General features: G+C 37.5%; 54 protein-coding genes, 2 tRNA genes, 1 rRNA gene and 1 pseudogene (2 of these 58 running past the window's edge). 3 read left to right on the top strand and 55 right to left on the bottom strand.

The annotated features are described in order from the left end of the window. The 18 genes from lysS to spoIIE form a co-directional block, all read right to left on the bottom strand. Positions 1-618, bottom strand: partial view of a lysine--tRNA ligase gene (gene lysS / locus G8O30_RS14130; RefSeq protein WP_239672686.1) — the beginning only. Its footprint begins 879 nt before the window's first position; only the first 618 of its 1,497 coding nucleotides appear in the window; the start codon lies at positions 616-618; its stop codon lies beyond the left edge, outside the window. Positions 619-798: 180 nt separating this feature from the next. Continuing rightward, a complete protein-coding gene (dusB, locus tag G8O30_RS14125; RefSeq protein ID WP_239672685.1) occupies positions 799-1,791 on the bottom strand; it encodes a tRNA dihydrouridine synthase DusB in 993 nt (330 codons plus the stop codon). Between the two features lie 15 nt (positions 1,792-1,806). Further along, positions 1,807-2,019 carry a helix-turn-helix domain-containing protein gene (locus tag G8O30_RS14120; RefSeq protein WP_239672684.1) on the bottom strand — a complete coding sequence of 71 codons (213 nt, stop codon included), beginning with the start codon at positions 2,017-2,019 and terminating at the stop codon, positions 1,807-1,809. Next, a complete protein-coding gene (gene folK / locus G8O30_RS14115; RefSeq protein ID WP_239672683.1) occupies positions 1,971-2,492 on the bottom strand; it encodes a 2-amino-4-hydroxy-6-hydroxymethyldihydropteridine diphosphokinase in 522 nt (173 codons plus the stop codon). The genes G8O30_RS14120 and folK overlap by 49 nt, the downstream gene beginning before the upstream one ends. 1 nt (position 2,493) lies before the next feature. Next, on the bottom strand, positions 2,494-2,853 hold the full coding sequence (gene folB, locus G8O30_RS14110) for a dihydroneopterin aldolase (RefSeq protein WP_239672682.1): 360 nt from the start codon (positions 2,851-2,853) through the stop codon (positions 2,494-2,496). Further along, positions 2,846-3,667, bottom strand: coding sequence for a dihydropteroate synthase (gene folP / locus G8O30_RS14105; RefSeq protein ID WP_239672681.1), 822 nt, complete (start codon positions 3,665-3,667; stop codon positions 2,846-2,848). The genes folB and folP overlap by 8 nt, the downstream gene beginning before the upstream one ends. A 17-nt stretch (positions 3,668-3,684) precedes the next feature. Next, entirely contained in the window at positions 3,685-4,509 is an 825-nt protein-coding gene (locus G8O30_RS14100; RefSeq protein ID WP_239672680.1) for an aminotransferase class IV, read from the bottom strand. Then, on the bottom strand, positions 4,506-5,102 hold the full coding sequence (locus G8O30_RS14095) for an anthranilate synthase component II (RefSeq protein WP_239672679.1): 597 nt from the start codon (positions 5,100-5,102) through the stop codon (positions 4,506-4,508). The genes G8O30_RS14100 and G8O30_RS14095 overlap by 4 nt, the downstream gene beginning before the upstream one ends. Next, positions 5,099-6,496: an aminodeoxychorismate synthase component I gene (pabB, locus tag G8O30_RS14090; protein ID WP_239672678.1), complete on the bottom strand. Its 1,398-nt coding sequence runs from the start codon at positions 6,494-6,496 to the stop codon at positions 5,099-5,101. Before pabB ends, G8O30_RS14095 begins: the two co-directional genes overlap by 4 nt. A 122-nt stretch (positions 6,497-6,618) precedes the next feature. Next, the gene (gene cysK / locus G8O30_RS14085) at positions 6,619-7,542 is read right to left on the bottom strand and encodes a cysteine synthase A (RefSeq protein WP_239672677.1); all 924 of its coding nucleotides are present in this window, start codon (positions 7,540-7,542) and stop codon (positions 6,619-6,621) included. A gap of 295 nt (positions 7,543-7,837) precedes the next feature. Beyond that, the gene (gene hslO, locus G8O30_RS14080; protein WP_239672676.1) at positions 7,838-8,716 is read right to left on the bottom strand and encodes an Hsp33 family molecular chaperone HslO; all 879 of its coding nucleotides are present in this window, start codon (positions 8,714-8,716) and stop codon (positions 7,838-7,840) included. Positions 8,717-8,721: 5 nt separating this feature from the next. Further along, positions 8,722-9,498 carry a type III pantothenate kinase gene (locus G8O30_RS14075; RefSeq protein ID WP_239672675.1) on the bottom strand — a complete coding sequence of 259 codons (777 nt, stop codon included), beginning with the start codon at positions 9,496-9,498 and terminating at the stop codon, positions 8,722-8,724. 171 nt (positions 9,499-9,669) lie between these two features. Then, positions 9,670-11,664 (bottom strand): ATP-dependent zinc metalloprotease FtsH, encoded by a 1,995-nt coding sequence (gene ftsH / locus G8O30_RS14070; RefSeq protein ID WP_239672674.1) that lies wholly within the window; start codon positions 11,662-11,664, stop codon positions 9,670-9,672. Positions 11,665-11,808: 144 nt separating this feature from the next. Beyond that, positions 11,809-12,354 (bottom strand): hypoxanthine phosphoribosyltransferase, encoded by a 546-nt coding sequence (gene hpt / locus G8O30_RS14065; protein WP_239672673.1) that lies wholly within the window; start codon positions 12,352-12,354, stop codon positions 11,809-11,811. 19 nt (positions 12,355-12,373) lie between these two features. After that, entirely contained in the window at positions 12,374-13,774 is a 1,401-nt protein-coding gene (gene tilS, locus G8O30_RS14060; protein ID WP_239672672.1) for a tRNA lysidine(34) synthetase TilS, read from the bottom strand. A gap of 50 nt (positions 13,775-13,824) precedes the next feature. Then, on the bottom strand, positions 13,825-14,793 hold the full coding sequence (locus tag G8O30_RS14055) for a serine/threonine protein kinase (RefSeq protein ID WP_239672671.1): 969 nt from the start codon (positions 14,791-14,793) through the stop codon (positions 13,825-13,827). Then, positions 14,765-15,493, bottom strand: coding sequence for a vWA domain-containing protein (locus G8O30_RS14050; RefSeq protein WP_239672670.1), 729 nt, complete (start codon positions 15,491-15,493; stop codon positions 14,765-14,767). The genes G8O30_RS14055 and G8O30_RS14050 overlap by 29 nt, the downstream gene beginning before the upstream one ends. Before the next feature lie 95 nt (positions 15,494-15,588). Further along, positions 15,589-18,063 carry a stage II sporulation protein E gene (gene spoIIE / locus G8O30_RS14045; protein WP_239672669.1) on the bottom strand — a complete coding sequence of 825 codons (2,475 nt, stop codon included), beginning with the start codon at positions 18,061-18,063 and terminating at the stop codon, positions 15,589-15,591. Between the two features lie 332 nt (positions 18,064-18,395). Here spoIIE and G8O30_RS14040 point away from each other — a divergent pair. Next, a tRNA-Met gene (locus G8O30_RS14040) sits at positions 18,396-18,472 on the top strand. 10 nt (positions 18,473-18,482) lie between these two features. Then, positions 18,483-18,554 (top strand) — tRNA-Glu (locus G8O30_RS14035). Between the two features lie 176 nt (positions 18,555-18,730). On the opposite strand, the gene G8O30_RS14030 is transcribed toward G8O30_RS14035, so the two are convergent. The 26 genes from G8O30_RS14030 to metG form a co-directional block, all read right to left on the bottom strand. Beyond that, complete coding sequence (locus tag G8O30_RS14030; RefSeq protein WP_239672668.1) at positions 18,731-19,147, bottom strand: S1 domain-containing RNA-binding protein; 417 nt, start codon at positions 19,145-19,147, stop codon at positions 18,731-18,733. Positions 19,148-19,259: 112 nt separating this feature from the next. Beyond that, complete coding sequence (locus tag G8O30_RS14025) at positions 19,260-19,655, bottom strand: FtsB family cell division protein (RefSeq protein ID WP_239672667.1); 396 nt, start codon at positions 19,653-19,655, stop codon at positions 19,260-19,262. 17 nt (positions 19,656-19,672) lie between these two features. Beyond that, positions 19,673-20,314: a spore cortex biosynthesis protein YabQ gene (gene yabQ / locus G8O30_RS14020; protein WP_239672666.1), complete on the bottom strand. Its 642-nt coding sequence runs from the start codon at positions 20,312-20,314 to the stop codon at positions 19,673-19,675. Further along, positions 20,311-20,595, bottom strand: coding sequence for a sporulation protein YabP (yabP, locus tag G8O30_RS14015; RefSeq protein WP_239674569.1), 285 nt, complete (start codon positions 20,593-20,595; stop codon positions 20,311-20,313). Before yabP ends, yabQ begins: the two co-directional genes overlap by 4 nt. Positions 20,596-20,682: 87 nt before the next feature. After that, positions 20,683-20,958 carry an RNA-binding S4 domain-containing protein gene (locus tag G8O30_RS14010; RefSeq protein ID WP_239672665.1) on the bottom strand — a complete coding sequence of 92 codons (276 nt, stop codon included), beginning with the start codon at positions 20,956-20,958 and terminating at the stop codon, positions 20,683-20,685. Further along, positions 20,955-22,421: a bifunctional methyltransferase/pyrophosphohydrolase YabN gene (gene yabN, locus G8O30_RS14005; protein WP_239672664.1), complete on the bottom strand. Its 1,467-nt coding sequence runs from the start codon at positions 22,419-22,421 to the stop codon at positions 20,955-20,957. The genes G8O30_RS14010 and yabN overlap by 4 nt, the downstream gene beginning before the upstream one ends. A gap of 12 nt (positions 22,422-22,433) precedes the next feature. After that, positions 22,434-23,981 (bottom strand): polysaccharide biosynthesis protein, encoded by a 1,548-nt coding sequence (locus tag G8O30_RS14000; RefSeq protein WP_239672663.1) that lies wholly within the window; start codon positions 23,979-23,981, stop codon positions 22,434-22,436. 143 nt (positions 23,982-24,124) lie between these two features. Further along, a complete protein-coding gene (gene spoVT / locus G8O30_RS13995) occupies positions 24,125-24,661 on the bottom strand; it encodes a stage V sporulation protein T (protein WP_239672662.1) in 537 nt (178 codons plus the stop codon). Between the two features lie 133 nt (positions 24,662-24,794). After that, positions 24,795-28,325 carry a transcription-repair coupling factor gene (gene mfd / locus G8O30_RS13990; protein ID WP_420844576.1) on the bottom strand — a complete coding sequence of 1,177 codons (3,531 nt, stop codon included), beginning with the start codon at positions 28,323-28,325 and terminating at the stop codon, positions 24,795-24,797. Between the two features lie 79 nt (positions 28,326-28,404). Continuing rightward, complete coding sequence (locus G8O30_RS13985; RefSeq protein WP_239672661.1) at positions 28,405-28,629, bottom strand: anti-sigma-F factor Fin; 225 nt, start codon at positions 28,627-28,629, stop codon at positions 28,405-28,407. Between the two features lie 76 nt (positions 28,630-28,705). Further along, positions 28,706-29,263 carry an aminoacyl-tRNA hydrolase gene (gene pth / locus G8O30_RS13980; protein WP_239672660.1) on the bottom strand — a complete coding sequence of 186 codons (558 nt, stop codon included), beginning with the start codon at positions 29,261-29,263 and terminating at the stop codon, positions 28,706-28,708. 154 nt (positions 29,264-29,417) lie between these two features. Beyond that, positions 29,418-30,047: a 50S ribosomal protein L25/general stress protein Ctc gene (locus G8O30_RS13975; protein WP_239672659.1), complete on the bottom strand. Its 630-nt coding sequence runs from the start codon at positions 30,045-30,047 to the stop codon at positions 29,418-29,420. A 217-nt stretch (positions 30,048-30,264) separates the two neighbouring features. Further along, complete coding sequence (locus G8O30_RS13970; protein ID WP_239672658.1) at positions 30,265-31,218, bottom strand: ribose-phosphate diphosphokinase; 954 nt, start codon at positions 31,216-31,218, stop codon at positions 30,265-30,267. 60 nt (positions 31,219-31,278) lie between these two features. Then, a complete protein-coding gene (gene glmU, locus G8O30_RS13965; protein ID WP_239672657.1) occupies positions 31,279-32,637 on the bottom strand; it encodes a bifunctional UDP-N-acetylglucosamine diphosphorylase/glucosamine-1-phosphate N-acetyltransferase GlmU in 1,359 nt (452 codons plus the stop codon). 372 nt (positions 32,638-33,009) lie between these two features. Further along, positions 33,010-33,306, bottom strand: coding sequence for a septation regulator SpoVG (gene spoVG / locus G8O30_RS13960; protein ID WP_239672656.1), 297 nt, complete (start codon positions 33,304-33,306; stop codon positions 33,010-33,012). 331 nt (positions 33,307-33,637) lie between these two features. Continuing rightward, positions 33,638-34,012 carry a RidA family protein gene (locus G8O30_RS13955; protein WP_239672655.1) on the bottom strand — a complete coding sequence of 125 codons (375 nt, stop codon included), beginning with the start codon at positions 34,010-34,012 and terminating at the stop codon, positions 33,638-33,640. Then, complete coding sequence (purR, locus tag G8O30_RS13950) at positions 33,993-34,844, bottom strand: pur operon repressor (RefSeq protein WP_239672654.1); 852 nt, start codon at positions 34,842-34,844, stop codon at positions 33,993-33,995. Before purR ends, G8O30_RS13955 begins: the two co-directional genes overlap by 20 nt. A 61-nt stretch (positions 34,845-34,905) precedes the next feature. After that, on the bottom strand, positions 34,906-35,775 hold the full coding sequence (gene ispE / locus G8O30_RS13945; protein WP_239672653.1) for a 4-(cytidine 5'-diphospho)-2-C-methyl-D-erythritol kinase: 870 nt from the start codon (positions 35,773-35,775) through the stop codon (positions 34,906-34,908). 271 nt (positions 35,776-36,046) lie between these two features. Continuing rightward, on the bottom strand, positions 36,047-36,229 hold the full coding sequence (locus tag G8O30_RS13940; protein ID WP_239672652.1) for a small, acid-soluble spore protein, alpha/beta type: 183 nt from the start codon (positions 36,227-36,229) through the stop codon (positions 36,047-36,049). Between the two features lie 111 nt (positions 36,230-36,340). Then, on the bottom strand, positions 36,341-36,598 hold the full coding sequence (gene veg, locus G8O30_RS13935; protein WP_239672651.1) for a biofilm formation stimulator Veg: 258 nt from the start codon (positions 36,596-36,598) through the stop codon (positions 36,341-36,343). Positions 36,599-36,869: 271 nt separating this feature from the next. Beyond that, positions 36,870-37,748 (bottom strand): sporulation peptidase YabG, encoded by an 879-nt coding sequence (yabG, locus tag G8O30_RS13930; RefSeq protein ID WP_239672650.1) that lies wholly within the window; start codon positions 37,746-37,748, stop codon positions 36,870-36,872. Positions 37,749-37,908: 160 nt separating this feature from the next. Next, on the bottom strand, positions 37,909-38,796 hold the full coding sequence (rsmA, locus tag G8O30_RS13925) for a 16S rRNA (adenine(1518)-N(6)/adenine(1519)-N(6))-dimethyltransferase RsmA (protein ID WP_239672649.1): 888 nt from the start codon (positions 38,794-38,796) through the stop codon (positions 37,909-37,911). Then, positions 38,786-39,352: a ribonuclease M5 gene (rnmV, locus tag G8O30_RS13920; RefSeq protein ID WP_239672648.1), complete on the bottom strand. Its 567-nt coding sequence runs from the start codon at positions 39,350-39,352 to the stop codon at positions 38,786-38,788. Before rnmV ends, rsmA begins: the two co-directional genes overlap by 11 nt. A gap of 108 nt (positions 39,353-39,460) precedes the next feature. Further along, positions 39,461-40,678, bottom strand: a complete 1,218-nt coding sequence (locus G8O30_RS13915) for a G5 and 3D domain-containing protein (protein WP_239672647.1) — start codon at positions 40,676-40,678, stop codon at positions 39,461-39,463. Between the two features lie 222 nt (positions 40,679-40,900). Beyond that, positions 40,901-41,668 carry a TatD family hydrolase gene (locus G8O30_RS13910; RefSeq protein ID WP_239672646.1) on the bottom strand — a complete coding sequence of 256 codons (768 nt, stop codon included), beginning with the start codon at positions 41,666-41,668 and terminating at the stop codon, positions 40,901-40,903. A gap of 435 nt (positions 41,669-42,103) precedes the next feature. After that, positions 42,104-44,095 (bottom strand): methionine--tRNA ligase, encoded by a 1,992-nt coding sequence (gene metG / locus G8O30_RS13905; RefSeq protein WP_239672645.1) that lies wholly within the window; start codon positions 44,093-44,095, stop codon positions 42,104-42,106. 480 nt (positions 44,096-44,575) lie between these two features. Between metG and G8O30_RS13900 the strand changes: the two genes are divergently transcribed. Beyond that, complete coding sequence (locus tag G8O30_RS13900) at positions 44,576-44,851, top strand: transition state genes transcriptional regulator AbrB (protein ID WP_239672644.1); 276 nt, start codon at positions 44,576-44,578, stop codon at positions 44,849-44,851. 37 nt (positions 44,852-44,888) lie between these two features. On the opposite strand, the gene rsmI is transcribed toward G8O30_RS13900, so the two are convergent. The 11 genes and pseudogenes from rsmI to rrf all read right to left on the bottom strand — a co-directional run. Beyond that, complete coding sequence (rsmI, locus tag G8O30_RS13895; protein WP_239672643.1) at positions 44,889-45,761, bottom strand: 16S rRNA (cytidine(1402)-2'-O)-methyltransferase; 873 nt, start codon at positions 45,759-45,761, stop codon at positions 44,889-44,891. Next, positions 45,761-46,036 carry a GIY-YIG nuclease family protein gene (locus G8O30_RS13890; protein WP_239672642.1) on the bottom strand — a complete coding sequence of 92 codons (276 nt, stop codon included), beginning with the start codon at positions 46,034-46,036 and terminating at the stop codon, positions 45,761-45,763. The genes rsmI and G8O30_RS13890 overlap by 1 nt, the downstream gene beginning before the upstream one ends. Next, positions 46,020-46,772 (bottom strand): tRNA1(Val) (adenine(37)-N6)-methyltransferase, encoded by a 753-nt coding sequence (locus G8O30_RS13885; protein WP_239672641.1) that lies wholly within the window; start codon positions 46,770-46,772, stop codon positions 46,020-46,022. The genes G8O30_RS13890 and G8O30_RS13885 overlap by 17 nt, the downstream gene beginning before the upstream one ends. Positions 46,773-46,932: 160 nt before the next feature. Next, positions 46,933-47,283 carry a DNA replication initiation control protein YabA gene (gene yabA / locus G8O30_RS13880; protein WP_239672640.1) on the bottom strand — a complete coding sequence of 117 codons (351 nt, stop codon included), beginning with the start codon at positions 47,281-47,283 and terminating at the stop codon, positions 46,933-46,935. A gap of 15 nt (positions 47,284-47,298) precedes the next feature. Next, positions 47,299-48,126, bottom strand: coding sequence for a PSP1 domain-containing protein (locus G8O30_RS13875; RefSeq protein WP_239674567.1), 828 nt, complete (start codon positions 48,124-48,126; stop codon positions 47,299-47,301). 24 nt (positions 48,127-48,150) lie between these two features. Continuing rightward, positions 48,151-49,119, bottom strand: a pseudogene (gene holB, locus G8O30_RS13870) (DNA polymerase III subunit delta'); the annotation flags it as partial. A gap of 11 nt (positions 49,120-49,130) precedes the next feature. Next, positions 49,131-49,571: a YaaR family protein gene (locus G8O30_RS13865; protein ID WP_239672639.1), complete on the bottom strand. Its 441-nt coding sequence runs from the start codon at positions 49,569-49,571 to the stop codon at positions 49,131-49,133. A 23-nt stretch (positions 49,572-49,594) separates the two neighbouring features. Further along, a complete protein-coding gene (locus G8O30_RS13860) occupies positions 49,595-49,924 on the bottom strand; it encodes a cyclic-di-AMP receptor (protein WP_239672638.1) in 330 nt (109 codons plus the stop codon). Between the two features lie 258 nt (positions 49,925-50,182). Continuing rightward, positions 50,183-50,803 carry a dTMP kinase gene (gene tmk, locus G8O30_RS13855; protein WP_239672637.1) on the bottom strand — a complete coding sequence of 207 codons (621 nt, stop codon included), beginning with the start codon at positions 50,801-50,803 and terminating at the stop codon, positions 50,183-50,185. 15 nt (positions 50,804-50,818) lie between these two features. After that, positions 50,819-52,222 carry an aminotransferase class I/II-fold pyridoxal phosphate-dependent enzyme gene (locus G8O30_RS13850; RefSeq protein ID WP_239672636.1) on the bottom strand — a complete coding sequence of 468 codons (1,404 nt, stop codon included), beginning with the start codon at positions 52,220-52,222 and terminating at the stop codon, positions 50,819-50,821. A gap of 175 nt (positions 52,223-52,397) precedes the next feature. Then, positions 52,398-52,500, bottom strand: a 5S ribosomal RNA gene (gene rrf / locus G8O30_RS13845); it runs 14 nt beyond the window's last position.

Below are 52,500 nucleotides of genomic sequence, written 5' to 3'. Positions count from 1 at the left end.
GTGCATCATCGGTGTTTCCACTTCTAGATAACCATTATTGTCAAGGTAACGTCTCATAGACTGGATAATTAAACTACGAGAGATGAAAGTATTTTTACTTTCCTCACTTGTAATTAGGTCTAAATAACGTTGACGATAACGTTGTTCGATATCTTTTAGGCCATGGTGTTTATCCGGTAACGGACGTAATGCCTTAGAAAGGAACGTATAACCAGTAGCTTTAATCGAAAGTTCTCCAACTTTTGTTTTAAATACTTCTCCTGTAACCCCTATTAAATCACCAAGGTCGGTCGTATTAAAAACTTCATAAGCTTCTTCACCAACAGCATCTTGACGAACGTAAATCTGAACTTGACCGGTTTGATCTTGGATATGGGCAAATCCAGCTTTTCCTTTCCCACGTTTTGTCATTACACGTCCAGCAATAGTAACCACTTTCTTTTGCTCTTCTAATTCTTCTTTAGAGAAGGATTCGAATGCCTCTTTTACTTCTAATGACATATGAGAACGTTCGAAGCGTTTACCGAACGGATCTAAACCTTTATCTCTTAGTGCTTGCATTTTTTCACGACGCACAATCAACTGGTCATTTAATTCTTCATGACTCATTTTGTTCACTCCTAGACTATTCTTTTCTATAAATTTATGCTTATCCTATTCTCTACTAAATTGAGACTGAAATCAAGTCATGATAGTTTTGATGGTATCTATATATATGTAATCTAATAAGGCATAAAAGAAAAACCCAAGGAAAGAACTTTTCTATTAGAAAAATTACACCTTGAGTTTTATATGACGTTACCCAACCTGAGCAGCCTTAGCTTCAACATCTAAGACAAGCTGATCTAATACACCGGCTAATTGGTCACGAGTTTCCGTTTCGTTTATTTGATTACGAACAGTACCATTTCCACGAACACCTTTTAGGTACCAAGCTGCATGCTTTCTCATCTCTCGAACAGCAACACGCTCACCCTTCAAGGCAATCAATCTATCTAAATGCAGTTTACACACTTCTATTTTTTCTCGCACTTCTGGCTCTGGGATTAACTCCCCTGTTTCTAAATAATGCACAGTTCGATAAATCATCCATGGATTTCCTAATGCAGCTCTCCCAATCATAACGCCATCTGCACCCGTATGATCTAGCAACTGCTTTGCTTCCTGAGGTGTGGTTACATCACCATTTCCAATAACAGGGATACGGACCGCTTGTTTCACATCGCGAATGATGTCCCAATTAGCCTGTCCTTCATACATTTGCACTCTTGTACGACCATGAAGTGCGACAGCTTTTCCACCTGCGCGTTCCACAGCTTGCGCGTTTTCAATCGCATAAATGTGATCTTCATCCCAACCCATGCGCATTTTAACTGTTACAGGCTTATCTACAGCATCTACAACAGCAGAAACCATTTCATAAATTTTATTAGGATCTAATAGCCATTTGGCACCAGCATCACATTTTGTAATTTTAGGAACAGGACACCCCATGTTTATATCAATAATATCTGCGTTTGAATTTTTATCTACAAACCTTGCCGCTTCCACTAGAGTTTCTCGCTCTCCACCAAAGATTTGTAAACTCATTGGTTTTTCACGTTCATCTATATATAACATGTTCATGGTCTTTTCATTCTTCATGATAATACCTTTATCACTAACCATTTCGGCACAGACTAATCCTGCACCGAATTCTTTTACTGTTAATCGGAATGCAGCATTACAAACGCCTGCCATGGGCGCTAATACTACTTGATTATTTATTTTGATATCACCAATTTTAAGCACGATATCCCTCCGATCTTATTCTTCTTTAGGTGGTTTTAAATCGTCCACCGATATACCTAAACACGCAGCTATACGTGTAATTTGTTCATCTCTTGGCAACCTAGAACCTCTTTCTAATTCTCCAAGTACTGAAACAGACATCCCAGCCTCTTTAGCGAATGTCTCTTGCGTAAATCCTTTTAATTTCCTGAATGCACGAATGCGCCTTCCCCATTTATCTGTTTCCATAACCGAACTCCTTCTTTATCAGGTATTTCGTTAAGAACGCTATTCAAGGGGATTTCCTCTCCAGGAAGCTCGATGTTCGGTTCAATCTCTAGAAGTGGGACGAGCACAAAAGCTCTTTCTTGCATCCTCGGATGTGGAATTGTTAGCTCCTCTGATACCATATTTTCTTGATTAAATAACAAAATGTCAAGGTCAATTGTTCGAGGGCCCCATCTCAAATCCCTTATTCTACCTAGTTTCTTTTCTGTCTTTAAGCATATCTCTAATAATTTACTAGAAGAATGGTTAGTCGCAACTTTAACCACCATATTCAAAAAATTGGGTTGGTCCGTAAATCCTACCGGTTCTGTTTCATAAATAGAAGATATTTTCTCTGGATATACACATTGAGCGCTCAATTCATCAATGGCCAAAGTCAAAAATTTTTGTCTGTCCCCAAGGTTTGTACCTAAAGATATAAATGCACTATTCATTTTATCTACTCCTCGTCATTTCTATTTCAACTGAGCGGTAATGACCAGGGATAGGAGGATCTGGTTTGACAACGTTAACTGTTACTTCTTCAACAATAGGAAAGTCCGACAGTACTTTATGACAAATGCGCTCAGCTAAAGCTTCAACCAACTTCACCGGTTCTCCCTCTACTATAGCATGACATCGATTGTATAGTTCAGCATAATTAACTGAATATGTTAGATTGTCTGTATTTCCAGCTTTAGATAAATCTAAAGTCACTACTAGAGATACACGAAAACGTTGTCCTAACTTCGTTTCTTCAGGGAAAACACCATGATAACCGTAAAATTCCATATCATTTACTTTAATTTTATCCAATCATGTCACCTACCCTCATCATAGCATCCGTCATTTTTGCTGCACGTTTCATTTCTTTGACGTCATGGACTCGGACCATCTTACATCCCTTTGTTATCCCAAAGCAATTAGTAGCTAGAGTTCCTTCTAACCTCTCTTCTACAGGAAGGTCTAACACGTGACCAATGACACTTTTTCTAGAAGTCCCTAGTAATACTGGATACCCTAGTTCTACAAGTTTATCTAAATGGTTTAACACTAATAAGTTTTGTTCATGTGTTTTCGCAAAACCAACACCAGGATCTAACCAAATAAACTCTTCTTTTACACCTGCATTCTTAGCAGTCACAATAGATTCTTGAATATCTGCAATATACTCCTCTAAGAAATTTTGATACTCTTTTCTCTCTCTGTTATGCATAAGGATAATGGGCACAGTTAATCCAGCAGCAACTCCGGCCATCATCGGATCTTTCTTTGCACCCCACACATCATTAATTAAGTCAGCTCCAGCTAAGATAGATTGCCTTGCCACCTCTGCTTTGTACGTATCAATAGAGATTGGAATTTCAAAGTTACTTCTTATGGATTCAATTGCTGGAATGACACGACTAAGCTCTTCATCTCTTGAGATGGACGTCGCCCCTGGCCTAGTAGACTCTCCACCAACATCAATTACATCTGCTCCATCTCGTATCAACTCATCCACTTTTTTAAGAAGTGTATCTTTGTTAGTATACCTTCCTCCATCAGAGAATGAATCTGGCGTAACGTTCACAATCCCCATGATTAATGTTCGATTAGCTTCCAGTACTTTCTTCGTTTGTTCTCTCATACTACTCACCTATTTCTTCATCTATTATCGCACATTTTCTGTAATGCAGAAGTGATGCTTCCTTTTACACCTGCAAAGGTCCCAAGAGCATCTAAATGTTTAACCGGCATAATTCCTTGAACTGCATTAGTAAAAAACATTTCTGTGGCCTGATGCATTTCTTCTAATAAGAAGTTCTTTTCTTCGACCTCTATTCCTAAGTCCCTCATATACTCCAACACATTACTTCTCATGATACCTGGTAGGCATCCAGATTCTAGCGGTGGAGTAAATACCTTGTTTTGTTTAACAAAGAATACATTCGAAGTAATCCCTTCTACTACGTTCCCTATAGGATCAAGAAAAAGGCCTTCTACCCCCTCTTTATTTCCCACAGCTCTTTTCGCCAAAATGTTATTTGCGTACTGATGAGATTTAACCCTAACATTCGTCTCCGGTGTAGTTCTCTCAATGGGTACTACTACCGCTTCCCACTCAGGAAACATTTTTGGTTTTGATCTTGTGATGATGAACCAGTGTGGATTCGTATACCTCTCTACATATAGACTACTCTCCGCTCCTGCTGTTACTTGTATTTTAACCACACCATCTTCATGATTATTAAGTAGAGATAAATGTTGAATAACAGATAACCATTGTTGTTCATCCAACTGAAATTCAATTCCATATGATTCTAATGATCCTTTCATTCTTCTCATATGTTTATCCCAGGATAACGGTTTACCGTTCTTTAGCCTTATTGTTTCAAAAATACCCATCCCATACGCAAAGCCATGGTCAAAAATAGAGACAACCGCTTTTGCCTGATCTACTATGTCACCATTAAACGCTACTTTGCTCATATGGTTACTTGCTCTTTTCTATAAGATATTGCCCACTCCACAACATTTCGAACCATCTTCTTCCCTTCTGCAGTCATAATGGATTCAGGATGGAACTGAACACTTTCGATGGGATATACAGTATGTCTAAGACCCATAATATCCCCATCATCTGCTATGGATGTCACTTGCAAGGAAGAAGGGATTGATTCTTTTTCAACGGTTAAAGAGTGATATCTGGTTACCATAGTATCTTGTTCTACCCCCTTAAAGAGGCCTTTCCCATCATGTTTGACTACAGAGGTTTTTCCATGCATAAGACTTTCAGACCGAATGATGTTACCTCCAAAAACTTGAGCAATAGCTTGGTGCCCCAAACACACACCAAAGATAGGTGTTTCTCCCGCGAATCGTTTAATAACTTCTAATGATATTCCCGCTTCGTTAGGCGTACACGGCCCTGGGGAGATAATAATTAAAGATGGATTCCATGCCTTTAATTCTTCTAAACTGATTTGATCATTTCGCTTTACTAGTAGTTCTTGTCCCAATTCTCCAAAATACTGAACGAGATTATAGGTAAAAGAGTCATAGTTATCAATCATCACAATCATTTTTTGTACTCCCTTTCCGCTATGTCTTTTGCCACCCACATCGCTTTCGCTTTTTTAAGACTTTCTTTGTACTCATACTTTGGTACAGAATCTATCACTACACCTGCACCAGCTTGTACATATGCGCTCTCTTGCTCTACCACCATCGTACGTATGACAATATTCAACTCCATATCTCGATTAAAACCAATCCATCCGATAGAACCTGTATACAATCCTCTTCTTACTGGTTCTAGTTCATCTATGATTTCCATCGTACGTACTTTTGGAGTCCCTGTAATCGTTCCTCCAGGAAACACAGCACGTATAATACTACTTAATGATTGATCATCTTTCACTCGTGCTTTTACAGAAGAAACTAAATGCATTACATGCGAGTATTTCTCTATCGTCATAAACTCATCTACTTCAACCGTTCCATAGACAGCAACTCTCCCTAAGTCATTGCGTTCTAAATCAACTAACATTAGGTGCTCAGCAGTTTCCTTCGTGTTTGATAATAACTCCGCCTCTAGTCTTTGGTCTTCTTCTTCCGTCTTACCTCTAGATCTAGTTCCAGCTATCGGTCTAGTTGATATCTCTAAATCCGATTTCTTTATCAACAGTTCTGGAGACCCACTCACTATCGCTCTTTCCGGAGTCCAAATAAAAGACATATATGGGGAAGGGTTAATTTTACGAAGTACTTTATATACGTGCCAAGGCTTTACATTCAGTTTTTTCATTTGTCGCACGGAAAGATTTACTTGAAACACATCACCTGATCGAATATATTCTTGAATTCTTTCTACTGCTTGTATAAATTCCGATTCTTCCATAGATACTTCTAATAGCGAGGATAATTCAACTGGCTCTGTTAAATCCACCTTTTCCTCAACCATGTGACACTCATCCCAAGCCTCTATCGTTTCACTTCGTTTTTCTGATACCATTGCCGCTCTTGTTACTAAAGATGTTTCTTTATCATACACCGCCCATTGTTGATAGACCGTCCACTCCATTACAGGAATAGCACTGTCATCCTGAGCATAGTTTGGTAACTTCTCAATATAACGCGCATAGTCGTATGTTATATACCCTAAGGCACCACCTACAAAAGGAGCAGGATATTCTAAAGGTATCTCTATTTCCATGGATTTCAAGTATTGCTCCCACAAGACCAACGGATCCCCAACTTTCATTTCCACTTTCTCCGTACGAAAGTTTTCAACTTGTAAACCTTCATCATTTCCAATACCCCTTACTAAAGGCTCCCAAGCAGCGATGTGATATCTCCCACTACGTCCACTCTCTAATAAGACATGAAATTCCTTAGCCAACGTTATTTGTTCATAGTGTGCAAAAAACGCCTCTTCCGATAAAGGAAACTGTTTGTATTGTATCGTCCAATTCAACTTGTCCACGTCCTTTTCTCTCTATTCATTCTTCCATGATACACGACATTTATTTCATCAGGCTAGATAGTTTACTCAGTTAGTATCTGGCAATAAAAAAACGCGCTCATCGGCGCGTTTTTTTAATCGAATTGATAAAGAGGTGTACTTAAATATCTTTCACCGTTACTAGGTATAATTGCTAAGACTTTTTTTCCTTTTCCTAATTCTTTCGCTACTTGTAACGCTGCGTAAATGGCAGCCCCAGATGAAATACCGCCTAGGATACCTTCTTCTTTCGCTGCTTTTCTAGCTGTAGCAAACGCATCTTCATTTGCTACTGTTATAACCCCATCATAAATCTCTTGATTCAAAATACTCGGAACGAAACCAGCTCCAATTCCTTGAATTTTATGAGGTCCAGGATCTCCACCTGATAATACAGGAGAATCCTTAGGTTCAATCGCGTAAATCTGTATGTCAGGATACTTTTCTTTCAAGACTCCTCCAGCACCCGTAATCGTCCCACCAGTACCAATACCAGAAACAAATGCATCTAATTGTTCTCCCATTTGTTCTACAATCTCAGGACCTGTTGTTCTTTCGTGGATAGCTGGGTTTGCTTCGTTCTCAAATTGTTGCGGCATAAAATAACCAGTGTCTTTAGCCAACTCTTCTGCTTTTTTTATTGCACCTTTCATCCCTTCAGGACCAGGAGTTAATACAAGTTCTGCTCCATATGCTCGCAAAAGGTTGCGGCGTTCTAAACTCATTGTTTCTGGCATAACCAGGATGGTACGGTATCCTTTTGCAGCAGCAATCATAGCTAAACCGATACCTGTATTTCCGCTAGTAGGTTCAACAATGGTGTCCCCTTCTTTTAAATGACCAGCTTTTTCAGCTGCTTCAATCATAGAGAGTGCTATACGATCTTTTACACTGCTACCTGGATTCATATATTCTAACTTCAAGTACACTTCTGCATCATTAGGACCTGTTAGTCTGTTTAACTTCACAATAGGTGTTTGACCAACTAATTCTGTAATTGAATTTGCGATACGTACCAATGCACTCACTCCAATTCCGATTAAATTGATAAGGATAGGTAAAAATTATCAATTATCTGTTAATTTGTCAAAATATTTGTTTCTACATCTTATGACATATATGTTGTCCCATATTCGAATCTAAGTTCAGACTTATACCTTAGAATAGAAGAAAACCTAAAATTCCTTTTCTAAATTAATTTAAATGAACGATTATGAGGATATACATCATAAACATATTGCGTAAGAGTGTTAACTTATTACTAGTGACATAAAAAACCAGAAGTTGCACTCACGCCTCTTCTGGTTCTAAACGTTACAGAGCTTCTTCCAACAGCTCTTCTAACTCTTCTTTTATAAACACATATTTCTCGTTACAGAAATGACATTGTGCTTCTGCTTGTCCTTCTGTATCGATAATCTCTTGAATTTCCTCACTACCTAAACTAATAATCGCGTTACCGAAACGTTCCTTTGAACATGTACAACGGAAGGTTACAGGCTGTGTTTCAAGAAACTTTACGTTCTCTTTCCCTAAAATTGTTTCAAGTATTTCTTCCGGCGTTAAACCTCTTTCAATTAATTTCGAAACAGGTTCCATAGTAGAGATATGCTCTTCTATCTTAGAGATCGTCTCATCAGTTGTCCCTGGAAGGACCTGAATAATAAATCCACCAGCAGCCAAAATGCTGTTATCTGGATTTACAAGAACACCTACCCCTACAGATGAAGGTACTTGTTCAGATACAGCGAAATAATAGGTAAAATCATCACCTAATTCTCCTGAAACAATAGGAACTTGCCCAGTAAAGTTATCGCGCAATCCAATATCTTTTACAACAGATAAGTAACCGTTTGTTCCTACGACCCCACGTACATCTAACTTTCCATGTTCATTTAACTCAACATGTGTTAGAGGATGAGTAACATAACCACGAACATGACCATGAGCATCCGCATCTACTATAATGGCTCCAATTGGACCGCCACCCTCTACTTTAACTGTTAATTTATGATCACCTTTTAACATAGATCCCATAATAACTCCAGCTGTCATAGAGCGCCCTAGAGCAGCTGATGCAGTCGGCCATGTATAATGTCGACGTTGAGCTTCTGAAACAGCTTCTGTTGTGCTAGCAGCATACGCACGAATTTGTCCGTCATATGCTAACGCTTTTACAATATAATCTTTCATGTTGTTTACTCCTTTTCCGTCTTATTACGGTTATATATCATACGCAGACCCTTTAACGTCAGTTCTGAATCTACAATATCAATTACGTTTGATTCTTTTGCAATCAAAGAAGATAATCCCCCTGTTGCAATAACTAATGGCTCTTTGTTAGCTTGAGCTTTAATACGTTGGACAATCCCCTCTACTTGTCCTACATACCCAAATAAAATTCCAGCTTGCATTGCGCTAACTGTATTCCTCCCAATGATTTCATCAGGTCTTGTAATTTCAATACGAGGTAATTTGGCAGCCTTAGAGTACAAAGCCTCTGTAGAAATTCCGATTCCCGGAGCAATCGCACCACCCATATATTGTTGTTGTTCATTGATATAACAATATGTTGTTGCTGTACCAAAGTCCACGATAATCAATGGGCTTCCATATTCTTTAATGGCCGCTACTGCATTTACGATACGATCTGCACCAACTTCTTTTGGATTATCGTATTTTATATTTAAACCGGTTTTTATTCCTGGTCCCACAACAAGGGGCTTTATCTTAAAGTATTTTTCACACATTTTTTCTAATGCATACATAATAGGCGGAACAACAGAAGAGATAATCACACCTTCCATTTGGTCAAACCGTAGTCCGACCGTATCAAACAAACTTTTCACAAACATACCAAACTCATCTTCAGATTTATGACGGTCCGTTTCTGCTCGCCAGTGATACATTAATTTTTCCCCTTCGTACACACCAAAAACGATATTTGTGTTACCAACATCTAATACAAAAATCATACCCTTCACCCTCCGAACTAAGTGACAAATCTTAAGCAATCATACCATAAAACATGCCTCTTATGCGCTTTAGTTGCCTACATACAATACATGAGGGGTACGTCGTTACTAGTTATATAACAAAAAAGCTATCCGAAGAAGATAAAATCCGCTTCGGATAGCTTTTGGTTATTACTCTGGACGTTTTGTATCTGTCGTATCTTCTTCTTTCGGAAGATCAGAAGCTGTAGGGCTTTCGTCAACACGATCACCTAATTCTTCTTTTTTAGACTGGATATTTACCTTCACGTCATCAGCTTGTTTATTATTTTCATTGGCACGCTCAATAATTTCTTCTTGAGTAGGAAGACGACCTTTGTCATATAAGAAACGAATTTGCATTGCATCTAACGTTTCCACTTCTAAAAGTGTTTTAGCGACAAGATCCAGTTTCTCACGATTTTCTGTAAGAATTTTACGAGCACGCTCATAGCTATCTTTGATAAATTGTTGAATCTCTTTATCGATTTCATAGGCGATAGCTTCAGAGTAGTTTTGCTCAGAATTAAAGTCTCTACCTAAGAAGACTTGACCACCTTGTGATTGACCAAATTGAAGAGGACCAAGTTTATCACTCATACCGTATTCTGTTACCATTCGGCGAGCGATACTAGTTGCACGCTGGAAGTCATTATGTGCACCAGTTGATACTTCATTAAAAGCAATCTCTTCTGCTACACGTCCACCAAGTAAACCAGTGATCTTGTCTAACAATTCAGGCTTCGTCATAAAGTAACGATCCTCTTTTGGTAGCATTACTGCATACCCACCTGCTTGCCCACGTGGAACGATGGTAACTTTATGTACCATATCCGCTTCATCAAGCACAAGACCAATGATTACGTGACCAGCTTCATGCCATGCAACAATATTACGTTCTTTTTGAGATACAACACGACTCTTTTTAGCTGGACCAGCAATTACACGATCTGTAGCTTCATCGATATCTGCCATATCTACTTTTTTCTTATCTTGACGAGCTGCAACTAATGCGGCTTCGTTCAGTAAGTTTTCTAAATCTGCACCAGAGAAGCCTGGAGTACGCATAGCAATTGTTTTTAAGTCTACTGTTTCATCTAATGGTTTATTACGTGCATGTACACGTAGCACCGCTTCACGACCTTTTACATCAGGACGGTCAACTGTAATTTGACGGTCAAAACGACCTGGACGTAATAAAGCTGGATCAAGAATGTCTGGTCGGTTTGTTGCTGCAATGATAATAATACCTTCATTCGCTCCAAAACCATCCATCTCAACTAGCAATTGGTTAAGTGTTTGTTCACGCTCATCGTGACCTCCACCTAAACCAGCTCCACGCTGACGACCTACTGCGTCAATTTCATCAATGAAGATAATACACGGAGCATTTTTCTTCGCATTTTCAAATAAATCACGAACACGAGAGGCACCGACACCGACAAACATCTCTACGAAGTCCGAACCACTTATAGAGAAGAAAGGAACACCTGCTTCTCCAGCTACAGCACGAGCAAGTAATGTTTTACCAGTCCCCGGAGGTCCTACTAATAGAACACCTTTAGGAATTCGTGCACCAAGTTCCCCGAACTTACGAGGATCTTTAAGGAATTCTACCACTTCAACTAGTTCTGCCTTTTCTTCATCAGCACCAGCAACATCTTTAAAGCGTACTTTTTTCTTCTCTTCACTATACAACTTCGCTTTACTTTTACCGAAGTTCATTACACGGCTACCGCCACCTTGAGCTTGGTTAAGTAGGAAGAAGAATAAAATGAAGATAATGACAAATGGAATGATTCCAGTAAAGAAAGTAACCCAACCACTTGTTTGTTCTGCTTCTTCTACAGTTAAATCGGAAGCACCCGCTGCTTGTTCCACTTTTTCTAACGTGGACGGGCTATTTAAAACATAAGTACGGAACTCTTCACCTTCTTGTGCACCAACTAAAGTTCCAACAACTTCATAGACGCCACCAGAAGGTTGCATAGAGAACTCCTCTACTTCACCTTGTTCTAATTTTGTGACAAACTCACTATACGTAAGATCTTTCGCTGGCTCATTAGTACCACTAAAGTAACTTACAATTCCAATGATAACGAGAAATATTAGTAAATAGAATATGGTATTTCTCAAAATACGATTCATCTCTTACCTCCTCCCACGGGTAAAACAAACTACATTCGATACTACCATAGTAAAAGTATGTATGACAAACGATACACACGCTCTATGGTGCCCGGTTTGTCGTTCATTTTTCTTATCAAATAAAGTCTGTACGTTAGATTATGCTTACTCAGCTGTGTTATATACCTCTGGTTTTAATACTCCGATATACGGAAGGTTACGGTAACGCTCTGCATAGTCTAATCCATACCCTACAACAAATGCATCTGGAACTTTAAACCCAACATAATCTGCTGAGATACTCGCTTTACGTCCAGTCGGTTTATCTAGAAGTGTGACAATTTTAATAGAAGCTGCTTTACGATATTTAAATAGCTCTACTAAATAACTAAGCGTTAACCCACTATCAATAATATCTTCAATAATTAAAACGTGACGACCTTCTACCTTAGTGTCTAAGTCCTTTAGAATCTTCACTTCACCTGAAGATACTGTATTATTACCATAACTTGAAACATCCATAAAATCCATTTCTAAGTATGTATCAATGCGTTTCAATAAATCACCCATAAAAGGCATAGCACCTTTTAATACACCGATTGCTAACGGATTTTTATCTTGGTAATCCTCCGTTAATGTAGCTCCTAGTTCACGAATTGTCGTTTGAAGCTCTTCTTCCGTGATTAAAATCTCTTGAATATCTTGTTTCATAACAATGAAGCCCCCTATACTATTCCTTTAATTCATATACATATGCAACACTTTCTGATAAAGATGCTCTCTCTTCCTGCAACCCGTGTTGGATCCCCGGCACCCATAAAACTGTGTCATCCTGTGTAACCAACAATGGCCATTCATCTCTCTTATGTTGAGGTATTTTTTTATCTATCATTAAGCTCTTTACCTTCTTATGACCTGTAAGACCTTTCACTTGTAATCGATCTCCTGGTCGCCTTGAACGTATATATAGCTTGTCTTCATGTGATAAATAAATTTTTATGAATGAATGAAATGGTACAGGGATACTTGTAGGTGACGTGTTCGTGAGTAGAAAAGAGCGATCATTATTCCACTTTACCACTTGGTCGAAAGGTAGCGATTGCAACTGAGAGTCAGAAGAATTCATTCTGATACCTCTTCTTTTAAATCTCGTATTGTTCGTTTCTTTTCGAGCTGACCAATTCTCCGGGAGATGTATTTCTCCAGACGGATGTGGTTTGTGAATTAACTGTAAAATATTTGCTACATGCTTAGAATGCATGACAAAAGGTTGATCTATGTAAAGATAGTTTAATATTAGTTGAATCACCCTTCTTTGTAAAGGCATAGCCAACTGATAGAATAAGGAATTGTCAAGAACTATTTGATCTGCACTTCTTCGGGTCATGACTTCCAATGATCTCTTCGCTTCTTTTTGAAGATACTCTTCATCTTCCACCGCTTCATTCAATAACCGTTGAACAACTGTATGTATTTGAGGATTCTCTTCTTTTAAAACAGGTGTTACTAAATGCCTGTACTTGTTGCGCTGATAATCGGTACTCTCATTAGAGGAATCTTCACGATAACTCACCCCGCGCAAAGAAGCATAGTCCTTAATTTCATCCTTCCGTACATTTATTAACGGCCTCACTAGGAGATATTCATGAAAAGAGCGTTTCACTGGAATACCGGCATCCGCTAAATTAGTTACCCCTCTTGTTATCTTTTGTAAAAGCGTTTCTAGCTGATCATCCGCATGATGAGCTGTCATTAACACATTACAATTAGTCTTCTTCATTGTTTGATAAAGAAATTCATATCGGTACTTTCTAGCGACCATTTGTGTGGACCCTGGTTCTTCTAGTTTCAATTGTCCTACTGGAATAGATGTTCCATAAAAAGGAATATCGTATTCTCTACATACCTTTTCAACTAATAAATAGTCTTTTTCTGCTTCCACATCGCGTAGTTGATGATTAACATGAGCTACAGAAAGAGTAACACCAAACTGAGTACGATGTTGATAAAAGAAATGTAGGAGCACCATAGAATCGATGCCCCCAGAGACAGCTAGTAAAATGGAATCTTCTGAAGAGAATAAGTTATATTCTTTATTCGTTTTATTTATTTGATGCCAAAGCAAACTCATCACGGTACTCCTTCAATAATAAACTTCCTTCTAACTATATCATGAGTTATTTATTGGAGTAATTCAAAACAAATGTATAAGATGTATACCATGGAGACTAGGAAAACTAACGAAACTGTTTCAAAAAAATGGGTACTTTGAGAAGCAGTTTTAGATTTGGTCAACTGTTGCTTTGGTTTAGGCTTGTTAGTTCTTTGTTTTTGAACTTGTTGTGTCTTTGCAGGTAAATGTAAAAGTGCACTTCTCATTTCTATTGCAGATTGATAGTCGCCTTTTAGTGCTTTGATTAAGATTGGCTCATATGGTAGTAATTCTGGTTGTTTTCGAATAGCTCGGTACAGAACGTCTACTCCGTTTTGATTCGGCACCTTTGTTAAACGTTTTGGATAGTAAGAATTAATCATAATCATTGCCACAGCGAATAAATCATACGCTCGGTCTGCTTTTCTGGAACCCATTCCCCAATACCCTCTATCAAAGAACTCTGTAAACTCTTTAATCGCTCTACCCTGCAAGGTGGTACCACCTACATCGATACACCTTATTCGATACGGAGGTCCTGTTACCAATAAATTTTCCGGTTTAAGATCTCCAAACACCCAACCTTCTTCATGAAGTCGATGTAGATCTTGGAGTAACTGGACTATCAACACAGGAATCCACGAATTCCCTTTTTGCTGAATAAATGACAAGTAATCTGGTCCTTTTACATATTCCATTGTATAAAAAGGCATTGTCTTCCTCGTAGTTACCCAATCATCCACTTCTAATAAAGAAGGTCCAAGGGGAGACCCCTGGACCTTAGAGAACGCTTTTAATACGTTTACCTCTGATGTAACAGATAGGGTTTCATCACTCATCTTTAGGGCTACTTCACCATTAGCGGTAGTAGCTAAATACACAATCCCATTTGCACCATAACCCAGTTCTTTTACTATTGTGTATGATTTCCCACTCCATTTTCCAACTATGGTTGTTCCAACAGCGATATTAAATGGTTTCTTCCAAGTAGGATTCATCGTTTCTACCCAAGAAACCTTTAAGAGATTTTTTCTTCTTGAAGTGCGTTATTGCTGTTCTTAACGCCGGACCTGTTGGAGTCATTCCTCCTGTAGCTAATTTCGGAAAGATACTCGACAAAGATTCGAGCTTTGGTGTCCAATCCAGCAAATTTTCGACATCTTTCTTTTTCCCGGGAAATACAAATACACTAAATTGATTATCTCCCATTCTTGCATTTAAGCTTAGTGACAGGTCCAATAAAGCCTCTTTTACTGTTTCTAGCTTGTGTGTCATGGATGCAGACATATCGACAAGAATCAACACATCAAGTGGTGTCGTTTCACCTAGTTCATCTACAACTTCTAGTACTTCCCCGCGCTTATCGGGTGGTAGCTCTTCCATAGACGAATGATTGCCTAAAATCTGTTTGAGTTGCTTATTTACCACTCCTTGTAGAGTTTGTGTCATTGCTTTTCTCGTTACCATTTGAACGGTTTGAGATAACGCTTCTGCATAAACAACTTGACTTACTCCACCTCCAGACATGGCAATTTGCTCTATTTCACTCATGCTAGTTTGATCGATAACATCTTTCTCCATTATTCCGATGACATTCACCGTTATCCCTTGTTCTTGTGCTAATGCTGACATGGCGATAGGATCTTCACCTTGATTCGAGCAACCATCTGTAATTAAAAGAATTTGCTTAATAGTCATTCGCTTCCCCTCCAATCATGTGTTAGTACCATGATGGACAGGTTTCACTTATTTTAAACTACTAATTATATAAAAAATCTTAATATATCATTCTGTTAAGCCGTCGATCTGACACTCGCCCACTCTGGTGTTCTATGTTGTATTGCAGCGGCAACTACTAGCATATCATCATGCGCCACTTGACTATTACATTTCATTACTTCTTCAATTAGCGACTCTGCAATTTCTTGAGGAGAAAGGTCTGCTCTCTCTTTCAATAATCGTTTCATCCATACATCATAATTTTCAATTCCTGGAGCTCCTTCGTAAACACCATCACTCATCATGACGACAATGTCACCAGCTCTTAATTGCATTGGCATAGAGTCCACTTCAAACTCGTTTAAAATACCCATAGGAATTGAACTAACATTTATCTTTTGAATTTGTTGTCCGCGGATAATAAAGGTTGGAGCACACCCCATTTTCATAAAGTTTGCTTTCGCATCCACAAGATCAATAATCGTTAAATCTAATGTAGAAAAAGAGTCTTCCTTAGAACGTAGGGCTAGTATGGAATTGATACTCTGGATTGCTACTTCTTCTTTAATCCCAGCCCTTAATAATTCTTCTAGTAACCTAATGGCTGTTTGACTGTCTTTAGAAGCTGGTATTCCAGCTCCCATTCCATCCGATAGAGCTAAAGCAACTTTTCCTTGTCCAATATCGAAAGTCGCAGAGGAATCTCCACAAACAAATTGACCATCTTTTGCTACATACACCATTCCACTTTCTACTTCAAACTTTTTATCTGATCTAAACGTCATTCTAACTAAGGAATCTATCGACATCTTCTCATAACGCTCTAATACTAAAGGATCCTCCGTAATACCACTTAGAATTGGTCCAATTGCTTCATGAACTTCTTCGTTATAAATCTTTAACGGTATGAAAATATCAATATCCATATTCCCTTTCTTGTATTGATAGATTTCTACTCTTTCTGCAACTATTCTTTTTCTGTGTAACAAATTTAAAATGCGATCTTCTTGTTCATGGTACTGTTCTTCCTCTTTCTGTAGCTCACTAGAAAAACTTTTAATTATCTTAGCCATACCTTTTAATTGAACAGCTACCATCTCTCTACTTTCATATATGTGTTGTTTCAGTGTTCTCTGCGCTTCATACTCGGGGTATTCTTTATAAAGCAACTGTAGCAAGGTTTCGTTTTTCCTACATTGATTAGTTAATTCGTTTAGTAGGGATCGTTTCACACTCCCCCCGTTTCGTTCCATTTCTAAAATAATTTTCTCTACTATCATGGACGTTGATTGCGCATGAGGGTCTCTACATGCCTTTCCTTGTGAACAATTTATACACGAACGTTCTACTAGAAAACGAGCAAACTTCTTACGATCTTGTACCATTTCCGCTTTAATTTGTTCATACGTACCATAGTCTTGACGAAAACTATTTGACAATAGACGAAATACGGAAGCAAACTGTGCTATCTTCTGTACTGACGTATCTCTTACTTTCTTGACATATTCTCTTTGTTCATGATCATATTCATAAGTCCCTGGAATTTTTCTTGATAAAGTTGTTAACCAGGAATGCGGTGTTAAAATTAATAATAAAAAGGCAATTCCAGTCTGCAGAAACTCCATGGAAATGTAGATGGTTTCTCCGTTCGGCGTGTATAAACAAAAGAATAACGTCGGAACAAACATACCTAGTGCCATCCCAATTCTCTTTAGTTTTCTAAGCATGCCAGCTAATAATCCTGTAAACGCTAAGATTCCTAACCCAGTTACACTAGTTTCCGTTGACAAGCTGATAGCCATTAACGTTACAACACCAGCCGTTGAACCTAAGGCAGGACCAGCTGCTAAAGCAAACAGTACTACCATATAACGAGCTAACGTGTGCTCTACAGAAAACATCTCTGTTGACCACTGTACACATCCTGCCAGAACAGCTCCGAATAATAAAATAACAGATATAACTTCATCTGTGCCCATTTCCTTAATTCTCTTATTAAGAGCCAGAATCGGTATAATCGTCATAAACATTGGAATTAGTACTCCTACTAAAGCAGATTCCATTGTTAAAATAAAGTATGGCTCCATGGTTGTTTCTCCAAAAAGCGTTTGAACCCCAAGCATTGCACCATGCATAACAAACCAAAGTAATGCAGCCGTTACACCAATCCAAACTTCATGAGCTCCCCTTAACATGTGCCTTCCGACGACCATAAATAATGTACTTGTTAATAATAGGATACTAGTTTCTACCCAATTACCTAACAACACTCCGATTGCAAAACCAATCAAGACATGCGGTGCCCTGTCCCATCTAGACATATAGACTGCCGCAAAGAAAGCAAATGCAAAAGGATTCATCTCTTGCATCATAGTTGACTGACTTACACACAGTCCAATTAACGTAAACAATACTCCACGTTCTAATAACACAGACTCAAAGGACTTTTGAATGGATGCAAACCAAGTCTTAGGAAGAAAAGATGACCTTAGGCTGGACGTCGACTGAAGTTCCTCATTTTCTGGAATTGGTTGAAAAAAGTTTCCCACAGTTCTCCACCTCATTTATATTCGATGTTTTTCATTATATATAGGCTATTTCCAAAACTTTGTCGGTTTGTCCCTATATATACCAAAAAGAGTTCGACTTATTACCTAATAGATGGATGCAATGTGACAGTATTCTCTACTTGTAAAGGTAATTGTTGTCGTTTCCCTAAGGATTGATGTCGTCACTCCGCTAATGCCGTCGTTAATTTCATTTTTTATATTTCATCCGATTTAAGTGTATTAGAAACTATGATGTATAAATTTATTTAAAAAAGACATTGACTTTACAACTCGTCCTATGTATTATAGAAAATGTGCTTTTAAGCATTTATGGCGGTGTAGCTCAGCTGGCTAGAGCGTACGGTTCATACCCGTAAGGTCGGGGGTTCGATCCCCTCCGCCGCTACCATATATGTTTAGGCCCGTTGGTCAAGCGGTTAAGACACCGCCCTTTCACGGCGGTAACACGGGTTCGAATCCCGTACGGGTCATTATATTTCACAAAAAAACTTTCGCTAATTAGCGAAAGTTTTTTTGTGTACACATATATCTTTCATAAAATGCAAAAAAAAGCTTAAGAAACATTTGTTTCTTAAGCTTTTTTAGCTAGTGTAATTAGCTTATATCCTGCGCCTTATGAGCAAATCTATATTCATTAGACAGCAAGTTACCCGCGTTTTGCTCCTCTTCCACCACGTTTAGATTCCGTTGAACGTTTTAGTGTTGATAAACGATCTTCGCTATCTTTTAGGAAACGAGCCATTTTTTGTTCAAAGTTCTCCACTGGCTTGCGTCGTTCTTCTTGACGACGAGGACGGTGGTTGGAGTTTGGACGTTGTGGTGGTGGATTATCTTTTGCTTTACGAATAGAAAGACCAATCTTACCGTCTTTCTCTACATTAATAACCTTAACTTCTACCTGATCACCAACTTTTAGGTGTTCGTTAATGTCTTTAACATAGTTATCCGCTACTTCACTAATGTGTACTAAACCAGTTACACCTTCGCCTAACTCAACGAACGCACCGAAATTAGTAATACCTGTAACCTTACCTTGTAACTTGCTGCCTACTTCGATTGACATAAAAAAATTGTTCCTCCTTAAATGATGAAAAAAATCACTCTTACTCTCATTATATCCAACTGAAAAAAAGGGTGTCAACAGACGGACACCCTTTCTGACGTTTTCTTAAAAATTATTCTGTTCCTTTATTACCTTTTTTATCCTCGGGTAGAGAAAATATAATCTCTCCGTCGCCAGAAAAGAAGAATGTGCTTCTAGCTACTTTCGCAATATATTCATCGTCATTTAACTTGACTATTTGATTCTCCAGACTGTTCTGTTCATCTTTTAATTGCTTAAGCTCCTCGTTAACCTGTGCTAATTCTTCTTGTTTTTGCTGAAGTGCATATGTTCGCTCTACTAACATCGAAACAAGAAAGAATGAAACAACCAGTGCTAGTCCACCAAAAACAGTTAGTCTTCGGAACAACTTTTTCTTTTGGAGTTTCTTTACACGTTCCCTTTGTTGTTGGTATTGAATATATTCATTCTTCATTTCTGCTAAACTTGTATTTTTTGATTGACGCAAAGGCAGTCCCTCCTCTCTTACTTCTTCCATTTATTTTTCAGCGCCAGATAGACTTTATACATATATTGGCGATAACGACTCCATAATCCTTTAGCTTTATTATAATAGTTTACGACGAATTTTTTAAGTGATTTCGGCAAAAGAAACCATAAAAACTGGAAAATCCACTTAACTGGCAGTAAAGCGACAAGAATTACCCATTTCAGGATGCCTAAAAGCACCAATACTAATTTCCATAACGTTCTACCCAGCAGTAGAATGATACTAATAATGAAAAGGATGAGCCCTTTGATTGGAGAAAAGACCATTAGATAAATCATTCGTTTTACCCATTTCGCTATAGCGATAGTTAAGGAAATCACTCTCTCTAGAAAATCTGTATACCAATTTTTTAACAACGCTTGGTAGGAAGAAAATCCACAAAGTATAGCTAAAAATAAATATAATCTAATTTCTCCATAGTTCACAACGAATAGAACGTAGAAAACTAATAAAGCTTGCAACAACCAAAACATTATATCATGAAGGAATACTATCCAACGCGCACGGCGAGAACGCTGGATGAATCGCTGATACGTATCTAACAAAATGCCAAAAACACTTCCCATGGCAATCATGGAGAGAAGTGTGGCAAGTTGAACGGGTATCGTCATACTCATTTGAATAACTTACTAAATAGACCCTTAGCTTTATCCCCACCATGCTCATCCACATAAACTAGATCATAGACTTTCCCTTTTATCGAGACAACACCTTTATCTACATCCAGATTTTTCATTTGTAGGTTCTGTCCTCTAATCGATAAAAAGCCCATCACGGTTTCCAATAGAAATTCTTCACTATCAAAGCTCTCAACCTGTTTAACTCCTGTAATCTCAATTACCTTGCGACCTCTCATGGTAACGTCATGCTCAACTGTTTTCCCACCAGTAGAATCCATGTATTGATTCACAGTAAATCCCTCCTATATAGGTACTACTATCTTGTACACTATATGAATGGAGGGACAAGATTAGACCTAGTTCCTTTATTCTTCAAAAACAGGATCTTTTAATCTCTCTTCTTTTACCACTTTATACATTGTTGCCGCTTCCTCTTTCTTAGAGGTTTCTTGTAATCGTTCTACTTGAACAGACATTAAACGCTGGCCAAAGCGAACAGTTAGCTCATCTCCGACTTTTACATTTGTACTAGCTTTTGCTTCTTGACCGTTTACAAGGATACGACCTTGATCTGCAACTTCTTTCGCTAGTGTTCTACGCTTAATTAATCGTGATACTTTTAGGAATTTATCTAGTCTCATAGTATGTCTCCACCTTTCTTTGCATCTTTCCACCAAAGCTCTAATTGAGCAAGGTCTACATCTTCCCATTGTTTCTTGTTTTCCATTAGTTTAGCTTCTACGTATGAAAATCTATGATAAAACTTTTCATTCGTCATACGAAGAGCATCTTCTGGATAGATAGATAATAATCTACCTACATTGACAATAGAAAAAAGAAGATCTCCAAACTCTTTCTCTCTATTTAGTTGATTTCCTGCTTGTAATTCATTTTCAAACTCTAGAAGTTCTTCTTTTACTTTATCAAATGCAAGTTCCGCATTATCCCAATCAAAGCCCACTTTACTCGCTTTCTTTTGATACTTATAGGCTTTCATTAATGCTGGAAAGTTAGCTTCCACATCATCTAATAATTTCTGTGGAGCTTCTCCTCTTTCCTCTGCTTTAATTTGTTGCCATTGTTTCATGACATCCTCCGTACTCTCTGCCTCTTTGTCTCCAAAGACGTGTGGATGACGTCTTATCATTTTTTCATTTAAACTCTCTATAACATCTTCAATAGCGAACATTCCGTCGTCTTCGCCAATTTGAGCATGTAATAACACTTGCAACAGGACATCGCCAAGCTCAGAAATTATATCGTCTATATCATCTCGATCTATAGCATCAAGTAACTCATAACTTTCTTCTATTAGATATTTTTTTAACGATTCATGTGTTTGTTCTTGATCCCATGGACAACCACCCGGTCCTCTTAATGCAGCTATCACTTGTTTTGCCTTAGAGAATTGTCGATAAACAAATTCATTTTCACTTGCTAAAGGAGGAATATAGATACTACGTAGGTTATTCAGTAGCATGTCATGATCTATTTCAAACAATGCTCGGGTATAAACGTTCTCTTCTTCTCCTCCAGCTCCTTCAATAACAGTGATTAGATGATCATCAGGATACCAATTCATTAACGTTAACTTCACATCTGAAAGGACAAATTGATCGTACACTTGTGCGATGAATAAATGCTGTGCTGTATTAATAGAGTCCATTTGCATATTGGTACCATCTAACAAAGCGAATCCTTCAATAGGATCTACTCTAACTGCGGTCAGCATATCGTCTAAAAAGCTTTGCCCACCTTCAATACGTAAGCTACATTCTCCTCTTTTTTCACTTTCGATGAGTAATTGAACCGTCATCTCTGCCACCATTGGATGTCCAGGGACAGCATAGGTTACTTCTTTATTTTTTGATTCTTCTACTAAATTTTTTGCAATAGTTTGATACACATCCAAAAAATTATCAAACCGCTCATAGATATCATCAAAACTTTCATATGTCACGCCATCTTGTTCTAACTCTCTTACAATAGGATGCTCTTTGGTTCGAAGGCGTAACGTAGTTGCACTTGTTAATTTTTTATATAAACGTAGAGATAACTGATCTAATGAGCCAGCTCCTAAACCAATAATGGAAATAGTATTCATGCTATTCCCTCCTTATGAAAATGTTCTTAACTCTTTCCATTCTTGCCATTTAATTGTGCGTGTAATAAAACATAGGAGAACATAGGTAACTCCTCCTGCAAATACTTTAAAGAGACCAAGAACAGTAGCACCTATTCGAGGATTATTGAGCAATAAAAGTTCTTTCCAATTATCTATCATACTAATCACTGCAACCATGCCAATGATCGAGAAACACAATCCTAAAAATTGTCTCATTGTAAATGGTCGAAGCTTTAAAAAGTTGCTACATCTGATCCAGAAAAGTATACCTAACAACCCTAAACTAATAAGTTGCGAATAAACAATTCCATTCATTCCGTAAATAGGAATAAGATAGATATTTAATAAAGCTTTCAGTAGTAGAGCTACGGCAACGTACAAAAGTGATTTATAGAGTGAAGCAATTGTTTGATATAGAGCAATCAATACCATCGTAGTAGAAGCAAATAAAATAGTCCAACTAAACCAACGCAAAGTATCTGTTCCTGCACTATCTTTAAATAACATTATGTTTACATCCGTAGCAGTTACCACTAAACCGACAGATGCGGGTAGGCTCACTAAAATAGACCACCGAATGGCTTGTGAAGCAATGAATTGAGCTTTTTGTATTTTCTTGCCTTTACGTAGGATCATAACAGCAGGAATTAACGCTAACGCTATTGATGAAGATAAGATTAATCCAAATTGTAATAATGGCCATCCTCGGTCATAAATCCCTTTTGCTTCTTTTGCCATTTCAGGAGCAACACCTGCATCTAGAAGTGAAGGTATAACTGTTAGTGCATCGATCAACTGCAGCAAGACAGAAATCATAGCGCCAACTGCAATCCCAGCTCCTTGTAAAAGAAACCGAACCATTCTTCTCGGGTGTATACTAATTCCATGTTCCAGAATTGTTCTCATTACACCTTTTCCTGTTAAAACTAAGAAAGCAAGCCCTATTAGTCCACCTAAAAATGTACCAATATAAGCTCCATATCCAATTTCGTAGGCAGATGCTTGTCTTTCCATTAACCAAACGGTACTTACTAGTATAAGGACTACACGAATTCCTTGTTCAATTACTTGAGAGAGTGCAGTTGGTGTCATCTCGCCTTGAGATTGGTAGACCCCTCTATAAAGCGATACAATAGGAATCAATAAAAAAGAAACGGCTGTTAACTGAATCATTGGTGCTAACTGAAGGTCACCCATCCAATAGGAAATTTGATTAGAAAAACCAAAGATAATAAAAAACGAACTTAAGCTAAACAACGTCATCGCAAGCAATGCTTCTGTTAATCGTTGTTGCTGTAATTTAGCAGGATAGTGATTATTTTCATGAATCCATTTAGAGAGTAATACGGGATATCCATAGGTGTATAACGCTATGGATAATGCAAAGAATGGATACACTTGTTGGTAAACGTAGTAGCCAACATCTCCCACCATATTCTGAAATGGGATCCGATAACTTGCACTTAATACTTTTACGATAAACGCTGCCAAAGTCAGCAATAAAGTCCCTTTAATGAGGGATGGTGCTTTCTGTTGCATGTGCGTGCTCACTTTCCTAAGTATTCAATGGTTAATTATAACACGGAGGAAAATAAAAAGTATTTGAGGAGAAAAAGCAGATGAACCTGTGACGAACTCTTCTTCCGAAACTAAAAAACCCCTTCATAAAAGGGGGCTTTTTCTTATGATTCCATTTGACGAGCTAAGAAACTTGCTGCTGTCTCTACAGCTTTGTGCTCTACTTCTGTAAGAGTGCGATCTTTTGAATAGATAATTACAGAACCGATTGGATCACCGTTGGCCACAATAGGCGCTACTGTATAAGAATTTACTTCTTCCTCTATACCATCTACAAAAGAAGCATTTCCTTTCTTATCATGCAAAACAGATGTACGCTCTTCCATAATCTTTTCTACCGTTGTACTAATACTCTTATTCAATTGTTCTTTCTTAGAACCACCTGCTACTGTAATGACAGTATCTCTATCACAGATTAATACAGGACTTCCTAAACTATCATATAATGCTTCTGCGTATTCTTTCGCGAAGTCACTTAATTCGCTAATAGGAGAATATTTCTTTAAGATAACTTCTCCTTCGCGATCTACGAAAATCTCTAAAGGGTCCCCTTCACGAATACGAAGAGTACGTCTAATTTCTTTCGGTATAACAACTCGTCCTAAATCATCAATACGTCTTACAATACCAGTTGCTTTCATCTTTGTTGCCTCACTTTCGCCAGATGTATTTCTTGATTTTTAAAAGGATTTCCTTTGTTGCCATTAGTATTGTTTATATGGGAAGTTCTATGCATAACAACAGATGATTTCTTTTATTGGTAGTATTTTCTTCTTAAACTGGTTCTACTTCTTTTTTCGTGTCAGGTAACAGTTTAACTAGCTGATATAGTCGGTCAAACCACGGTTCCTTTTGATTTCTCTTTAAGTAGATGGAAAGTTTCATTTGTTGTCCTTCCATTCCTAACCCTACATCTCTACCTAGATTACTGGTTAACTCAAAGACTTTAGAACCATCCACTTCTTTTGACCCTTCTTCTGACATGAAAATATGAATCGCTTCTCGGTCTTGCTTAATCTTCTCTAGCTTTGCAAATCGACCATAAATTCTAATTTCCGATACACGGAATAAATCAGCAACCTCTTGTGGATAGTCGCCAAAACGATCTAGTAACTCATCTTTTAAGTCTTGAAGGTCCTGGATTGTTTCTAAGCCTCTAAAACGCTTATACATATTAATTTTAGCAGCGCTATCTGAGATATACGTATCTGGGATGTACGCATCTACTTGGATATCTAGTTCTAGATTAGATTTCTCCTCTTCTTTCACACCATTGCCACGCTTTGTTTCAATTGCTTCCTGTAACATTTGAGAGTATAGGTCAAATCCTACAGAATCAATAAATCCATGTTGTTGTGCGCCAAGTAAATTCCCTGCACCTCGTATAGATAAATCACGCATTGCGATCTTAAATCCAGATCCTAGCTCTGTGAATTCCTTAATCGCTTGTAATCGTTTTTCTGCTACTTCATTTAAAACTTTATCTTTTTGATACGTGAAATACGCATATGCGACGCGACTTGACCTACCAACTCGACCTCTTAATTGATACAACTGTGATAGACCCATACGATCTGCTTGATGAACAATCATTGTATTTACGTTAGGAATATCGACTCCAGTTTCAATAATAGTTGTTGTTACCAACACATCATATTCACCTTCTAAGAAACTCAAAATCACTGCTTCTAGTTCTTGTTCGGTCATTTGTCCATGAGCATACGTTACTCTTGCATCAGGTACTAACATAGATATTTCTTCTGCTTTCCTTGCTATATCTTCTACCCGGTTATATAAAAAGTAAACTTGCCCATCACGAGCAAGCTCTCGCTCGATAGCTTCTTTCACCATTGCACCGTTGTATTCCATTACGTACGTCTGTACTGGAAATCGATTTTCCGGAGGCGTCTCAATAACAGACAAGTCACGAACTCCAAGCATTGACATATGAAGCGTTCTAGGTATTGGGGTAGCTGTTAACGTTAATACATCGATATTCGTCTTTAATTGTTTAATTTTTTCCTTATGCGTTACGCCAAAACGTTGCTCTTCATCTATGATTAACAATCCTAAATCTTTATACTTAATCTCTTTTGATAGCAATCGATGGGTCCCTACAACTACGTCTACTGTACCTTCACTAAGACCTTTCATCGTCTCTTGTTGTTCTTTTCGCGTTCTAAAACGACTTAAAACACCCACATTTACAGGGAAACCTTGAAAACGCTCTTTCATTGTTTCATAATGCTGCTGTGCCAGGATGGTTGTTGGAACTAAGAATGCTACTTGTTTTCCATCAGCAATCGCTTTAAAAACGGCTCTTATAGCTACTTCTGTTTTGCCATATCCAACATCTCCACAGAGTAATCGATCCATTGGTCGTTCTCGTTCCATATCATATTTAATCTCTTGGATGGAACGTTCTTGGTCTTCTGTCTCCTGATAAGGGAACGAAGATTCAAATTCTCTTTGCATCTCTCCATCTGGAGAAAATGCGTACCCTCTAGCTGCTTCTCGTTCTGCATATAACTTAATTAGATCATCCGCAATATCTTGAACAGATTTCTCTACTTTATTTTTTACACGCTTCCAATCAGATCCACCAAGTTTATAGATCTTAGGCTCTTTTCCTTCAGAACCTACATACTTTTGAACTAAGTCAATTTGTTCTACTGGTACATACAATTTATCATCACCAGAATAACGTAGATGAAGATAATCTTTATGAACACCATTAATCTCTAGCGTCTCAATACCTAAGTAACGACCAATACCATGGTTTACGTGTACGATGTAGTCACCATTTTTTAATTCTGAGTAACTTTTAATTCGTTCGGCATTAGACATTTTTTGTCTACGAGGAGCTTTTTTTGCTCGTTTAAATACCAATTCTTCTTCCGTAATAACGGCTAATTTCAAAGCTGGAATTTCAAATCCTGTTTGAAGTTGACCTTGAAGTATTTGAACAACACCTTCATGAAATTCAGATCCGCCCTGTATAGCAACGTCTACTTCAATATCATCTAGTAAATCTTTTATCTTTTTCTTTCTGCTTTCATCAGGGGCAAAGAACAACACCGTATACTTAGCTTTCTTCCACCTTTTGATTTCTGTCGCTAAGAGTTCTGATTGACCATGGAAGTGCTGCATTTGCTTACACGAGATATTAACAATGTTTTGTGGGCTAGTGTGCGCTACTTTTCGTAAAAATAATGATAAATATATTCTCGTCAAATCATGATCAACTAACAACGAAGCAAGACTATGTGCTAATGGAATGTCATGAAGAATCTTACCTTCCTCCATTAAACTCGTATACCATTCCGCTTCTTCTTTTTCAAATTTTTCAGCTGTCTCATAGATTCGGCTAAGTTCGTCTAAAACGACTATGCTATCCTCAGGGAAGTAATCTAGTAAACTAGTTTTCCCTTCATAAGCTAGGGCTGCATACTTCATTAACTGAGAAGAAGTTTGACCTTCTTTTAATTGTTCTATCTCATATGTTACGGATTGGGATAGTGCTTCTTTTACTTCTGGAATACTTGTCTTTTTGAGACTCTTAGACAAAGCCTTCTGTAATTCTACTTGTAATCGGTCACGTTCAGCTGAAGTAATTGGCATCTCTGTTGCAGGACCTATTGTTAATTGATCAATCTTATGTAAAGAGCGTTGATCTTCTAATGAAAAACTTCTTATGGAATCTACTTCCGTATCAAATAAATCTAAACGAACAGGATTATCTTCTGTAGGAGGATACACGTCAATAATTCCACCACGTACACTAAATTCACCCGGTTGATCAACTTGTTGAACTCTTTCATACCCCATGTCTACAAGAGAAAGAAGGAATTGTGATACATCAAGGTCTTGCCCTACATTTACTGTTCTATATAATTTGGACCACAACTCAACTGGAGGTAATATCCTTCTCATACCCGCATGGGGAACAATATAGATACCTTTAATACCAGTTGCTAAATGCTGGAGTGTTGTTAAACGTTCTGCGCGCAGTTCAGGACTAGCTATACTAATTTCAGAAGCAATTACTTCATCAGCAGGATATAAAAATACTTTCTCTTCCCCGAACATTCCAAGTAGATCTTCTTGTAACTTTTGAGCCTGTAATAAATTATGTGTCACCACTACCATACTTTTTTTCTTTTCCGTATAGGTAGTGGCAATGAACGCTGCTCTTGCAGATCCAGATAAACCAGCAACGAGTTGCTCATTTAACCCTTCATCTATCCCATCCATAATCGATTGAACGTCGACATGATTTACTAACATTTTATATAGATGTTGCAAACTAGCCCCCCACTTTCCTTCGGTTAAATATAAATAGAAAAACGCTTTGGAGGCATGCCCCACAAAGCTTATAAAATGGTCATTGAATCATATTAGTTACTGTGTGTAAATCTGGAGATAATTGAAGACTCTTTTCACAATCTTCACAGATCGCTTTTACAAATATATCCCCATTCTCTTTATATTCTAAAAGTTCTTCTCGTTCATCTATTGAAAGAGTGTTCCAACCTAATTTAACGGAATCTACTTTCTCTTCTAACGTACCCATATGAACATGACAATGTCTACATACGTAATGAATCATGCCTCTTGTCCCTCCTTAGCCGGTCTAACACTTTAATAACTAGTATAAACACGGTACTTAGGAGCTATACGTTACCTTAATTATATTCATTCATTACTTGGAGAAATGCCTGTTTTGTCCAAGATTCACATGCATCTGCACAAGTTTTAATTACCTGCTCCATCTCTGCCCACTCTTCTTTTGAAAATTTACCTAATACATAATTTGGTACGCTCATACCATTTTTAGGTCTGTCCACACCAATTCGTATTCGGTTAAACTCCTGTGTTCCTAAATGTGCAATTGTTGACTTAATTCCATTATGTCCACCGGCACTACCTTTTTGTCTTAATCTTATCTTACCAACTGGTAAATCTAGATCATCATATAAGACGACCAAGTCTTCTGTTTCTATATTGAAATAGTCCATAAATGGCCTAATACACTCACCCGATAAATTCATGTACGTTAAAGGTTTAAGAAAGTACACCTTCTCCCCGTTTATTACAGTAGAACTGTATACACCTTTAAACTTCATTTGTTGTAATGGGGCATTCCATCTTCTTGCTAATTCATCTATTACTTCAAAACCAATATTATGCCTTGTACGATCATACTGACTTCCTACGTTACCTAAGCCTACTATTAACTTCATTTTTCGTTCACTCCATTTAAAACACATACTTATCCTTCATTGTATCTTTTTTAACGAACAAACACTAGTTTAAGCGAAGAATCTATCCTGTAAAAAAGACTGTTGAGAAACTCAACAGTCTTTTTTTTCATTATTCTTACTTACATTTTATATCTTACTCTTCTTTTGCACCATCTTCATCAGCTACACTATCATCTTCCCCTTCGGATTGCTTTTCGCCAGAATCGATGACCTCTTCTTGTTGCGGAGGAAGAATAGATGCTACTGTTGTTTCTGTATCAATATTCAATGTGACTCCATTTGGCACAGAAATGTCGCTTATCGCAATACTATCACCAATCTCTAAGTTTGTTACGTCTACTTCAATAACTTGAGGCACAGAACCCGCTTTGGCAGTTACAGAAACTTCATGTAGTGGCTGTTGAAGGACTCCACCTTCCTTCACCCCTTTTGATTCTCCTATTAAATCAATACGAACATCTGCTTGGATCTCAGAGTTCTTGTTAACTGCTAAGAAATCCGCATGGACAATTTCCTCTTTTAATGGGTTTGTTTGATAGTCTGTTAATACTGCATTTACTGATTTACCATCAATCGATAGAGAGATAATTCCGTTTCGTCCCACTTCTCTTATTAGTTTAATAAATTCCGCTTCGTTAACAGCGATTGCAGTGTTAGTAGTATTATTTCCATATACTACAGCTGGGAATGATCCAGCTTCTCGAATTTTTCGTAAATCAGATCTTTTAAAATTTGTACGAGTTTCCGCTTGTAATGTTGTCATAAATATCCACTCTCCTAATCAGATCACTTTTTAATCGTTATCTACTTAGAAAATTCCCCAATTAGCTATAAAATAAACAAAATGCCGAAAAATAGATATTCAGACCTATATACAAATCAACTCTTTTGCATATCGTAAATTCCGGCTACAAAGGCTATAACCTACTTAAACAAAAAGAAACGAACCCCAAAGATGAGGTTCGCTCCTTTCAAGTGTCTTATATAAATAACGTACTCACAGACTGATCTTCATGAACGCGGATAATTGCTTCACCGATTAATGGAGCAACAGAACGTTCTACAATTTTATTACCTTTTTTCTCTTCTGCTAAAAGAATCGAGTTGGTTACAACTAATTCTTCAATTGATGAGTTATTGATACGTTCAATTGCAGGACCAGATAATACTGGATGCGTACAGCAAGCGTATACTGCTTTTGCTCCATTTTCAATTAAAGCATTAGCAGCTAAAGTAATGGTTCCTGCTGTATCAATGATATCGTCAATCAAAATGGCCGTTCTTCCTTCGACGTGACCTACGATGTTCATTACTTCTGCTACATTTGGTTTTGGACGACGCTTATCAATAATAGCAATTGGGGCTTTTAGTCTTTCTGCCATTTTACGCGCACGCGTCACTCCACCATGGTCAGGAGATACAATAACAATATCTTCTAGTCCTTTTTCTTCAAAGTAATCAGCTAAAATAGGAACACCCATTAAGTGATCAATAGGAATATCGAAGAACCCTTGAATTTGAGGAGCATGTAAATCTAGCGTAATTACACGAGTAGCTCCAGCAGTTTCAATTAGGTTTGCTGCTAATTTTGCTGTGATTGGCTCACGAGCACGCGCTTTACGGTCTTGACGTGCATAACCATAGTAAGGAATTACGATATTGATAGTAGCTGCGGATGCACGTTTCAACGCATCAATCATAATCAGAAGCTCCATTAAATGCTCGTTTACTGGAGAACTTGTGGATTGAATAATATAAACATCACACCCACGGATACTTTCATCAATATTAATTTGGATTTCTCCATCGCTAAATCTTGTTACAGAACATTTACCTAGCTCTACGCCAATAACCTTTGCAATTTCTTCAGCAAGTGGACGGTTAGAATTAAGAGAAAATACTTTCAGATTTGGATCAAGATATTGATTAGACATAGTTGCCCCCTAGGTTTTGTTTTACTTTATCAAATAAAGAATTACCTTTTATATGAATCGTTACTTTTTGACATAACCTTCTTTGTTTACTTGACGTGCACGTGCAATTGCTAAAGATTCACTTGGAACATCTTCTGTAATCGTAGAGCCAGCTGCTACATAAGCTCCTTTTTCCACTGTTACTGGAGCAATCAGATTGGTATTACATCCAACGAATGCACCATCTTCAATAGTCGTTACATATTTTGACGTTCCATCGTAATTAACAGTGATAGTGCCACAACCGATGTTTACACCATCTCCAATATTTGCATCTCCCATGTAACTTAAGTGAGACACTTTACTACCCTTACCAAGCTGTGCTTTTTTCAACTCGACAAAATTCCCTACTTTTGCTTCGTTTTCTACTTTTGAGTTTGGACGGATATGAGCAAATGGTCCAACTTGAACATCATCGCCTACTTCACTTTCCGTAACCACAGATTGTCTAATTGTTGTATGATTCCCTATTTTACTTGCTACTATTTCTGACTGAGGACCTACTGTACAGTTTTCACCAATCTCAGATCCTTGCTTAATAAAAGTCCCTGGTAATACAATAGTGTCTCTTCCAATAACTACATCGGATTCAATGTACGTTGTAAGAGGATCGATAATTGTAATACCATTTCGCATATGCTCTTCATTAATACGCTTTCGCATTAATGTCTCTGCTTGCGACAAAGCAACACGATCGTTCACACCAATTGTTTCATTGAAGTTTGGTGTTTGGTATGCAGAAATGATTTCACCTTGATCTTTTAAAATTTCAAGTACATCTGGCAAATAGTATTCGCCTTGCACATTGTCATTTTTAACAAGCTTCAGAGCTTCGAAAAGTGCTGCATTATCAAAACAATACGTACCGGTATTAATTTCTGAAATTGCTCGCTCTTGTTCGCTCGCATCTTTATGCTCAACAATTCTTGATACATGACCTGATTCATCACGAACTACACGACCGTATCCAGTAGGATCTTCTAGGTTAGCTGTTAATACTGTTGCTTTCGCGCCAACAGAGATATGTTGATCCATTAACGCCTGCATAGTAGCTGCAGTAATTAGCGGTGTATCACCACATAAAACCATTGTAACTCCTGACTTTCCTTCTAACTTCTCTGCAGCTTGTTGTACTGCATGAGCTGTCCCTAATTGTTCACTTTGCAAAGCAAAAGATGATTTCCCTTCTAAATAAGCAGTAACCTTTTCTGCTCCGTGACCTACAATTGTGACAACTTCAGACATATTTAAAGATTTTACTTGATCTACAACGTGTTCCACCATCGGTTTACCACAAACAGGGTGAAGAACTTTATATAGAGAAGACTTCATTCGTGTTCCTTGGCCTGCCGCTAGTATTATAGCGTATCGGTTTGTCATTTTTAGGGCCTCCAGTAACCTTTTTTTCCATAAAGAATATATCTCAAATAACATCTTTTTTCAACCAACATTAAAAGGAATAAGGGAAAGACAAGGGGAAATAAGAAGAAATTTTGACAAGTAAGCGTAAACATACTTACGTTAAATTAAATACATTTACTGTGTAGTAGACATCTATCTTTTTTTACCTTTACATTAAATCTTTACATGCTTATAAGAAATTAGTCGGTTGTAGTTCATAGGAGGGAATGTACCACGCGCTCTTGCCACATCACTTGGCCACCGCCTGGTATTTACATCATGTAAATAGTAAAAGAGCCATACTCCTGAAGTAGGCTCTTGCTGCAATGATACTATAATATGAAATAGTGCTTATGAAGCTCCTGCTTCTTCAAATTCTACTACTGTTTCCGCATCTCCTACGCGGTGATACTCTTCTAATACTGCATCTTGGATTTTCCCACGTGTTCCAGAGTTAATTGGGTGAGCAATATCTCTGAACTCTCCGTCTGGAGTACGTTTACTTGGCATAGCAACGAATAATCCATTGTTACCATCAATTACACGAATATCATGAATAACAAACTCGTGATCTAACGTAATAGATGCAATCGCTCTCATTCTTCCGTCCGTGTTTACACGACGTAATCTCACATCTGTGACTTCCATTTTCTGCACCACCTTAAATGTTGTTAACTTCTCCTTAACAATATTCAACAGAATTTTCACTTTTCCTTCTTAATTGGTAAATTTTTTATTATTTTTTTGGATTTTTTTCGAAATATCTCTTTTGAGGGTTGAAAACGGGTATTTTGGGTGTTTCGGATGTCGAAATATAGACTAAATACCCATTACTCATGAGGGGGGTTGTAAGATGAATATATTCATTTGGCGATGGCGACTTCTACACTTTGTCACCCATGGTTAAGTATTCTCATCTAATACTAGTTACTCAATAAAAAAACCAAGACTAAACGAACACGTTTTGTCTTGGTTTTTTTTAACTAGCTATCGCAATAACTTCAATTTCGACTAACACATCTTTAGGCAAGCGCGCTACTTCTACACAAGAGCGAGCAGGCTTGTGGTCTTGGAAGTAGTTAGCGTACACTTCATTAATCTTTTGAAAATCATCCATGGATTTAATAAAAACAGTTGCTTTAATTACTTGAGAAAGACTTGAGCCTGCTTCTTTAAGTACGGCCTCCAAGTTTTCAAATACTTGTTTCGTTTGCTCTGTAACATTGCCATTTAACAACGTTCCATCTGCTTTTAAGGCAATCTGTCCAGAAGTGTAGACTAGTCCTTGATGAATAACAGCTTGAGAATAAGGACCTATTGCTGCTGGAGCTTCATTAGAGTTCACTATTTTCATTTGTGACTACCTCTCTCCTTGAAAAATAATTACCTCGTACCACTTCAATTTGTTTTTGTTTCACATCCACATTTTTGAGTTTTACTAGCGACACATACTCGTCTACTAAACGGTCTTCTGCATGTTCAGACTCTACCAACACGCCAATTCCGGAAAGTGTTGCGTTAAACTCCTGTAACAGACTAATCATGCCATTAATTGTGCCACCAGCTTTCATGAAATCATCCACAATTAATACATTTGCACCTTCTGGAAGGCTTCGTTTAGACAATACCATCGTTTGTATCCTCTTGGAAGATCCAGAAACGTAGTTAATACTAACAGTAGAGCCTTCTGTTACTCTACTATCTGGACGAACAATAACAACAGGTACATTTAATTGTGCTGCGGTTGCGTAGGCAATTGGAATCCCTTTTGTTGCAACCGTCATGATGACGTCAATTTCTTTACTAGCGAATGCAGACGCTAATAACTTCCCTACTTTTTGAACCATATTAGGATGGCCTAACAAATCGGTCATATATAGGTATCCACCCGGGAGTAATCGGTCCGGATTAGCCATTTGTAAACAAATATCGTCTAAGATACGCTCTGCATCTTCTTCTTTAACTTTTGGAATATAGTAGACACCGCCTGCAGCACCCGGGAAAGTTTTTAGCGTACCAATCCCTTGATGTTCAAACGTATCTTTGATAATTCCTAAATCTTCACTAATAGATGATTTTGCAGATAAATAACGTTCAGAGAAAAACGTTAACGAGACTAATTGACGAGGGTGCTCTAATAGATAATTCGTCATATCAATAAGTCGTTCACTTCTTCTAAATTTCATTTCTAGCCTCCTAACCCATATTCCGTAAATTGTACTTGTACTATATCACTAACGTACGTCTTTACGCAATTGGGTTTCGCTCTCCTACCAAGCGAACTGCGAACACCTGATCACAGAAACCTCTTAATCCATTGTAAACACGTTGCAATCGTGATTCATACTGAACTAAACCAAATACCGTTGGACCACTTCCACTCATCAGAACAGCATCTGCTCCAAAACGAATCATTTGTTCTTTAATCTGTTGAACCTCTGGGTGCATTGGTAAAGTTACTGTTTCCAGAACGTTACCCATATTTGCACAAACATTCTCATATGACTGCTCTTTAATCGAATTAACCATTGCTTGAATATTTGGATGCTTAATTCCATCAAGACGTAGATTTCGATATACATCTGCTGTCGATACCCCGATTGTCGGCTTCGCTAATATTACCCAGCAATTAGGTGGTGCGGGTAATTCTTGTATTATTTCTCCTCTACCAGTAGCAAGAGCAGTTCCTCCATATACACAAAAAGATACGTCAGAACCGATTCTCGCTCCTAAGACAGCTAATTCATCAAGAGATAGCCCAAGGTTCCATAGTTCGTTCAAGCCTCTTAAAGTGGCGGCGGCATCACTACTACCACCTGCTAGTCCTGCGGCAACAGGTATAACTTTATCAATACCAATCGCTACACCTGTTCGAACATTAAACTCATCTTTCAATAGTTTCGCCGCTTGATATGCAAGATTTCGTTGATCATCTGGAACAAAGCGATTCTGAGAAAGTATACGGATCTCTCCATCTTTTCTCTCTGTCAATTCTATACGATCTGCTAAGTCAATTGTCGTCATAATCATTTCCACTTCATGAAAGCCATCAGGTCGTTTATGAAGTACATCTAACGCTAAATTAATCTTAGCTGGAGCCTTTACCATTAGTTTCATTCTACAACACCTACTTCGTTACTTTACATAGTTGGTATTATTCTATCACAAAGTTCCAAAAGAACAGCAATAGTCTAAAAAAATTACTAGAATTGCGGCATCATTTATATTTACTTTTAGATAAACTTGATGAGAGTTTAGGGGATAAAGGGAATGAGGTTTATGTTTAAAGGAATGTTGTCTTAAAGTAGGTCGTGTAATGAAAAGAGCCCACCAAAAGCATACGCTACTTTGGTAGGCCCTTTTAAGAAGGGGTGTATTTAATGGTCTTTTATTTTTGTGTTCTCTGTGCTAACTGTTCTTCGGCGTGTCTCACAGCTAATTTCACCATGTTACCGGCATCTCTTGATTTGATGCCACCCCACCCAGATTGTTCCACCACATCATAGAAGCCCAGTTCTTTTGCTAGTTCGACTTTCGTACGTTCGGACATAATCCCTCTTCGTCTTCCCATTACGATCTCCCCCTAGTCCCCTTCTAAGTAATACGGTTCCTATCTATTAAACGTTTTATCCGACCAATTTTTAGGCAAAATAAAAAGCAGTAAACATATTGTCCACTGCCATCACACTAATCCTGTTGTTGTTTCCTCGATGAAAGTCAATTCGACGGTTTCTGTTAAGACGTCTGCATAGCTGTATGATACGCGTTCAAAAGCATTCTCATCTTGATCTAACTCAATAACAAAAACGGACGGATAAGTTTCTGCTAAAACTCCTGCACGTTCCACTGTTTTTCTACGGCCACCATTTGCACGTAGCATAAGTCGTTTTCCAAGATTCGAATCGAGTGCACTCTTAATATCGGCTAATGTTTTTGGCAATGCGCTCCACCTCACTATGTAGATTTTATCACAATATAAAATAAAAGTCAAAAATTTATTATTTTAGCAATCAAACAGGGTTAGTGTCAATTCTTTTATTTCGCTAAAACGTTCCAATTTTCAACAATCTAAGTCTTCCCGTCTTTGTTGTTAAATATGTAAAGAACTTCTAAATGATATAAATCCCTTGATATTATTGGCTTTCGATATGAATAGTAGCCTGATTATCAAACGAAGAAAAACTCTCGCACTGAAGATGCGAAAGTCATTATTATTCTTCCATAGGTGGATATGGCATCCCTGTTCGTAAAACACCCAACGTCTCTATACCACCTAGTCCTTTTTCTCCTGTTAATGTATTGCGAAGTATCTCCCACAAATTCACTCGTTGTCTAAATGGTGTAAAACTAATCTTTGCAACTATATACACAGGATCAAGTGCATGGATATTCACACGTTGGGGAGAGCTAGCAAAATTTGCACCAGCATGGATGATGGATTCAAAGTGAGATTGACAGGCACCAGCAAAAATGACGAGCTGATCTAAGTGAGGAACTTTATCTCTTGCATTTCTGACTGTTTCCACAAAATATTTTGAATGTCTGTATGCATTAATATCTGATTTTTTCCCCTTTGTCTTTGAGTAAGCATCATGCCCTGTAATGACCAGTATATCTGGTCGATATTGTTCAAGTAGCCCCTGTACTCGATGAGGCATTTCTGTTTCACTACAATGAATACCTATAACAGGAACTCCAATTCTTTCATAGAGGTCCTGACATTTTCTTAAATAGGATGCATCACCATCTAGATGCAATACTTTTCCTGGCACGTGAAATATGTTTTGAGAGGATTCTTGATAGCCTCCAGTAGCTTCATACTCTCTTTGTTGTTGTAACAAAAAAACTTCTTGTTGAAGTAATTCAAAGGATTGTTCTTGTTGTGATCGATACGGACTTGATATTCGTGACTGATCATTATGTGAAATTTCTACAAGATCCCATATAGGGGCGTCAGCTATCAATCGTACATCTTCTCCGTATAGCACTGCATAGCGTTCTCCTTGAACCGTGCGCCAGTCAATTATTCGAAAAAGCAGATCGCGACCATATGACTCTCGAGCTACTACTGAATGTATATCAATGCCCATTTCGTTCACTCCAATAAAACTCATTTGTCTTCTTTTATCCCTGTTAGCCTATGCACCGCCCCTTTACCTTGTTACTATAATTCGAATGTAAAGAAAATACTTTTGAACTATGTACAAAAAAAACAGCAGATCACTTTTATATAAAAGTGATCTGCTGTTTTTATCCTTGATGAAAATGTGGTAATAATGCATCTGCAAGACGCCCAAATTCCTCTAAAGAAAGTGTTTCACCTCTTCTAGTAGGCTCTATACCTGCTTGTTCTAAAGATGCTATTATTTCCTCTTTCTTGGCTTTTCCTTCTGGCAGTTGACTAGTTAAATTATTTAGGATAGTTTTTCTTCTTTGCGCAAAGGAAGAGCGTGTGACAGTGAAGAAAAACGCTTCATTTTCTACTTCTACTGCTGGTTTTTCTCTTCTTAACAACCTGATTACTGCAGAATCAACGTTCGGTTGTGGCATGAATACAGTTTTAGGAACTATCATAACTACTTCTGCATTGGTAAAATATTGAATAGCGATGGACAATGAGCCATATTCTTTCGTACCTGGTTTCGCGGCAATTCTTTCAGCAACTTCCTTTTGAAGCATAACTACGAGACCTTTAATTGGAAGGTGGTCATGTAACATCTTTAAGATAATAGGCGTCGTTACATAGTAAGGTAAATTAGCTACAACCATCGCTTCTTCCCCTTCACCAAATGTCTCCTTCATCATTTCTTTTACGTCAGCTTCTAATATATCTTGATGAATGATACGAACGTTGTCATAAGGAGATAGTGTATCTGCTAAAATAGGTAATAGACGTTGATCTAACTCAAAAGCCATTACCTTTTTACTAGCTCTTGCTAGATGTTCCGTTAAAGCTCCAATACCTGGTCCAACTTCAATGGCATTATCATTTTTCGTCAAACCAGCATGTGAGACGATGTTGTTTAGGATATTGGGGTCAATTAAGAAGTTTTGTCCTAAGCTCTTCTTAAAAGAAAATCCATATTTCTCTAAAATCTCTCTTGTTCTTATCGGTGTAGCTATATCTTTATTTTGCATCCTGTTCCTCCTGTATAATTTGCTGCATTGCTTGTATGAATTTCTCCGGTTCAATCTGAAACTTCGCTAATCTTTTCTCTAATTGTTTTCCGTTCGCATATCCAATTTGAAGTAAGTCTCCAAGCTTTTCTCTACGACTCTTAGCGTAATCGCCACCTAACAAGCCCGCTTCAACTATCCATTCTCGCGGAATTTTAGACTGATAGGTTGCATCTGTATACTCCGCTTTCGCTTCTTGTAAAGCTGTTCTAATGGCTTCTATTGAGGCATGTTCTACTCCTAATCCTTTCCCCTTCTTTGGAATAGCTTCAGACTTAGGTAGGAATGCATGCTTACACCCAGGAACATATTCTGTAATGGTTTGACGTATTTTTTGACCAGGATAATCTGGGTCAGTAAAAACAATTACTCCTCTCGTTTGTTGTGCAAGCTTAATTTGCTCTAAACAAGACTTAGAAACTGCTGAACCATTCGTTTCAATTGTATCTGCATCTACCGCTCTCTTTATGGCCGTAGTATCATCTCTACCTTCTACTACTATCACTTCTTTAAACATAGTGTACTCCTTTTTATTTATGTAAGTATTATACCCTAGGTAAGGATTTTGAAAAGGTAATTAAATACGAAAAGCAGAGGGCGTAATCACCCTCTGCATATAACTCTATTAATCTAGTATACGAATAGTAACAGACTTTCGTCCCCAACGATACGCTTGAGACTTTTCTGCAAAGAATACATCAATCTTGTTGCCCTTAATAGCAGAACCAGTATCTGCAGCAACAGCATAACCATATCCTTCTACCCATACTTTTGTACCTAATGGAATAACATTAGGGTCTACAGCAATAACCTTCATACCTGGGTTATTACGTAAATTTATTCCTGTTGCAGTAACACCTGAACAACCGTTACAGTGCGCTGTATAAGCTGTAGACGAAACAGTAAATTCACGTTTTACTGAACCTGAAGCTGGTTGAGAAGACTTCGTACCACGGGAAGCTTGAGCTGTTAACGTCTTTGTACCAACAGCAACAATTTTGTCTTTACTCTCTTTCACACTCTCTTTAGACAGAAGTGTTCTTGATACTTCTTTACCGTTCTCTTTGATTACTTCAAATTCTTTCTTCACTAAGCCCTTTTCACCTTGTTGGACAACTTTTTCAGAACCTTTAGTTAGGTTTGAATCTTTCTTTGTCACAACGGCAAAATCAGTTGGTTCTTCCACTACATCGGTGACCTTTTCTACTCTAACGACATTGACGACATCTTTTGGTTCGATTACTTCCGTAAGACTTGGCTCAACTCGGTCTAGTTCTCCTAGGTTAACTCCTTGATGCTTTAAAAAGTCAGCGACCGTAGTCGAAGTGGACCACACTTCTTCTTTTTCTCCTCCTACTGCCAGCGTTAATGCAAATGCTTTATCAATTTTGACTTCCACATTTTTCGCAATAGCAGTATCCAAGCTAGGTTGCACTTGATCGTGTTCTCCCAACTGAATTTCTAATTCTTTTAATAGCTGCTGGACATTATCCGCAGTCGTCCAAACGGTTTGTTTTTCAGAACCGTTTTGAACAGTTACCTGTTTTGCTGGTTCCCACTTAACAGTATCGTTATTTTTCAACTGTTTATCTAAGCTTGGGAACACATAGTCTTCTGAGTGTACTTCAATATCTAAATCTGCCAGTAGTTCTTCTACTGTTGTAGCTCTTGTTTGCATTTCTGTTGTCTTTCCATCAAGTTCTACTGCAATCGTCTTCTTCGTTCCTTCAAAAATAAAGAATCCGTAAACACCTACAAATAGTAGGACGCTAAACGAGACGATTGCCCATATCCTCTTACTCAAAGACTTGGAAAACAGGTTTTTCATGGTGTTTGCACTCATGAAAAACACCTCCTCTTCCTGCAGTGATTATATAGAGTACTTTATAGGCTGTCAACCCATTGCTATTTCCAGCAACGTAATCCTTATTATGCATAAGGAAGTCCATTCTGGAAAGACTAACTTGTCGACATGGTTATCCTATGTCCTTAAGTAGACATGTAGAACTCTCATGAAAATAAGAAAAATTGGACAATCTCTCGTAATTTTAGACAATTTTATTTATCATTTTATGTCGAATAATTTCTTCGCATTTTTTGTTGTTACTTCTGCTACCTCCTCGACTGTAATTCCCTTTAACTCTGCAATCTGCTCTGCAACAAGTGATACATAGGAAGGTTCGTTTCTCTTCCCTCTATGAGGATGAGGTGCAAGATACGGACAATCTGTTTCAATAAGCAATTTTTCCAATGGAATCTGTTCTGCTACTTCTTTCGGTTTCTTTGCGTTTTTAAACGTTACAGGACCACCTAACGAAATATAAAAATTCATTTCAATACACTCTATCGCTGTTTCGACACTTCCCCCGTAACAATGCATGATACCACCAACTTCTGCTGCATTCTCCTCTTTAAGAATTTGCACAACATCTGCCGTAGCATCCCGATTATGTATGATAATAGGTAATTTTACTTTTTTTGCTAGTTGTATTTGTTTTCTAAAAATCTGTTTTTGACGTTCTTTAGGAGACTTATCCCAATGATAATCCAATCCCATTTCTCCTATCGCAACAACTTTAGGATGACTAGCTAAGGATTCAATCCAAGCAAGATCTTCTTCTGTGCAATCTATCGCATCAACTGGGTGCCAACCAACTGCAGCATACAACTCATCATACGTTTCAATTAGATATAAAGCTTTTTCTATTGTTGGACGATCAAACCCTACTACTACCATACGGTCAACGCCTACTTCACGAGCTCTTCCTAACACTTCTTCTAAATCTTCATCAAATTGCTCTGCGTTCAAATGAACATGTGTATCAAATAACATATAAACACTCCTTTTCCAAATGTTTCACGTGGAACATTTTTTGACAGCATTCATCATAACTTCCCTACTATTATGTATTATTTTGAACAAATAACACGATTTTTGTCTATAAAAACGATTTGTATTACAAACGTACAAGAGAAAAGGTTGCCCTAACCGGCAACCTTTTCTCTAAAAAATATAGCTTATTTTGTTTAAAGACTGTTACTAAGACCGAACGCGCGCCTTACGTTTTTGTTACGTGACTAGTAACAACTCGGTGTTGGCCACGTGATGTGGCCCGTATTTAACCGAGTATCCTTACTACTAGTTCTATGTCTAACTTCAGGTGCGCAACCGCTCTGTAAAGTCGAATGGCCCTGTGGTGGCTGAAGTACTGCCTCCTCGGTCCCTCCTACTTTCCTGCCGCGGCTAAACGCGCGCCTTACGTTTTTCTTACTTCACTCGAGCACCCAATTCCAACGCTGGGTCCACTTCTGCTAATTTTAGTGTTCCGTTCTTTTCACCTGCTAATACCATTCCTTGAGATAGTTCCCCACGAAGTTTAACTGGCTTCAAATTTGTTACGCAAATGACACGTTGCCCTACTAACTCTTCAGGTGTGTAATATTTTGCTATTCCTGAAACCACTTGTCGCTGTTCATTTCCTAGGTCCAGTTGCAGTTTTAACAGTTTATCTGCTTTTTTTACAGGTTCAGCTTTCGTAATAGCAGCAACCTTCATTTCTATTTTCATAAAATCGTCTATCGAAATTTCAGGTACATCTTCTACTTCTTCTTTTGCTATTTCCTCTTCCTTCTTAGGAGCAGAACCCTGCATTTTATCTTTAATAAAAGCAACTTCCTCTTCTGAATCTAAACGAGGAAATACAGGCTCTCCTTTTTCTACAACAGTTGTCCCCTCTGGGATCTGCCCAAACTCTTCAATAGATTCCCAACTTTGATTCGTCGGATTTTGAAGTCCCAACTGAGTAAAGATAGCTGTTGGTGTAACTACTAAGAACGGCTGTAATAAAACGGCTGTTTGACGAAGCGCTTCAGCTAAGTGGACCATTACAGATGCTAACTGTTCTTTATTTTCTTCATCTTTAGCCAGTACCCAAGGTTGTGTTTCATCAATATATTTATTCGTTCTAGATACGAACTGCCAGATTTCCGTTAACGCAACGGAGAACTCTAGATTTTCCATAGCCTGTTCATACTTTGTAAGTAATTGTCGATTGGCTTGTACTAATGATAGATCAAACTCTCCCTCTGACCCTTTATATGCAGGAATTTCTCCCTCGAAATATTTGTTCATCATAGCAATAGTTCTGTTAAGTAAGTTTCCTAGATCATTTGCTAAATCATAATTTATTCTTTCCACAAATGCTTCCGGTGTAAATACACCGTCTGCTCCAAATGGTACTTCACGAAGTAAATAGTAACGAAGAGCATCCAATCCAAAGCGGTCTATTAATGTAACTGGATCTACGACATTACCTTTTGATTTAGACATTTTCCCATCTTTCATTAATAGCCAACCATGTGCGAAAATTTGCTTAGGTAATGGTAAATCTAAAGCCATTAACAGTGCTGGCCATATAATAGTATGGAAACGAACAATCTCTTTACCTACTAGATGCACGTTGGCTGGCCAAAAACGATCATATAGAGTTGTGTCTTCACTATTATAACCAAGAGCAGTGATATAGTTAGAAAGAGCATCAATCCACACATAGATAACGTGCTTTTCGTTACCAGGAACCTTAATTCCCCAATCAAATGTGGTTCGCGAAACAGCTAAGTCTTCTAAACCTGGCTTAATAAAGTTATTCACCATCTCATTTTTTCTAGACACAGGTAAAATAAAATCAGGGTTTGCTTCATAATGTGCTAATAAGCGGTCGGCATACTTGCTTAAACGGAAAAAGTAAGACTCTTCCCTAACTAACTCACAATGATGGCCGCTATCAGGACTTTTCCCGCCTATTACTTCACCCTTATCATTTTTCTCTACATCTTCTAATTGAGATTCCGTATAAAACGTTTCGTCTGGAACAGAATACCAACCTTCATACTCATCTAAATAAATATCTCCATTATCTAATAGCTTTTGAAAAATCGCTTGAACTACTTTTGTATGTCTTTCTTCTGTTGTTTGGATGTAATCATCGTATGATATATGAAGCTTAGACCATAATGCTTTTGTTCCCTCTGTCATTTGATCCACATATACTTTTGGAGAAATACCTAATTCTTCGGCTTTACGTTGTATCTTTTGACCATGCTCATCCGCTCCAGTTAAATAGCGTACATCATATCCACGAAGCCTTTTATATCTGGCCATTGCGTCACCAGCAACAGTTGTATAAGCATGACCGATATGTAATTTTCCGCTAGGGTAATAAATTGGTGTAGTAATATAATATGTTGGTTTTGTTGTCATGTAAAAACCTCCTTAATTTATACGGACTAGTTCATCTTGGTTCAATGTAGACCTTCTATCCTCAAAATATACCTAACTTTCTATACTTGTGCAATGTCCAAGAGACTTCCTATTATATATCTCACTATATGTCAGTTATTTTTCAAAACATTAGGTTTTATTACATTTTTATAACATTTAGGAACGTATTGGAACTTTTGTCGAAACATTCGACAAATGTCGAAAATTGCACGATTACTTTCGACAATACAAATAATGTATTTTAGTTATATTTTAAACAATTATTTATATGGTAATTTATAGTTATAACTACAAAACGTTGATATATCAACGTTTATTCAGACGAAAAAAATCTCGAAATTAGCATACATAATGATTGACGTATTTGGGAACGACTGGTATGATGTTCTTAACAACGAAAAAAATGTCGAATTATGACGAAACAAAAAATATATATTCTTTATTCAGGAGGAGAAATAAATGAAATCTACAGGTATTGTACGTAAAGTTGATGAATTAGGACGCGTGGTTATTCCTATCGAACTTCGCCGCACACTAGGTATAGCAGAAAAAGACGCTCTTGAAATCTATGTTGACGATGAGAAAATCATCTTAAAGAAATATAAACCAAGCATGACTTGCCAAATTACTGGTGAAGTATCCGATGATAACATTAAGCTTGCTGGCGGTAAATTAATCCTTAGCCGTGATGGAGCAGAGCAACTAATCAAAAAAATTCAAGACAGCTTAAAATAATAGGAAAACGGAGACCTTTGTCTCCGTTTTTTTCTTACTAATGAACATGATACGATTGATACACTTCTCGTTTAGATAAGGATCGCTGTTTGGCTACTTCTTTTATTGCCTCTTTTGAAGTAATGCCGCTTTCCTTCATTATATTGTCAACATGCTCATTAATCGTAAGCTCTTCCCACCAAGGTGTCTCTTCTATCGTTTCTGGATTGGAGTTCCCCTCCACTATTACTACGAACTCCCCACGGATCTGTTCATTTTTACTCCACTCTACTAATTCCTCAAGTGTACCTCGTATGTATTCCTCATATCGTTTTGTTAACTCTCTGCAAAGTACAGCTGATCGATTCCCCCAAACTGTATGGATAGCCATCAACATTTCATTTAAACGATGCGGAGCTTCATAGAATATTATAGACGCCTCATGATTTTTCCATTTTTCTAATACGGAAATACGATCCTTTTTTCCTCTTGGTAAAAATCCATAAAAGGTAAATGGTTGTGGTACCAAGCCGGATCCAACTAGAGCTGTTAACGCAGCATTAGCTCCTGGTATTGGAACAACCGAAATAGACTCTTCAATAGCCTGTTGTACTAATTCATATCCTGGATCAGATATTGCAGGCATTCCAGCATCACTTACTAACGCTACATCTTCTCCTCTTAGTAGACGTTCTACTAAATAACGGCCACTTTCCTCTTTATTATGTTCATGGTAACTGGTTAGAGGTGTTTGTATCTCGAATACATGGCATAATTTTTTCGTATTTCTTGTATCTTCTGCAGCAATAACAGTAACTTCTTTTAATAACCTTATGGCTCTCGGTGTCATATCTTCTAAGTTACCGATAGGAGTTGGTATGATAAATAATGTACCTACATCTTGAGGTTGAAAACTCTTTTGTGATTTCACTAATCTACCCAACTTTCTTTATATGTCTCTATATACTTTTCTTTTTCTTTTCTAGTTAATTGTTTAAAGGCCGCTTCCTTTTTACATGCCTCTGATCGGGAGAAGAAAACCTCTTGATGAATAACATGTACAGGCTTTCTCTGTTTTGTATATTTCGCTCCAGTCCCACCAATATGTTCTTGAAATCTACGCTCTACATCTACAGCATATCCGGCATAATAACTACCATCTTCGCATTCTAATACATAAAAAAAATGATTACGACTCTTCGCCATATAACAACCTTCTCATAAACGCAGAATACTCTCCATTCTTCTCATAAACGGTTATTGGAGGAAGGATTTTCACATCAGGTTGACCATCTTTTATCCCTTCAATTAACAGGGTATTAGCATCTTTTCCTTCTCTCGGATATATAAACTGTATTCTCTTTGGTTCTATGCGATACTTCTTCATATAGGTAATTAAGTCCATTAATCTATTAGGTCTATGTACAAAATAGGCTTTGCCACCTTGTTTTAACAATCGACTAGTTGCCTGAACGACATCTTCTAATGTACAGAGTATTTCATGTCTAGCTATAGCATAATGTTCATTTTTATTAATAATGTCTTGAGAGTACGTATTAAAATACGGAGGATTACAGGTTACAATATCTGTTTTCTCTACTCCTAATAAAGCAGGTGCTTGTTTTAAATCTAAATGACACATCTCTATTTGATTACTTAAGTTATTAAACTCAATACTTCTTGTAGCCATATCATACAGTCGCTCTTGTATTTCGACACCTGTTATAGGTACTTTTGTTCTAGAAGAGAGTAATAAAGGAATTACTCCGTTACCAGAGCATAGATCTACTATTTTTGCTTTATGTGTTGGTACCCTTGCGAAATTTGCTAATAATACAGCATCAAAAGAAAATGAAAAAACTTCTCTACTCTGGATGATTCGCAGATCTTCTGCTAATAAATGATCTAATCTCTCTCCAGGTTTTAATACTAACTCGGACACTTCTTATTTCTCCTTTCACGAATGACAAAATGAAATGATTCAGGATAATAACATAATAAGGAGACTCATCTAAGAGCATACCACATCATATCGCTAACGATGAGTTGATACTAATCACGTAACAAAAAAAGAGATGACACGTAAACGATGTCATCTCCACTTACTTTTTAGTTAAAAACGATAAACAGAAGAGACAATCTTCATTCTGACGTGGACTCCCAAAATGAAGATTACAAATGTGAAACCCCTCTTGGTAAATACGTGCTAAATTATCATACCCTTCACCAACATCTGATGCTGTATCTTCTTCTGGATCGGTTGCTTTTTTTGTTTTAGATGGCGTAGTTTCACCTTCTAATCTTCGTCGAAGCAGATCGTTTTCAATTTGTAACGCATGATTCTCTTCAATAAATTGACCTAAATGTTCTTTTAAGGCACCAAGTTGTTGATATAACTCACCTATTCGTGCCTCCATATGCGATACAGAGTCAAATAATTCTTTTTTATCCACGTTTTTTTCACCTCATTATTCTGTAGCTTGTACAGATGAAGCTTTAGCTCCTTGCATTTCTTCTAGTGAGTATTCCACTACTCTTTCAATACTAGGAATGTCTATTTGCATCAGGCGTTCTAAAATATTTAACCCTACCACTTTTCCTTTACCTTGTGGTGTTGTTACGTATTCTCCGATATCGGGTAACAACTGTTTTGCTTCTTCGTACTCATCATTCTCATACTTCAAACAGCACATTAATCTACCACAAAGTCCTGAGATCTTAGAAGGATTTAATGAAAGGTTTTGATCTTTCGCCATCTTAATAGAAACTGGTTCAAAGTCTCCTAAAAATGTGGAACAACATAACATACGGCCACAAGGACCAATTCCACCGAGCATTTTTGCTTCATCTCTTACACCAATTTGACGTAACTCAATCCTTGTTCGGAAAATGGATGCAAGATCTTTTACTAAATCTCGAAAGTCTACTCTTCCGTCCGCTGTAAAATAAAATATCACTTTGTTACGATCAAACGTATACTCTACATCTACTAATTTCATATCAAGCTCGTGTTGGTCTATTTTTTGACAACATATTTCATAGGCTTCTTTAGAAGCCGATTTATTCTCTTCCACTGATAATTTATCTTTCGTATCAGCTATTCTAGTTACTTTCTTAAGCGGCAGAACAACGTCATGTTCATCTACCCATTTTTCTTCAATTACTACTTTACCGTACTCAATACCTCTTACTGTTTCTACAATGACATAGTCATGCAAACTAATTACCAGATCACCTGGATCAAAATAATATATCTTACCTGCTTTTTTAAATCTAACTCCAATAACTTTATACAAAGGTCGACTCCCCTGCAAATTCAACACAAGTTGTTCCATTAGTAGATGAGTGTTCATATTCGATCCAATATTTTTCTTTGACTCCAATACAGCTTCCTGTTTTTTCGTAACAGCTTGAAGAGAGATTTGTAAAACATCAGCAGTCCATTTATCTCTGAAGTCTGGATAGCAAAGCTCTGCATGCTCCCCAAAAACATGAACCGAAAATAAATCTTTATAAATAAGAAGAAGAAGGTCCAATCCAACTTCTAATTGCTCTTTTTCCTTAAAGTGTGCCATCCAATCCTCCTGTAAAGAAACCATTGCAATAAGAGGATCTTTCTTCAACACTTCATACAATTTTAACACTATTCTTCTAGCTTGTGCAAACCACTCATTTTGACTTAATTCGACACCTTTATCTACATTATTTGTTAACTGCGCGATAAGTGGGGCTAAACTTGAGTGAACTCCTGCCTGTAATAAGTCATCTAGCAATAAATGACTAGGAATTAAGTGAAAAGGGATATGCTGACATCTTGAAAGAATAGTAGGTAATATCCTATGCAATTGCTCTGTTAACAAGAAAGCCATGGTACCTTTATGAGGTTCTTCCAAAAATTTCAATAAACTATTAGCAGCACTATTGGTCATTCGGTCTGCATGTTCAATAATATAAAATTTTTGATTAGATTCTACCCCAGCTTTATGGAATTCCTGTTGTAAGAATACTATTTGGTCTTTTTTAATAGATTGCCCTTCAGGAGAAATAATGTGGACATCAGGGTGGTTACCATGTTCTATTCTCACACAGTTTGTACAAGTGAAGCATGGTTCTAAGTTATTATTCTGTAAACAGAGTATTCCTTGGATTAGTAACGTTGCTGCTTCCAACTTGCCAGTACCCTTAGCACCTTCTAATAAATAAGCGTGAGCTAACCTATTTTTTTCATAACTCTTTATAAACATTTCGCTTGCTAACGGTTGTCTTTGTATAAAAATATCCCATTTCATTTTATCACTCTTTATGTGTATAAATTTATTAATAATCCTTTTATCTCGCCGATTTTACTTAAGAGATCAATAGAGGACTTCTCTTCATTTAATATATCTTCGGTTAATTCGATTAATTGAATATCTATCATTTCAACAGTACTTAACTGTCTGCCTTCCCCGTACTGGTTCCAGGTTTTTGTTTGTTTGACATCAAGACCAAATTCAACCGTCTCTTTTACAAACTTTTTGACAAGCATTTTGAATCTCGCTAATTCTTTAAACGTTCTAGATCTTGCTAACCTTGTTCCAGCAGTTTGAATATCTCCCAAAAGCCTTTGTAGTTGCTCTACTTGCATTTTTTGACTTTGCTGTTGGACAATTGCACCGAAAGAATGAGTAGAACTGATTTGCCTTTGTGTATCGGTTCTAACTTTGTCTAGACCAAGTCTTACATCTTGTTGGATCTTCATTTCTGTTCTCCTTCCTGGAATGCTTAGAAATGATGAAATTGTTCAATAGGTAAAACAAAGACAGTTGCTCCACCTACTTCTACCTCAACTGGATATGGTACGTAAGAGTCTGCATTTCCTCCCATCGGAGATACTGGAGCAACTAGTTGCTGACGAGACTTACAGCTATTTTTCACGATTTCTAGTACGGAATCTACCTTTTCATCCTCAGTTCCAATCATGAATGTTGTGTTTCCAGATCGTAAAAACCCACCCGTAGTTGATAATTTGGTTGCTTGAATTTTATTTTTCACTAACGTTTGCGACAAACGGTTAGCATCCTGATCTTGAACAATAGCAATGATCATCTTCATCAAGAATCACTCCTTTATATATTTATCTATTTTTTCTATTATATCATGTCTTATCCCTGTAAAACTGATTCAATTCCTATCATCTTCATAGTATATGTCTTATTCCATTTTAGGTACAAGGCATTGGTGGATTATCACACGACTATTTAAGCTATACGCAATCTAGAGTACAACATTTTATCTAAAACATATCTATTTTACTTATATACGCACTATACCCTTTTGACGTTAATGTATCACATGAAAAAGTCACTCCTATTACAAATAAGAGCGACTTTTAATAACATCATAGACATCCTTCACCACAACTTCTATAGGTCGATCAGCATCAATCACTATTATCCGGTCTGGAAATCTATCTATTACCTGCTGGTATCCTTCATATACCTTCTTATGAAATTCTAATTTTTCTTGGTCTAATCGATTAAACTCACGATCTTCATGCTGTTGGATACGAGCTAACCCTTTTTCTGGTTCTATATCAAAGAATATCGTTACATCGGGCATTTTCCCTTCCGTTGCAAAAGAATTTAAAGTCAGTACTTCTTCCAATCCCAATCCTCTTCCATATCCTTGATACGCTAAAGAACTATCAATAAAGCGATCACATATAACTGTCTTTCCTTCCCTTAAAGCGGGATAGACTTTTTCAACAAGATGCTGTCTTCGTGCTGCAGCATAAAGAATTGCTTCTGTTCTACCATCCATTTCCTTGTGTTCTGGGTCTAATATAACCTCTCTTATCTTTTCGGCAATTCGAATCCCACCTGGCTCTCGTGTAAAAACAAACGCTAGTCCTTCTGCTTCTAGCTTCTCTTTTACTTGTTGAACGACAGTAGTTTTCCCTGCACCTTCTGGCCCTTCAATAGTTATAAACAATTACAAACACCTCATTTATATAGTAGAAAATACTTTAACATGCTTTGTAGAAGTAATACCTTGTACATGCACTCCACTCTTGATAAGTGATTGAATCTCCTCACCTATCTCTTCTGTTAAGCGTTCCCCTCTTTGTACCAGCGGAATTCCTGGAGGATATGGGATAAGTGGTTCTGCAACAACACTCCCTAGAGCTTTATCTATAGGAGAAATTTGAATCTCTAATTTTTTTAAATCCTTATATGTGTAAGGAATCGTGGATACTGATGGAAAATCTATTATGTTTTTACGTTCTTCCATTATATTTTCTTCATTTTTTGGCTTTAACAACTTAACTCTTCCTATACATTCTTCAAGGTACGTTGCCGACCATTGTAACGGCAGGATCCAAAGTACTCCTTTAGCATCCCCTAATTCACCAAAGATACCTACTTGCTCTAATATGGATTGAAGTTCATAACCTGAGTATCCATTTAACTGCACATATATCTTTAATGGATCATCCATTTCCACAAAAGTAAGTTGTGTAGTTTGCTGTAGGTTATTTAAAAATATCTTCCTTCCATTAAAGAAGTGTTCTACATATTCCTTTTTTTCTGTATAGTCATATACAAATTCCATAGCATTTTCTAATGATTGTAAGAACAAATACGATGGACTACTAGATTGTAACATACTTAAATATCTTTCTAACTCTACTATATTTACTCTAGAAGATCCTACGTGCAGCCAGGATGTCATTGTTAAGGATGGCAACGTTTTATGAGCGGATTGCACAACGATATCCGCACCTAACGCTAATGCTGAGGGAGGGAACAATTCATTCAATAGTAAGTGCGCCCCGTGCGCTTCATCTACTAAAACAACCATATTATGATCGTGGCAATAGTCTATAACAGCTTTTATATCAAATATTTGTCCGTAATAGGATGGGTATGTTAGTAGACATGCACTTACATCAAAAGTACGTCTAACTTCTTTTATCATTTCAACTGAAATTCCTACATATGTGCCAGTTTCTATATCTCTTTCAGGTTGAACAAAAATAGGTTGTGCATCTGCAAGTTCTACTGCATTGATAACAGATTTATGAGCATTGCGAGGCACTATGATCTTATCCCCCGCTCTACATGTAGCTAAAATCATCGCTAGGTTTCCCACAGTCGACCCATTAACTAAGTAGTAACTACCTTTTGAAGAGTATATCTTCTCTAATCTTTTTATGGATTCATTTATAGCATCTGTTGGGGAATGAAAATCATCTAAACCAGTAAGTTCCGTTACATCATATTTTAGTAGGGTGTCTCTACTTTCTGTCTTGACTCCACCTACTAATCCGTATTTATGACCTGGAACATGAAAAGATATTGGGTTTTTGTGGTGGTGATTCTGTAATGATGTGCTTATAGGATATCTCAATAATAAACTCCCCTTACCTGTACACTTATACTACAACCATACGTGGTTTTAACTTAATCTGCAAGCATCTAAGGAGACTCTGTTAAGTTCAAGCCATATCACGTTTCTAAAACAGAGTATTGTTGCTGTTCATGCAAAAAAACACCATATCTAATTAGATACGGTGTTTGTAAGTGCCTGGCGACGTCCTACTCTCACAGGGGGAGAACCCCCAACTACCATTGGCGCTGAGAAGCTTAACTGCCGTGTTCGGGATGGGAACGGGTGTGACCTTCTCG

The sequence above is a fragment of the Mangrovibacillus cuniculi genome (assembly GCF_015482585.1).
GTDB lineage: Bacteria > Bacillota > Bacilli > Bacillales > R1DC41 > Mangrovibacillus > Mangrovibacillus cuniculi.
This window is presented reverse-complemented; position numbering and strand designations above follow the sequence as displayed.

Bases quoted from the DNA above. Each gene is read 5' to 3' on its own strand.
- G8O30_RS14120 (WP_239672684.1), bottom strand. From the start codon at position 2,019: ATGGAAACAGATAAATGGGGAAGGCGCATTCGTGCATTCAGGAAATTA.
- folK (WP_239672683.1), bottom strand. From the start codon at position 2,492: ATGAATAGTGCATTTATATCTTTAGGTACAAACCTTGGGGACAGACAA.
- folP (WP_239672681.1), bottom strand. From the start codon at position 3,667: ATGAGAGAACAAACGAAGAAAGTACTGGAAGCTAATCGAACATTAATC.
- G8O30_RS14100 (WP_239672680.1), bottom strand. From the start codon at position 4,509: ATGAGCAAAGTAGCGTTTAATGGTGACATAGTAGATCAGGCAAAAGCG.
- G8O30_RS14095 (WP_239672679.1), bottom strand. From the start codon at position 5,102: ATGATTGTGATGATTGATAACTATGACTCTTTTACCTATAATCTCGTT.
- hslO (WP_239672676.1), bottom strand. From the start codon at position 8,716: ATGAAAGATTATATTGTAAAAGCGTTAGCATATGACGGACAAATTCGT.
- G8O30_RS14075 (WP_239672675.1), bottom strand. From the start codon at position 9,498: ATGATTTTTGTATTAGATGTTGGTAACACAAATATCGTTTTTGGTGTG.
- ftsH (WP_239672674.1), bottom strand. From the start codon at position 11,664: ATGAATCGTATTTTGAGAAATACCATATTCTATTTACTAATATTTCTC.
- hpt (WP_239672673.1), bottom strand. From the start codon at position 12,354: ATGAAACAAGATATTCAAGAGATTTTAATCACGGAAGAAGAGCTTCAA.
- tilS (WP_239672672.1), bottom strand. From the start codon at position 13,774: ATGAGTTTGCTTTGGCATCAAATAAATAAAACGAATAAAGAATATAAC.
- G8O30_RS14055 (WP_239672671.1), bottom strand. From the start codon at position 14,793: ATGAATCCTACTTGGAAGAAACCATTTAATATCGCTGTTGGAACAACC.
- G8O30_RS14050 (WP_239672670.1), bottom strand. From the start codon at position 15,493: ATGACTATTAAGCAAATTCTTTTAATTACAGATGGTTGCTCGAATCAA.
- G8O30_RS14030 (WP_239672668.1), bottom strand. From the start codon at position 19,147: ATGTCAATCGAAGTAGGCAGCAAGTTACAAGGTAAGGTTACAGGTATT.
- yabQ (WP_239672666.1), bottom strand. From the start codon at position 20,314: ATGAGTATGACGATACCCGTTCAACTTGCCACACTTCTCTCCATGATT.
- yabP (WP_239674569.1), bottom strand. From the start codon at position 20,595: ATGGATTCTACTGGTGGGAAAACAGTTGAGCATGACGTTACCATGAGA.
- G8O30_RS14010 (WP_239672665.1), bottom strand. From the start codon at position 20,958: ATGAGACTAGATAAATTCCTAAAAGTATCACGATTAATTAAGCGTAGA.
- yabN (WP_239672664.1), bottom strand. From the start codon at position 22,421: ATGAATACTATTTCCATTATTGGTTTAGGAGCTGGCTCATTAGATCAG.
- G8O30_RS14000 (WP_239672663.1), bottom strand. From the start codon at position 23,981: ATGCAACAGAAAGCACCATCCCTCATTAAAGGGACTTTATTGCTGACT.
- spoVT (WP_239672662.1), bottom strand. From the start codon at position 24,661: ATGAAAGCAACTGGTATTGTAAGACGTATTGATGATTTAGGACGAGTT.
- G8O30_RS13985 (WP_239672661.1), bottom strand. From the start codon at position 28,629: ATGATTCATTACGTATGTAGACATTGTCATGTTCATATGGGTACGTTA.
- pth (WP_239672660.1), bottom strand. From the start codon at position 29,263: ATGAAGTTAATAGTAGGCTTAGGTAACGTAGGAAGTCAGTATGATCGT.
- G8O30_RS13975 (WP_239672659.1), bottom strand. From the start codon at position 30,047: ATGACAACATTACAAGCGGAAACTCGTACAAATTTTAAAAGATCTGAT.
- G8O30_RS13970 (WP_239672658.1), bottom strand. From the start codon at position 31,218: ATGTCTAATCAATATCTTGATCCAAATCTGAAAGTATTTTCTCTTAAT.
- glmU (WP_239672657.1), bottom strand. From the start codon at position 32,637: ATGACAAACCGATACGCTATAATACTAGCGGCAGGCCAAGGAACACGA.
- spoVG (WP_239672656.1), bottom strand. From the start codon at position 33,306: ATGGAAGTCACAGATGTGAGATTACGTCGTGTAAACACGGACGGAAGA.
- G8O30_RS13955 (WP_239672655.1), bottom strand. From the start codon at position 34,012: ATGAAAATAGTGAACTCTAATGAAGCTCCAGCAGCAATAGGTCCTTAT.
- purR (WP_239672654.1), bottom strand. From the start codon at position 34,844: ATGAAATTTAGAAGAAGTGAACGACTTATTGATATGACGAATTATCTA.
- ispE (WP_239672653.1), bottom strand. From the start codon at position 35,775: ATGAAACTAATGGTAAAGGCTCCAGCTAAGATTAATTTAGCGTTAGAT.
- G8O30_RS13940 (WP_239672652.1), bottom strand. From the start codon at position 36,229: ATGGGAAGACGAAGAGGGATTATGTCCGAACGTACGAAAGTCGAACTA.
- yabG (WP_239672650.1), bottom strand. From the start codon at position 37,748: ATGGGCATTGATATACATTCAGTAGTAGCTCGAGAGTCATATGGTCGC.
- rsmA (WP_239672649.1), bottom strand. From the start codon at position 38,796: ATGCAAAATAAAGATATAGCTACACCGATAAGAACAAGAGAGATTTTA.
- rnmV (WP_239672648.1), bottom strand. From the start codon at position 39,352: ATGTTTAAAGAAGTGATAGTAGTAGAAGGTAGAGATGATACTACGGCC.
- G8O30_RS13915 (WP_239672647.1), bottom strand. From the start codon at position 40,678: ATGAGTGCAAACACCATGAAAAACCTGTTTTCCAAGTCTTTGAGTAAG.
- G8O30_RS13910 (WP_239672646.1), bottom strand. From the start codon at position 41,668: ATGTTATTTGATACACATGTTCATTTGAACGCAGAGCAATTTGATGAA.
- metG (WP_239672645.1), bottom strand. From the start codon at position 44,095: ATGACAACAAAACCAACATATTATATTACTACACCAATTTATTACCCT.
- G8O30_RS13900 (WP_239672644.1), top strand. From the start codon at position 44,576: ATGAAATCTACAGGTATTGTACGTAAAGTTGATGAATTAGGACGCGTG.
- G8O30_RS13890 (WP_239672642.1), bottom strand. From the start codon at position 46,036: ATGGCGAAGAGTCGTAATCATTTTTTTTATGTATTAGAATGCGAAGAT.
- G8O30_RS13865 (WP_239672639.1), bottom strand. From the start codon at position 49,571: ATGAAGATCCAACAAGATGTAAGACTTGGTCTAGACAAAGTTAGAACC.
- G8O30_RS13860 (WP_239672638.1), bottom strand. From the start codon at position 49,924: ATGAAGATGATCATTGCTATTGTTCAAGATCAGGATGCTAACCGTTTG.